54 protein-coding genes and 1 pseudogene (2 of these 55 running past the window's edge) are annotated in these 56,895 nt (G+C 72.3%); 31 read left to right on the plus strand and 24 right to left on the minus strand.

Features of this window, described 5'->3' with window-relative positions; translation table 11 throughout:
• The 4 genes from IH26_RS0109105 to IH26_RS0109115 all read right to left on the minus strand — a co-directional run.
• Window positions 1-217: the 5' portion of an acyl-CoA dehydrogenase family protein gene (locus IH26_RS0109105; protein WP_030435690.1), read on the minus strand. 917 nt of this gene lie to the left of the window's left edge; only the first 217 of its 1,134 coding nucleotides appear in the window; it begins with the start codon at window positions 215-217; its stop codon lies beyond the left edge, outside the window.
• Window positions 204-569, minus strand: coding sequence for a hypothetical protein (locus tag IH26_RS62040; RefSeq protein WP_051807815.1), 366 nt, complete (start codon window positions 567-569; stop codon window positions 204-206). Before IH26_RS62040 ends, IH26_RS0109105 begins: the two co-directional genes overlap by 14 nt.
• On the minus strand, window positions 488-1,738 hold the full coding sequence (locus IH26_RS53330; RefSeq protein ID WP_051807816.1) for an AMP-dependent synthetase/ligase: 1,251 nt from the start codon (window positions 1,736-1,738) through the stop codon (window positions 488-490). The genes IH26_RS62040 and IH26_RS53330 overlap by 82 nt, the downstream gene beginning before the upstream one ends.
• 71 nt (window positions 1,739-1,809) lie before the next feature.
• On the minus strand, window positions 1,810-4,503 hold the full coding sequence (locus IH26_RS0109115) for an ATP-binding protein (RefSeq protein ID WP_030435691.1): 2,694 nt from the start codon (window positions 4,501-4,503) through the stop codon (window positions 1,810-1,812).
• A gap of 78 nt (window positions 4,504-4,581) precedes the next feature.
• On the opposite strand from IH26_RS0109115, the gene IH26_RS0109120 reads away from it, so the two are divergent.
• Entirely contained in the window at window positions 4,582-5,808 is a 1,227-nt protein-coding gene (locus IH26_RS0109120) for a serine hydrolase domain-containing protein (RefSeq protein ID WP_030435692.1), read from the plus strand.
• Window positions 5,809-5,900: 92 nt separating this feature from the next.
• On the opposite strand, the gene IH26_RS0109125 is transcribed toward IH26_RS0109120, so the two are convergent.
• Window positions 5,901-7,490 carry a purple acid phosphatase family protein gene (locus tag IH26_RS0109125; protein WP_245665053.1) on the minus strand — a complete coding sequence of 530 codons (1,590 nt, stop codon included), beginning with the start codon at window positions 7,488-7,490 and terminating at the stop codon, window positions 5,901-5,903.
• 116 nt (window positions 7,491-7,606) lie between these two features.
• Between IH26_RS0109125 and IH26_RS0109130 the strand changes: the two genes are divergently transcribed.
• From IH26_RS0109130 to IH26_RS0109145, 4 genes are all read left to right on the plus strand, one after another.
• Window positions 7,607-8,551: a hypothetical protein gene (locus IH26_RS0109130; protein WP_030435694.1), complete on the plus strand. Its 945-nt coding sequence runs from the start codon at window positions 7,607-7,609 to the stop codon at window positions 8,549-8,551.
• A 9-nt stretch (window positions 8,552-8,560) separates the two neighbouring features.
• Window positions 8,561-11,404, plus strand: a complete 2,844-nt coding sequence (locus IH26_RS63855) for a fibronectin type III domain-containing protein (protein ID WP_051807818.1) — start codon at window positions 8,561-8,563, stop codon at window positions 11,402-11,404.
• Between the two features lie 301 nt (window positions 11,405-11,705).
• Window positions 11,706-12,338, plus strand: a complete 633-nt coding sequence (locus IH26_RS0109140) for a maleylpyruvate isomerase N-terminal domain-containing protein (protein WP_030435696.1) — start codon at window positions 11,706-11,708, stop codon at window positions 12,336-12,338.
• A gap of 48 nt (window positions 12,339-12,386) precedes the next feature.
• A complete protein-coding gene (locus IH26_RS0109145) occupies window positions 12,387-12,926 on the plus strand; it encodes a hypothetical protein (RefSeq protein WP_157437124.1) in 540 nt (179 codons plus the stop codon).
• On the opposite strand, the gene IH26_RS0109150 is transcribed toward IH26_RS0109145, so the two are convergent.
• The 3 genes from IH26_RS0109150 to IH26_RS0109160 are packed head-to-tail and all read right to left on the minus strand — an operon-like array spanning window position 12,919 to window position 15,193.
• Window positions 12,919-13,905 carry a malate dehydrogenase gene (locus IH26_RS0109150; RefSeq protein WP_030435698.1) on the minus strand — a complete coding sequence of 329 codons (987 nt, stop codon included), beginning with the start codon at window positions 13,903-13,905 and terminating at the stop codon, window positions 12,919-12,921. The genes IH26_RS0109145 and IH26_RS0109150 overlap by 8 nt on opposite strands.
• Window positions 13,906-13,939: 34 nt before the next feature.
• Window positions 13,940-14,347, minus strand: coding sequence for a nuclear transport factor 2 family protein (locus IH26_RS0109155; protein WP_030435699.1), 408 nt, complete (start codon window positions 14,345-14,347; stop codon window positions 13,940-13,942).
• 18 nt (window positions 14,348-14,365) lie between these two features.
• The gene (locus IH26_RS0109160) at window positions 14,366-15,193 is read right to left on the minus strand and encodes a Rossmann-fold NAD(P)-binding domain-containing protein (protein ID WP_030435700.1); all 828 of its coding nucleotides are present in this window, start codon (window positions 15,191-15,193) and stop codon (window positions 14,366-14,368) included.
• Between the two features lie 170 nt (window positions 15,194-15,363).
• Between IH26_RS0109160 and IH26_RS0109165 the strand changes: the two genes are divergently transcribed.
• The 4 genes from IH26_RS0109165 to IH26_RS0109180 all read left to right on the plus strand — a co-directional run bounded on the left by IH26_RS0109165 (window position 15,364) and on the right by IH26_RS0109180 (window position 17,951).
• Window positions 15,364-16,257, plus strand: coding sequence for a GNAT family N-acetyltransferase (locus tag IH26_RS0109165; protein WP_030435701.1), 894 nt, complete (start codon window positions 15,364-15,366; stop codon window positions 16,255-16,257).
• An 86-nt stretch (window positions 16,258-16,343) separates the two neighbouring features.
• The gene (locus tag IH26_RS55690; RefSeq protein WP_157437125.1) at window positions 16,344-16,823 is read left to right on the plus strand and encodes an RNA polymerase sigma factor; all 480 of its coding nucleotides are present in this window, start codon (window positions 16,344-16,346) and stop codon (window positions 16,821-16,823) included.
• The gene (locus tag IH26_RS0109175) at window positions 16,810-17,658 is read left to right on the plus strand and encodes a hypothetical protein (protein WP_030435703.1); all 849 of its coding nucleotides are present in this window, start codon (window positions 16,810-16,812) and stop codon (window positions 17,656-17,658) included. Before IH26_RS55690 ends, IH26_RS0109175 begins: the two co-directional genes overlap by 14 nt.
• Entirely contained in the window at window positions 17,655-17,951 is a 297-nt protein-coding gene (locus IH26_RS0109180) for a hypothetical protein (RefSeq protein ID WP_030435704.1), read from the plus strand. Before IH26_RS0109175 ends, IH26_RS0109180 begins: the two co-directional genes overlap by 4 nt.
• 122 nt (window positions 17,952-18,073) lie before the next feature.
• Here the strand turns inward: IH26_RS0109180 and glgX are convergent, their stop codons facing one another.
• The 3 genes from glgX to IH26_RS59640 all read right to left on the minus strand — a co-directional run bounded on the left by glgX (window position 18,074) and on the right by IH26_RS59640 (window position 21,189).
• The gene (gene glgX / locus IH26_RS0109185; protein ID WP_034214388.1) at window positions 18,074-20,182 is read right to left on the minus strand and encodes a glycogen debranching protein GlgX; all 2,109 of its coding nucleotides are present in this window, start codon (window positions 20,180-20,182) and stop codon (window positions 18,074-18,076) included.
• A 267-nt stretch (window positions 20,183-20,449) separates the two neighbouring features.
• Window positions 20,450-20,959: a hypothetical protein gene (locus IH26_RS0109190; protein WP_030435706.1), complete on the minus strand. Its 510-nt coding sequence runs from the start codon at window positions 20,957-20,959 to the stop codon at window positions 20,450-20,452.
• Window positions 20,960-21,033: 74 nt separating this feature from the next.
• Window positions 21,034-21,189 carry a phosphotransferase-like protein gene (locus tag IH26_RS59640; protein ID WP_157437126.1) on the minus strand — a complete coding sequence of 52 codons (156 nt, stop codon included), beginning with the start codon at window positions 21,187-21,189 and terminating at the stop codon, window positions 21,034-21,036.
• A gap of 258 nt (window positions 21,190-21,447) precedes the next feature.
• Between IH26_RS59640 and IH26_RS0109200 the strand changes: the two genes are divergently transcribed.
• The 4 genes from IH26_RS0109200 to IH26_RS0109215 all read left to right on the plus strand — a co-directional run bounded on the left by IH26_RS0109200 (window position 21,448) and on the right by IH26_RS0109215 (window position 24,800).
• Window positions 21,448-21,762, plus strand: a complete 315-nt coding sequence (locus IH26_RS0109200) for a hypothetical protein (RefSeq protein ID WP_157437127.1) — start codon at window positions 21,448-21,450, stop codon at window positions 21,760-21,762.
• Window positions 21,763-21,817: 55 nt separating this feature from the next.
• Entirely contained in the window at window positions 21,818-23,128 is a 1,311-nt protein-coding gene (locus IH26_RS0109205; protein ID WP_030435708.1) for a serine hydrolase domain-containing protein, read from the plus strand.
• A 180-nt stretch (window positions 23,129-23,308) separates the two neighbouring features.
• A complete protein-coding gene (locus IH26_RS55695) occupies window positions 23,309-24,130 on the plus strand; it encodes a CHAP domain-containing protein (protein WP_030435709.1) in 822 nt (273 codons plus the stop codon).
• A gap of 91 nt (window positions 24,131-24,221) precedes the next feature.
• A complete protein-coding gene (locus IH26_RS0109215; RefSeq protein ID WP_030435710.1) occupies window positions 24,222-24,800 on the plus strand; it encodes a dihydrofolate reductase family protein in 579 nt (192 codons plus the stop codon).
• Here IH26_RS0109215 and IH26_RS0109220 read toward each other — a convergent pair.
• Window positions 24,782-25,492 (minus strand): helix-turn-helix domain-containing protein, encoded by a 711-nt coding sequence (locus tag IH26_RS0109220; protein ID WP_030435711.1) that lies wholly within the window; start codon window positions 25,490-25,492, stop codon window positions 24,782-24,784. The two genes, IH26_RS0109215 and IH26_RS0109220, sit on opposite strands and share 19 nt — an antisense overlap.
• A gap of 272 nt (window positions 25,493-25,764) precedes the next feature.
• On the opposite strand from IH26_RS0109220, the gene IH26_RS0109225 reads away from it, so the two are divergent.
• From IH26_RS0109225 to IH26_RS57035, 6 genes are all read left to right on the plus strand, one after another.
• Window positions 25,765-26,712 (plus strand): L,D-transpeptidase, encoded by a 948-nt coding sequence (locus IH26_RS0109225; protein ID WP_084598750.1) that lies wholly within the window; start codon window positions 25,765-25,767, stop codon window positions 26,710-26,712.
• Window positions 26,696-27,400: a DUF6081 family protein gene (locus tag IH26_RS0109230; RefSeq protein ID WP_030435713.1), complete on the plus strand. Its 705-nt coding sequence runs from the start codon at window positions 26,696-26,698 to the stop codon at window positions 27,398-27,400. The genes IH26_RS0109225 and IH26_RS0109230 overlap by 17 nt, the downstream gene beginning before the upstream one ends.
• 111 nt (window positions 27,401-27,511) lie before the next feature.
• Window positions 27,512-28,699, plus strand: coding sequence for a sensor histidine kinase (locus tag IH26_RS0109235; protein WP_157437128.1), 1,188 nt, complete (start codon window positions 27,512-27,514; stop codon window positions 28,697-28,699).
• A 46-nt stretch (window positions 28,700-28,745) separates the two neighbouring features.
• The gene (locus tag IH26_RS0109240) at window positions 28,746-30,158 is read left to right on the plus strand and encodes an MFS transporter (RefSeq protein ID WP_030435715.1); all 1,413 of its coding nucleotides are present in this window, start codon (window positions 28,746-28,748) and stop codon (window positions 30,156-30,158) included.
• Window positions 30,155-31,237: an alpha/beta hydrolase gene (locus IH26_RS59645; RefSeq protein ID WP_169789737.1), complete on the plus strand. Its 1,083-nt coding sequence runs from the start codon at window positions 30,155-30,157 to the stop codon at window positions 31,235-31,237. The genes IH26_RS0109240 and IH26_RS59645 overlap by 4 nt, the downstream gene beginning before the upstream one ends.
• A complete protein-coding gene (locus IH26_RS57035) occupies window positions 31,221-31,673 on the plus strand; it encodes a P-loop nucleotide/nucleoside kinase family protein (RefSeq protein WP_030435764.1) in 453 nt (150 codons plus the stop codon). The genes IH26_RS59645 and IH26_RS57035 overlap by 17 nt, the downstream gene beginning before the upstream one ends.
• Before the next feature lie 147 nt (window positions 31,674-31,820).
• Here the strand turns inward: IH26_RS57035 and IH26_RS53340 are convergent.
• The 3 genes and pseudogenes from IH26_RS53340 to IH26_RS62745 form a co-directional block, all read right to left on the minus strand.
• A pseudogene (locus tag IH26_RS53340) lies at window positions 31,821-32,825 on the minus strand (S1 RNA-binding domain-containing protein); the annotation flags it as partial.
• A 194-nt stretch (window positions 32,826-33,019) separates the two neighbouring features.
• On the minus strand, window positions 33,020-33,625 hold the full coding sequence (locus IH26_RS0109260; RefSeq protein WP_030435717.1) for a TetR/AcrR family transcriptional regulator: 606 nt from the start codon (window positions 33,623-33,625) through the stop codon (window positions 33,020-33,022).
• A 253-nt stretch (window positions 33,626-33,878) separates the two neighbouring features.
• The gene (locus IH26_RS62745; protein WP_030435718.1) at window positions 33,879-34,205 is read right to left on the minus strand and encodes a mechanosensitive ion channel family protein; all 327 of its coding nucleotides are present in this window, start codon (window positions 34,203-34,205) and stop codon (window positions 33,879-33,881) included.
• Between the two features lie 172 nt (window positions 34,206-34,377).
• Here IH26_RS62745 and IH26_RS0109270 point away from each other — a divergent pair, with 172 nt between their 5' ends.
• Genes IH26_RS0109270 through IH26_RS62750 form a run of 4 tightly spaced genes read left to right on the plus strand, consistent with a single transcriptional unit; the run spans window position 34,378 to window position 36,736 of the window.
• Entirely contained in the window at window positions 34,378-34,872 is a 495-nt protein-coding gene (locus IH26_RS0109270) for a YlcI/YnfO family protein (RefSeq protein ID WP_030435719.1), read from the plus strand.
• A 41-nt stretch (window positions 34,873-34,913) separates the two neighbouring features.
• Window positions 34,914-35,705, plus strand: coding sequence for a DUF4097 family beta strand repeat-containing protein (locus IH26_RS0109275; protein WP_030435720.1), 792 nt, complete (start codon window positions 34,914-34,916; stop codon window positions 35,703-35,705).
• Between the two features lie 33 nt (window positions 35,706-35,738).
• A complete protein-coding gene (locus IH26_RS53350) occupies window positions 35,739-36,500 on the plus strand; it encodes an MMPL family transporter (RefSeq protein WP_051807825.1) in 762 nt (253 codons plus the stop codon).
• On the plus strand, window positions 36,461-36,736 hold the full coding sequence (locus IH26_RS62750) for an MMPL family transporter (RefSeq protein ID WP_051807827.1): 276 nt from the start codon (window positions 36,461-36,463) through the stop codon (window positions 36,734-36,736). Before IH26_RS53350 ends, IH26_RS62750 begins: the two co-directional genes overlap by 40 nt.
• Window positions 36,737-37,005: 269 nt before the next feature.
• Here IH26_RS62750 and IH26_RS0109285 read toward each other — a convergent pair whose 3' ends face one another.
• Complete coding sequence (locus tag IH26_RS0109285) at window positions 37,006-37,962, minus strand: FAD-dependent oxidoreductase (RefSeq protein WP_245665057.1); 957 nt, start codon at window positions 37,960-37,962, stop codon at window positions 37,006-37,008.
• Window positions 37,963-38,059: 97 nt separating this feature from the next.
• Here IH26_RS0109285 and IH26_RS62755 point away from each other — a divergent pair, with 97 nt between their 5' ends.
• On the plus strand, window positions 38,060-39,151 hold the full coding sequence (locus IH26_RS62755; protein ID WP_063763666.1) for a TetR family transcriptional regulator: 1,092 nt from the start codon (window positions 38,060-38,062) through the stop codon (window positions 39,149-39,151).
• A 23-nt stretch (window positions 39,152-39,174) separates the two neighbouring features.
• Here the strand turns inward: IH26_RS62755 and IH26_RS0109295 are convergent, their stop codons facing one another.
• Complete coding sequence (locus tag IH26_RS0109295) at window positions 39,175-41,631, minus strand: glucosidase family protein (RefSeq protein WP_051807829.1); 2,457 nt, start codon at window positions 41,629-41,631, stop codon at window positions 39,175-39,177.
• 88 nt (window positions 41,632-41,719) lie between these two features.
• Window positions 41,720-41,956, minus strand: coding sequence for a hypothetical protein (locus IH26_RS0109300; protein ID WP_030435724.1), 237 nt, complete (start codon window positions 41,954-41,956; stop codon window positions 41,720-41,722).
• A gap of 163 nt (window positions 41,957-42,119) precedes the next feature.
• Between IH26_RS0109300 and IH26_RS0109305 the strand changes: the two genes are divergently transcribed.
• The 3 genes from IH26_RS0109305 to IH26_RS0109315 all read left to right on the plus strand — a co-directional run bounded on the left by IH26_RS0109305 (window position 42,120) and on the right by IH26_RS0109315 (window position 44,251).
• Window positions 42,120-42,692: a histidine phosphatase family protein gene (locus IH26_RS0109305; RefSeq protein ID WP_030435725.1), complete on the plus strand. Its 573-nt coding sequence runs from the start codon at window positions 42,120-42,122 to the stop codon at window positions 42,690-42,692.
• A gap of 65 nt (window positions 42,693-42,757) precedes the next feature.
• Window positions 42,758-43,228: a hypothetical protein gene (locus tag IH26_RS0109310; RefSeq protein ID WP_030435726.1), complete on the plus strand. Its 471-nt coding sequence runs from the start codon at window positions 42,758-42,760 to the stop codon at window positions 43,226-43,228.
• Window positions 43,229-43,261: 33 nt separating this feature from the next.
• Window positions 43,262-44,251: an aldo/keto reductase gene (locus tag IH26_RS0109315; protein ID WP_030435727.1), complete on the plus strand. Its 990-nt coding sequence runs from the start codon at window positions 43,262-43,264 to the stop codon at window positions 44,249-44,251.
• Between the two features lie 7 nt (window positions 44,252-44,258).
• Here the strand turns inward: IH26_RS0109315 and IH26_RS0109320 are convergent, their stop codons facing one another.
• The 3 genes from IH26_RS0109320 to IH26_RS0109330 form a co-directional block, all read right to left on the minus strand.
• A complete protein-coding gene (locus IH26_RS0109320) occupies window positions 44,259-44,807 on the minus strand; it encodes a hypothetical protein (protein WP_030435728.1) in 549 nt (182 codons plus the stop codon).
• Between the two features lie 784 nt (window positions 44,808-45,591).
• Entirely contained in the window at window positions 45,592-47,499 is a 1,908-nt protein-coding gene (locus IH26_RS0109325) for a SpoIIE family protein phosphatase (protein WP_030435729.1), read from the minus strand.
• Between the two features lie 131 nt (window positions 47,500-47,630).
• Window positions 47,631-47,945, minus strand: a complete 315-nt coding sequence (locus IH26_RS0109330) for a type II toxin-antitoxin system PemK/MazF family toxin (RefSeq protein WP_030435730.1) — start codon at window positions 47,943-47,945, stop codon at window positions 47,631-47,633.
• A gap of 177 nt (window positions 47,946-48,122) precedes the next feature.
• Between IH26_RS0109330 and gndA the strand changes: the two genes are divergently transcribed.
• Entirely contained in the window at window positions 48,123-49,562 is a 1,440-nt protein-coding gene (gene gndA, locus IH26_RS0109335; RefSeq protein WP_030435731.1) for an NADP-dependent phosphogluconate dehydrogenase, read from the plus strand.
• Window positions 49,563-49,698: 136 nt separating this feature from the next.
• On the opposite strand, the gene IH26_RS0109340 is transcribed toward gndA, so the two are convergent.
• Together IH26_RS0109340 and pgm are read right to left on the minus strand one after the other, a co-directional pair.
• Entirely contained in the window at window positions 49,699-52,032 is a 2,334-nt protein-coding gene (locus IH26_RS0109340; protein ID WP_030435732.1) for a putative bifunctional diguanylate cyclase/phosphodiesterase, read from the minus strand.
• Between the two features lie 75 nt (window positions 52,033-52,107).
• Window positions 52,108-53,751, minus strand: a complete 1,644-nt coding sequence (gene pgm / locus IH26_RS0109345; protein WP_030435733.1) for a phosphoglucomutase (alpha-D-glucose-1,6-bisphosphate-dependent) — start codon at window positions 53,749-53,751, stop codon at window positions 52,108-52,110.
• A 139-nt stretch (window positions 53,752-53,890) separates the two neighbouring features.
• On the opposite strand from pgm, the gene IH26_RS0109350 reads away from it, so the two are divergent.
• The 3 genes from IH26_RS0109350 (at window position 53,891) to IH26_RS0109360 (ending at window position 56,809) form a co-directional block, all read left to right on the plus strand.
• Entirely contained in the window at window positions 53,891-55,525 is a 1,635-nt protein-coding gene (locus tag IH26_RS0109350; protein ID WP_030435734.1) for a copper resistance CopC/CopD family protein, read from the plus strand.
• Between the two features lie 73 nt (window positions 55,526-55,598).
• Window positions 55,599-55,940 carry an STAS domain-containing protein gene (locus IH26_RS0109355; protein ID WP_051807831.1) on the plus strand — a complete coding sequence of 114 codons (342 nt, stop codon included), beginning with the start codon at window positions 55,599-55,601 and terminating at the stop codon, window positions 55,938-55,940.
• A 68-nt stretch (window positions 55,941-56,008) separates the two neighbouring features.
• Complete coding sequence (locus IH26_RS0109360; RefSeq protein ID WP_030435736.1) at window positions 56,009-56,809, plus strand: YaaA family protein; 801 nt, start codon at window positions 56,009-56,011, stop codon at window positions 56,807-56,809.
• Here the strand turns inward: IH26_RS0109360 and IH26_RS0109365 are convergent.
• Window positions 56,804-56,895: the end of an FKBP-type peptidyl-prolyl cis-trans isomerase gene (locus IH26_RS0109365; protein WP_034214335.1), read on the minus strand. It continues 529 nt past the right edge of the window; the window shows 92 of its 621 coding nt (coding positions 530-621); the start codon falls outside the window, past its right edge — the gene reads right to left on this strand; it ends in the stop codon at window positions 56,804-56,806. The two genes, IH26_RS0109360 and IH26_RS0109365, sit on opposite strands and share 6 nt — an antisense overlap.

Genomic DNA, 56,895 nt, shown 5'->3' on the forward strand with positions numbered 1-56,895 from the left:
CGGTGATGCGCAGCGGGTCGTTGTCCGGCGCGCCGGCCGCCGCGAGCACCTCGTCGACGACCGGCTGCAGGGCACGGGGCAGGTCGAGCCCGCCCAGCCCGCGCGGATAGTGCACCCAGGCGAGGCCGGCGTCGAACCGGGCGCGCAGGAAGTCGGTCGCCGGGTCGTACGCCGACAGGAACTCGCGGGTCCGCGCGGCCAGCTCATCGGCTCGCATACAACTCCTCGATCACCGCTTCGTGATTCGCGTACGCAACAGCGCGTTTGATCTTGAGCGTGGGGGTCAGCTCGCCGGCCTCGAGGCTGAAGTCGCGGTCGAGCACGGCGAACCGTTTGATCCGGGCGGGCCGGGAGACCTGCTCGTTGGCCTCGTCGACGATCGACTGCACGAGCTCGCGCACCCGCGGGTGCCCGGCCAGCACGGCCAGGTCACCGGCCAGTCCTCGCTCCCGCGCCCAGGGCAGGATCTCGTCGGGGTCCAGCGTGATCAGCGCGACCGGGTAGGGGCGGCGGTCGCCCAGGAGCAGGGCCTGCGAGATCCAGCGGGACTGCCGCAGCCGGTTCTCCAAGCCGGCCGGGGCGATGTTCTTGCCGGACGAGGTGATGATGATGTCCTTCTTGCGGCCGGTGATCGTGACGAACCGTCCTCGTCGAGGGTGCCCAGGTCGCCGGTGTGCAGCCAGCCGTCCACCAGGACCTCGCGGGTGGCCGCCGGGTCCCGCCAGTAGCCGGCGAAGACGTGCGGCCCGGCCATCAGCACCTCGCCGTCCTCGGCGATCCGGACCGAACCGCCGGGCACGGCCACGCCGACGGTGCCCAGGCGGTGCCGTTGCGGGGTGCTGACCGTCCCGCAGCCGGTGCTCTCGGTCATCCCGAAGCCCTCCAGGACCGGCACCCCGGCGTCGCGGAAGAACTCCAGCACCTCGGGCGCGATCGGCGCCGCGCCGGAGAGCGCCATCCGGAGCCGGCCGCCCAGCACGGCCCGTACCGTCGCGGCGTCGGCCCGGCCGGCGAGCGTGGTGTGCAGCTTCTCGAAGATGCGCGGCACCGACGGGAGGAACGTCGGGCGCACCTCGGCCAGCTCGGGGACCACCTGGCTCAGGTCGCCGCCGAAGTAGGCGAGCGTCGCCCCGGCCGAGAGGCAGCCGAACTGGACCAGCTGGGCGAAGACGTGCGCGAGCGGGAGGAAGAGGTAGACCAGGCCCTGCGCGGTGAGGTACTCCAGCTCCTCGGTGAACCGGGACACGGCCAGCCAGTTGTCGTGCGTGAGCACGCAGCCCTTGGGCGGCCCGGTGGTGCCCGAGGTGTAGATGATCAGGCACGGGCCGGCCGGGTCGATCGCGGCCCGGCGGCGCGCGAGCTCCGCGTCGGCGTCAGCCGTCCCCATTGGTGGCAGGTCGGGCGGGTACAGGACCATCTTGGCGCCGGAGTTGCCGACGATCCACTCGCGCTCGGCGTCCGAGCTGGTCGGGTAGATCGGCACCACCACGCCGCCGGCCGCGATCACGCCCAGGGCCAGGCGGGTCCACTCCGGACAGGTCGGCCCGAGGATGCCGACCCGGTCGCCGGTCGCCAGGCCGGAGGCCACCAGCCCGCGCGCGATCGCCGTGACGTCCGCGGCGAGCTCGGCGAAGGACTGGTCGCGCCAGGAGCCGTCCTGGCGGTAGCGCAGGGCGGGGCGGTCACCGAACCGCCGGGCGGCGTCGAAGGGCAGGTCGGCGATCGTACGCGAGATCATGCGCGGGTCACCTCCACGCCCTGAGCCTCCGGCACGGGGGCCCGCCGCCGGCAGTGCGGGAACCACAACACCTAACGGTGTGACCGGGCGTCCATCTGGTCGAGCGCCCGCGCGAGCTCGAGCCGCGACGAGACGTGCAGCTTCGCGTAGATGCGGGACAGGTAGACCTCGATGCTGCGCGGGCTGTAGTGCAGCGCCCCGGCGATCTCCCGGTTCCGCATTCCCTGCTGGACGAGCCGGGCCACCCGCTCCTCGGACTCGGTCAGCAGGCCGGCCCCGCCCGCGCGGGCGCGCGGCACCTTCGCGCCGAGCTCGTGCAGCCGCCGGCCGGCCCGGCGGCGCAGGCCGTGCGCGCCCAGCCGGGCGAACAGCCGGTAGGCGTCGTCCAGGGCCGGCACCTCATCGTCCACCAGGTCGCCGAGCGCCAGCTGGGCCCGCGCCCGTTCGAAGGCCAGGCCGCCCGACTCGGCCTCGGCGACCGCCCGGCGCAGTTCCGGCGGGTCGCGGTGCACCAGGCCGAGGGTGCGGTGCAGCGTGGTCGCCGCCCAGGGGGTGGTCGGTGGCGTCGCGACCAGCTCCTTCACCAGCGCGTCGCGCTCGCCCGGGGGCGGGTCCAGTTCGAGAAGCCGGGACAAGAGCAGGCAGCCGTACGGGGCGCCGCCCGGCTGGTCCAGGGCGGCCCGCAGGGTGGCGGCCGCCGCGGGGTCGCCGGTCGCGGCCCGATAGCCGGCCAGCGCCCAGGCGTGCAGGTCGGCGAGGTTGGGCATCCGCGGCGGTACGAGCGCGGCGAGCCGGGCGGCGGCCGCGAACTCTCCGCGCCAGGTGCGCATCTCCAGCTCGACCGCGCCCAGGGCGGCGGCGAGCAGGGCCTGCCGGCGTACGGTCAGCTCCGCGGTCGTGGTCCGCAGGCCCGCCAGGGCCGTCTCCCACCGCCCGCCCAGCCAGTCCAGCACCACCCGGGTCAGCGCCAGCTCCCCGGTGAACCGGTGCGGGGAGTCGCCGGCCAGCTCCGTCGCCTCCCGCAGCCGGCCGCCGGCCCGGGTCACCAGGCCGGCGAGGGCCTCGGTGGACGCGCACACGGCCAGCGCCTGCAGCCGCAGCGGCAGCGAGTCGCCGCCCGCGCGCAGCGCCCGGTCGCCGAGCGCGACCGTGTCGGCGTGCCGGCCCAGCATCGAGGCGAGGATCGCCAGCTGCTCGCAGACCACCACCTCCTCGGCCGGCGACCCCGGCCGGCAGGCGGCGGCGCGCTCGCCCTGCCGGGCCGCCTCCTCGGGCCGGCCCGCGAAGGCGAGCATCACGGCGCGCTGCGCCTGCATCGCGGCCGGCGGCCGGCCCACCGCGATCTCCCCGTCCGCCACCTCGATCGCCTCGTCGATGCGGTCCAGCAGGTACAGGCTGGTGACGACCGTGGTGGCGGTCCGGTAGCGCTCCTCCCCCGCGGGCAGCAGCGTGAGCGCCTCCCGGCCGGGCTCAACGGCCGGCTCGGGGCGGCCGGCCCGGGCCAGCGCGCGACTGCGCAGGGCGAGCAACCCGGCCCGCTCGGGCGCGCCGGGGCCGAGCACGGCCAGGGCCCGCTCGCAGAAGCCGGCGGCGGCGTCCGGCGCGGTGCGCAGCGCGTGCCGGGCGGCCTCGGCGAGCACGGCCACCGCGGTCGCGTCGCCGTGCGTGGCCGAGGCGGCCAGGTGGCGGGCCAGGTCGAGCAGGTCGGTCGGCTCGCCGCGCTCGCGGGCCGCGAGCATCGGCCGGGCGGCCCGCGCGTGCAGCCGGCGGCGCTGGGCCGGGCCGATCTCCTCGTACAGCGCCTCGGCGACGATGCGGTGCGCGAACCGGTAGCGGCGCTGGCCGTCGCGCACCACGACGGCGGTCCGGACCAGCTCGTCGAAGGCGGCCGCGACGGTTGCCGCGGGCTCGCCGGCCACCTCGGCGACCAGGGCGAGGCGTTCGAGCTCGACGGCCTCGAGCACGGCGAGGGCCTGGGCGACCGGGCGGGCCGCCGGGGCCACCACCCGGCGGAGCACGGCGCCCGTGCCGGCGAGCCGGATCTCCCCACTCTCGTCGAGCGACCGGGCGATCTCGATGGCGAAGAACGGGTTGCCGCCGGCCCGGGCGTGGATCTGGCCGGACAAGCCCTCGTCGGGCGGCTCGCCGAGCACCGGCGCGATCACGCCGGCGATCTCGTCGCGGTCGAGCGGGCCCAGCGTGACCGTGACCAGCTCGCCGCGCTCGCCGAGGCGGGCCAGCAACTCCTCGGCGGCCGGGCAGGGCCGGGCGAGGTGACCGCGCGCGGCGGTGACCAGCGCGATCGGCGCCGCGGCCAGCCGGCGCAGCACCACGGTGAACAGGGCGAGGCTGTCGTCGTCGAGGTCGGGCAGGTCGTCGGCGAGCACGGCCGTCGGCCCGGCCGCCGACATCGCGGTGAGCAGCCGGGTGAGCGCCGCGCACGCTCGCGGGAAAGAAGCCTCGTCGGCCTCGAGGACGGCCAGCGCGTCCTGCCGGAGGCCCTCGGTGTAGGCGTTGTCCGGCGTCAGCCCGCGCACGGAGGCGGCCAGCACGCCGTACGGCACCCGGCGCTCGAGCCGGTCCCCGGCGACCGCCAGGACGCGCCACCCGCGCTCGCCCAGCCGGGCGGCCACCTCGGCGAGCAGGCGCGACTTGCCGATGCCGGCCGCACCGGAGACGGCGGCCACCACCAGCCCGGCGGTCGGCACCCGGGACACGGCGTCGAGCACCCCGGCCAGTTCGGCCTCGCGCCCGGCAAACGTCATGTCAGCCAAGTTACCTTCGCGTTATCCGTTGAGGATCCCGCACTATCCCCGGACCGCCCGCGGTGCTGCGATCGCACCATGGCGATCGAAGGCACCTGCGACACCCGGTTCGCTTCCGTACGGGAGCAGTTCGAGCGCAACTTCGCCGACCGTGGGGAGGTCGGGGCGTCGGTCTGCGTGACCGTCGGCGGCGAGACCGTCGTCGACCTGTGGGGCGGCACGGCCGACCCGGCCACCGGCCGCGCCTGGGACCGGCAGACCATCGGCAACGTCTGGTCGGCCACCAAGGGCGCCACCGCACTCTGCGCCCACGTGCTGGCCGCCCGCGGCCAGCTGGACGTGGACGCGCCGGTGACCGCGTACTGGCCGGAGTTCGGCAAGAACGGCAAGGACGGCGTGCTGGTCCGGCACCTGCTCAGCCACCAGGCGGGCGTGCCCGCGGTGCGCGAGCCGCTGCCGGCGGGCTGCTTCTACGACTGGTCGCTGATGGCCGACGCGCTCGCCGCCGAGCAGCCGTTCTGGCGCCCCGGCACCCGCACCGGCTACCACGCGCTGACCTTCGGCTTCCTGGTCGGCGAGCTGGTCCGGCGGATCAGCGGGCGGTCGCTCGGCCGGTTCTTCGCCGAGGAGGTCGCCGGGCCGCTCGGCCTGGAGTTCTGGATCGGCCTGCCCGAGGAGCACGAGCACCGGGTGGCGCCGACGATCCCGGCGCCGCCGCCGGGGCCCGGCGATCCGATGCCGAGCCTCTACGTCGCCGCGCTCAGCGACCCGGCCTCGGTGCAGGGATTGATGCTGGCCAACAGCGGCGGCTACATGCTGGTGCCCGGCGAGTCGGACAGCCGGGCCGCGCACGCCGCGGAGATGGGCGCGGTGGGTGGCATGACCCAGGCGCGCGGCCTGGCCGGGATGTACCGGCCGCTGGCGCTGGGTGGCGGGGTCGACGGCGTGACGCTGGTCGGCCCGGAGCAGCTGTACCGGATGACCGCCGTCGTCTCCGCCACCTCGGTGGACGCGGTGCTGCTGGTGCCGACCCGCTGGACGATGGGCTACGTGAAGGGCGTCGACAACAGCTATCTGCCGGCGGCCGACCGGGAGGGGGTCCTGATCCCGGAGGAGGCATTCGGACACCCGGGCATGGGCGGGAGTTTCGGCTTCGCCGACCCGCGGGCGGGCCTGTCGTTCGGGTACACGATGAACCGGCAGGGCACCGGGCTGGGCATCAACGAGCGCGGGCAGTCACTGGTCGACGCCGTTTACCGGTCGCTCGGCCACCACCGGGCCGGCGGGGTGTGGATCGCCCCCTGAAAACCTCGCGCGAGACGCGCGTCCACGGCCTTGGGCCGCGCGGACGTCGCGTTCGCGCATCGGGGCGGTCGCCGCTGCGGTTGGGGAAGCCGTCACGCGTACGGTCGCCAGGTCTTGTCGTCGAGCTTGTTCCGGGAGCCGCCGCCGGCTCGCCGGGCCAGCACGACGCGGTCGATCTCGGTGCCGGACTCGGTGAGCGCGCGCAGGGTCAGCGTGGTGGTGCGGCCCTCGCCGGCGGGGGCGGCGTCGACGGCGACGAAGGAGTAGCCGGTGTAGCGGACCCGGGACCAGGTGACCTTCTCTCGGACCTGGGCGCGGCCGTCGGCCCAGACGTAGGACTCGACCTCGTCGACGTCGTGCCGGTGGCGGGCGTAGGAGTCGGGGGCGTCGAAGCTGTACAGGCCGCGCCCGCCGCCGCCGGCCGTGACGTAGACGGTGCCGTCCCGCGCGGGGTAAGCGGTTTCCCCGATGGAGATCTTCTTGGGGACACCGCCGCGCAGGGCATCGGTGCGTTCGTAGACGTGGTTGTGGCCGTTGATGACCAGGTCGACCCGGTGCTTGTCGAACAGCGGGACCCAGCGGGCGCGCACCCCGCCGTCGGAGGCGTGCGCGGTGGTGGTCGAGTAGGCGCACTGGTGGAAGAAGACCACGATGAAGTCGACGTCGGGCTGCTCGCGCAGGGAGGCGAGCCGCCGGTCGAGCCACGCGGTCTGGGCGCCGCCGGTGTAGTCGCGGTTGCCGGCCAGTTCCAGGCAGACGTCGTTGGCGTCGAGGGCGACCACGCCGACGTTGCCGTAGACGAACGAGTAGACGCCGGCCGCCTTCCGCGGGCCGTCGTCCGGGAAGTCCCAGCGGGCGCGCTGGCCGCCGTAGCCGTCCGGCGAGTACAGCGCCTCCATGTCGTGGTTGCCCAGGCAGGCCATCCACGGCACGGTCGCGGCGACCGGCTCGTTCTGGGCGAGGAACTGGTCCCAGGTGAGCGGGTTGTAGAGGTCGCCGGGCAAGCCCTTTCCGCTGGAGTCGGCGTAGCAGAGGTCGCCGGCGTGCAGGTGGAAGGCGGGCCGCTGGGCGATCAGCATGCCGTCGTTGGCCAGGGCGTGCGAGCTGACGCCCTGGTCGCCGAACGCGGTGAAGGTGAACGGCTCGGCGACGGTGCGACGGCTGGGCGCGGTGGTGAAAGCGTCGACCCGGCCGAAGCCGGTCAGGTCGGTCGGGTCGTAGCCGGCGTGCCCGACCACGTAGTAGTACGTGGTGTCGGGCAGCAGGCCGGCGGCGGTGGCGTGCACGTAGTACTGGTCGGTCGCCGGAATGACGCCGGCCAGTTCGGTGTGCAGCGGGCGGATCTCGGCGTCGATCCGCGGGCCGAGCGTGTCCAGCGACGAGCCGATCCGCAGGAACGGGCGCCGCACCCGGTGCGGGACCTGCCAGCCGACGGTGACCGTGGTGCGCGGGTCGGCGCCCCAGGCGAGGTGCCGGCCGAACGGGACGACCATGCGGCCGGGCGGGATGTCGGGCTGCCGCCAGAACGCGGGAGCCGGGCCGCCGATCGCGATCAAGGCGGCGGCAGCGGCGGCGCCGGTTATCAGGGTGCGGCGGCTGACCAGCAGGGCGTGCTGTTCGGCGATGCTCAGCCGCGCGGCGAGTCGGTCCGGCAGGCCCATGCGGGGGATGTCGGTCGGCACGGGTTTGACCGTATCATCCCGTTTGCCCGGACTGTCCGTAGATTCCGCCCGAAACCGCTCCGGCGGCACCGATTCCGGCCGACAGTGGGGGTAACACCTGATCCCGGGAGTCGCGGATGTCGGACGGCGAGTTCCACGCCTTCGTCGGCCTGCTGGCCGCCGCCGGGCTGGTGCTGGCCGTCCTCGCCGTCGCCGGCTTCGACCAGCGGGCGGGTTCCCGGTTCACCGACGGGATGGTCGCGGCCGCCTACCTCGGCGGCGCGGCCTACCTGCAGGTCACCGGGCGGAGCCTGCCGATCTACTTCTTCGCGGCCGGGGCGCCGGTCCTGGTGCTGCTGCTGCTGCATCTGCTGCGGGAGCGGGCCCGGGCGAGACGCAAGCGGCTCGCCGCCGGCTTGACCAAGATGTACGCGAAACCGCCGGCCAACACGCCGTTGACGCCGTACCCGGCGCCCCCGCCGCCGCTCGACCCGGCGTCCCGGACGAAGGACAAGCCGCCGGAGCCGGTCGCGCCCCGCGCCTACCGGCCGATGCCGTCGGGGTTGCCGCCCCGGGGCGAGGCCGCGCCCCCACCGCCGGCCGGGCACGACACCACGCCCCCGCAGCCGGCCGGGCACGACATCGCGCCCCCGCGGCCGGCAGCGCACGCCGAGCCGGCCGGGCACGACACCGCGCCCCCGCCGCCGGCCGGGCACGACGCCACGCCCCCGCAGCCGGCCGGGCACGACATCGCGCCCCCGCGGCCGACAGCGCACGCCGAGCCGGCCGGGCACGACACCGCGCCCCCGCCGCCGGCCGGGCACGACGCCGCGCTCCCGCCGCAGCCGGCACACGCCGAGCGAGCCGGGCACGACACCGCGCCCCCGCGGCCGGCAGCGCACGCCGAGCCGGCCGGGCACGACACCGCGCCCCCGCCGCAGCCGGCACACGCCGAGCTGGCCGGGCACGACACCGCGGGCGTGGAGGAGACCAGCAGCCGACTGCGGCGGCCGGCGTACCTGGAGGCGCCGGACCCCCGGCGGAGCAGCGGACGACACCGGGCGGCCGGCTCCGACGACTAAGCTGCGCTCATGGGCATCGATGCGTTGCGGCGGGGAAAGCGCTTGCTTCTGGCCATCACGGTCGCGGTAGTCACACTGCCGGGCGCTCCCGCCCTGGCCGCCGCCGGGCCGCAGGGGCTGCGGGTGCCCCCGCTCGCGTACGACGACCACAGCGTCACCCTCGCCTGGCCGGCGCCGCCCGATGCGGCCGGCATCGTCGACTATCGCGTGTATCAGGACGGCGTCCCGGTCGGGACCGCCAACCAGGGCGCGGCCGGCGCGGCGCCGGACTCCATCCGGCGGTTCTACGCCGACCCGGGCAACGACCGGCAGGTGCGGATCGCGACGACCAGCTACACCGTGAAAGGGCTCACCCCGGGCACGAAATACCGATTCACGGTGCGAGCCGTGTACGCGGACGGCACGGAATCGCGGGCCGGGAACACGGTCGTGCAGTCGACGGCGGCGCCGCCGGCCGTGTACAACGTCGCCGACTACGGCGCGGTGGGCGACGGCACGACGCTCAACACAGCCGCCATCCAGCGGGCGATCGACGCCTGCCGGCGCGCGTGCAAGGTGCTCGTCCCGGCCGGCACCTTCAAGACCGGGGCGATCTGGCTGCACAGCGACATGACCCTCGAGGTGGCGAAGGGCGCCCGGCTGCTGGGCTCGGAGCGGGCCGCCGACTACCCGTGGCACTACCTGCTCTATCCGTACTCGACCGACGAGCGGTTCTACTCGCTGATCAACGCGCACACCTACGACTACGGGAGCATCCACGACCTCCGGATCGTCGGCGAGGGCACGATCGACGGCAACGGGTGGAAACAGACCGGCACCGACGGCGACGGGAACCCCGTCTACGCCAAGGGCAGCGAGTCGACCGTGCGGCAGACCGGCGTCCTGGCCGCCGACCAGGTGACCCGGGCGGCCGCGCTGGGCAGCCCGGCGCCCTACCCGACCCGATCGAATCTGATCACGCTGCGCGGGGCGCGCGACGTCTACCTCGGCGGGTTCACCGCGGAGAACCCGTCGAACCACACGATCTCGCTGATCCACGACCGGGACGTCACGGTCGACGACGTGAACATCCAGACGTACGACGCGAACAACGGCGACGGCGTCGAGTGGGTCGACAGCGACGGGCTGACCGTGATGAACACGGTCTTCAACACCGGCGACGACTGCATGAACTTCGCGGCCGGCCTGGGCGCGGCGGCCCCCGCCGACGGGCCGAGCCAGCACGCCTGGATCTTCGACAACTACTTCCGCCACGGGCACGGCGCGGTGGTGACGGGCAGCCACACCGGCGCGTGGATCCAGCACATCCTGGCCGAGAACAACGTCGTCGACGGCACCGACGTGGGCCTGCGGATGAAGACCGCACCGGCCAACGGCGGCGGCGTACGCGACGTGGTGTTCCGGGACACGGCGATCAGGGCGACCACCGCCGAGGCGTTCGTCTTCACTTCGGCGTACGGGGATCCGAACGCGGCGATCGTGGTCGAGCCGGCGCGGGTGCCGGCCCGGTTCGAGCACGTCCGCGTGGAGAACGTGACGGTGGACGGCACCGGCGGGCCCAGCATTCACGTGGTCGGCGTGGCCGGGGCGCCGCACCTGGACTTGACGTTCACCGGGGTGCGGTTCCTGCACGCGCAGCGAACGGCGCTCGCCTACCTGCGGGAAAGCGCTTTCCGCGACGTGTCGTTCGACAGCACCCCGAACCCGTGGGTGATCACGAACTCGACCGGGCTCTCGTTCACCGGGACGACCACGACCGACGCGGTGTCGACGGACGCCTCGGCCGGGCCGGTGTTCCCGCCCGGCGCCCGGCTCACCGCCGCCGCCCCCGCGTCCACCCCTGCCTCTGCCTCCGCCCCCGCGTCCGCCCCCGCGTCCGCCTCCGCCTCCGCCTCCGCCTCCGCCTCCGCCCCCGCGTCCGCCCCTGCTTCCGCCTCCGCCTCCGCCTCCGCCTCCGCCTCCGCCTCCGCCTCCGCCTCCGCCTCCGCCTCCGCCTCCGCCTCCGCCTCCGAGATGCTCAGCTGGCCCGCCGCGTACGACAACTCGGCGGTAAGCGCTTACCAAGTCCTCCGGGACGGTGTCGTGGTGGCGGTCGTCCCGGGGACGAGCTACGCCGCCGCCGGGCTTGTGCCGGCGCTGCGATACCGGTTCGCGGTGCGCGCGGTCGACGCGACCGGCAACGCCGGCCGGTCGCTGTCGGCTTCGGTGACGACGACCGGTGAGCAGGACAGGACCCCGCCGGTGACGTCCCCCTCCGTCGTAGCCGGCTCCCCCGGCTACACCTGGGCGCGGCTGACCTGGGCGGCGGCGACCGACAATTACGGCGTCGACCACTACGACATCGCCGCGAACGGACGGCGGATCGGGCGGTCCGGCGGGACCAGCTTCGTGGCGACCGGGCTGACGGCGGGCACCACGTACACGTTCACGGTCACCGCGGTCGACGCGAGCGGCAACGCCACGACCTACCCGGGAACGGCAACCGCAACCACGCTGCCGCCGTACGACACGGGCGCGCCGTTCTGGCCGACGCCGCACCCGCCGCTGGTCATCCGTCAGGTCGCGGGCACCTCGGTCACGGTGAGCTGGCCGGCCGCGCGCGACGACCGTAAGGTAACCGCTTACCGCGTGCTGGTCGACGGGCAACCGGTCGGGACGGGCGACTTCACGCCGATCTCCACGACCGCCACCACCTCCGAGACCGCCTACAAGATCACCGGGCTGGCGCCGGCCACCCGCTACCGGATCGCGGTCGAGGCCGGCGACGCGATGGGCCGGTGGACCGGCCCACACCCCACCGCCGTCGTGACCACCACAGCCGGTGCAGCGGCCCACACCCTGCCACAGTCCTGACCACCACAGCCGGTCGAGCGGCCCAAACCCCGCCACAGTCCTGACCACCACAGCCGGTCGAGCGGCCCAAACCCCGCCACAGTCCTGACCACCACAGCCGGTGCAGCGGCCCACACCCCGCCACAGTCCAGACCACCACAGCCGGTGAAGCCACCCGCACCCCACCGCCCGTCGTGACCACCACAGCCGGTGAAGCCCGCCCGCACCCGCCGCCGTCGTGACCACCACAGCCGGTGCAGCGGCCCGCGCCCGGCCGCCGACGTGACCACCGCGCGGCGGTAGTCCGTGGCAAGGTGGCGGGATGGACTACCGCCGTACGTACCGGTCGGCCGCCGTCGCCTACGCCGATCTCGTCAGCCGCCTGCCCGCCGACCGGTGGGACGCCCCCGCCGCCCTCGGCGACTGGACGCTGCGCGACCTGGTCGGCCACACCGCCGGCTCGGCCCTGCGCCAGGTCCCCGAGGTCCTCGGCACCCCGGCGTCCGAGGTGCTGGTCGCGACGGCCGAGGGCTATTTCGCGTACGGCCGGGGCGTGCCCGACCATGTCCTGGCGGCCGCGGCCGCCGCCTCCACCGACGACGCCCGCGCCACCGGTGTGTCCCTGGGCGACGACCCGGCGGCGGTGATCGGTGAGCTGGCCGGGCGGGCGACCCACGCCCTGGCGGAGGCCGGCGACGACGACATCGTGGCCACGCCGGTCGGCGGCATGCGCGTCCGCGACTGGCTGCCGACCCGCACCTTCGAGCTGGTCGTGCACGGGCTGGACGCGGCGGCCGCCGGCGGCGTACCGCATGGTCTGGCCCTGGAAGCCGTCGCCGAGGCGACCACCCTGGCCACCCGCCTGGCGCTCGCCCTCGGCGAGGGCGACGCGCTGCTGCGGACGCTGACCGGCCGGGGCGAGCTGCCGCCGAAGTTCACCGTGCTGACCACCTGAGCGGCCGGCGGGGCACACGAAGATCGGCGACTGGGGCATGCTGGTGCCGTGAATCCCGCAGAGTCCCTCGATGTGCTCCGGCTGTCCTGGCAGCCGGAGGCCGCCGACTACATCGAAGCGTTCAAGGCCCGCAACAAGCGACGCCGGGTGAACTGGTTCGTCGGCTTGCTGTCCGCGATCGGCTTCGCCTTCGCGGTGCTGGCGATCGTCGCCCGGCAGCCCGGACCGGCGGTGATCGGCGTGCTGGCGGGGGTGCTGTTCCCGCTCGCCGTGCCGTTCGTGGTCAAGTCCAGCACGAACGCGCTGTGGCGCCGCAACCCGGCCCTCCAGCAGCCGGTCCAGATGGTCGTCGACGCCCGCGGGGCCGGCGGCGACGCGCCCGTGATCATGATGAACCCGGGCGCGATGCACGTCATGACCGGCAGCGTCCAGCACCAGTGGGCCGAGATCGGCCCGGTGCTGGAGACCGGGCGGGTGTTCGTCGTCCAGCTCGCCGGGCAGCGGAACAAGGTGTTCTTCCTGCTGGCCAAGCGAGGCCTGACCGGCCCGGCCCAGGAGGAGAGCCTGCGCCGCCTGCTGCTCAGATGAGCCCCAGGCGGCGGACGGCGTCGCGCTCCTCGGCCAGCTCGGCCACCGAGACGTCGATGCGGGCGCGGGAGAACTCGCTCACCTCGAGCCCCTGGACGATCGTGAAACGGCCATCGGTCGCGGTGACCGGGAACGAGGAGATCAATCCTTCCGGTACGCCGTAGGACCCGTCCGAGACGACCGCGGCCGAGGTCCAGTCGCCGGCCCGGGTGCCGTTCGTCCAGTCGTACACGTGGTCGATCGCGGCCGAGGCGGCCGAGGCCGCGGACGACGCGCCCCGGACCTCGATGATCTCGGCGCCGCGCTTGGCCACCCGCGGGATGAACTCGCCGGCCAGCCACTCCTGCTCGACCAGGTCGGCGACGGGGCGGCCGCCGGCCCGGGCGTGCGACACGTCCGGGTACTGGGTGGCCGAGTGGTTGCCCCAGATGGTGATCCGGTCGAGCTCGGACACCGGCACGCCGAGCTTGCCGGACAGCTGCGCGAGGGCCCGGTTGTGGTCGAGCCGGGTCATCGCGGTGAACCGGTCGGCCGGGACGTCCGGCGCGTGCGAGCGGGCGATCAGGGCGTTGGTGTTGGCCGGGTTGCCGACCACGAGCACCCGCACGTCGGCGGCGGCGCCGGCGTTGATGGCCTCGCCCTGCGGTTTGAAGATGCCGCCGTTCGCCTCGAGCAGGTCGCCGCGCTCCATGCCCTTCGTGCGGGGCCGGGCGCCGACGAGGAGCGCGACGTTCACCCCGTCGAAGGCCGGCTTGGCGTGGTCGACGACGTCGACCCCGGCGAGCAGCGGGAAAGCGCCGTCCTCCAGCTCGAGGGCGGTGCCTTCGGCGGCGCGTACGGCGGCCGGGATCTCCAGGAGCCGCAGCCGCACCGGCCGGTCGGCCCCGAGGAGCTGCCCGGACGCGATCCGGAACAGCAGGGCATACCCGATCTGCCCCGCCGCCCCGGTAACGGTCACGGTCGCCGGTGCGTTCGTCATGCGTACTCCCTGAGGTTTGTGGGTCTGATCGACCCTATCCCCGCCCGCCGCCGCCCGGATCCGGCTCCGAGAAGTAGTCGCGGAGCGTGGCGATCTGCCCGTCGCGGAGGCGGAAGATCTGCACGAGCGACATGGTCGTCCTGTCCTGGAAGGCGACGTCGATCTCGGCGATGAAGACGTCCGGATCGGCGGTGTCGTGCAGTACGTAGCCGGTCCGTTCCGGGTCCATGGCGCCCAGGTCGGTCAGCGTCCGGTGGTACGCTCTGGTCCCGGCCCGGATCGCCGCCCGGCCCACCAGGTGGTGGAGTGGATGGTCGGCGGGCACGAGCGGCGCGTCATACACGCCGTCCTCGGTGAACAGGGCGGCGATCGCCTCCGGGTTCCGGGTGATCGCGCCGGCGTAGACGTACCGCTCGAAGATTTCCTTGTGTGTCAGGGCCACTCTCCAACCTAGCGCGGCCTACGGGTTCCAGATGCCGGTCGCGGCGGCGGTGCGGACGAAGTCGCGGAAGTCGCGGAAGTCGCGGGCCTCGTGGCCGGTCACCCGCTTCACGTCGTCGGTGGGGTGGGCGTTGCGGCCGTCGAGGATTCGCTCGAACAGGGCGGCCAGTTCGGCGGCCTCGCCGGGCGGCACGCCCTCGGCGGTCATCCGGGCCGCGCATTCCTCGGTGGTGACCCGTGCGAAGCGGACCGGGCGGCCGGACGCCGCCGCGATCAGGTCGGCCGCCTCCGTGAACGTGACCGGGCGCGGGCCGGTCAGCTCGTACGTCCGGCCGCGGTGGCCGTCCGCGGTCAGCGCCGCGACGACCACGTCGGCCACGTCCGCCAGGTCGACGAACGGCTCCGGCGCGTCGGTCGGCAGCGGGATCACCCCGGCGAGCACCGGCGGGAGCAGGAAGTGCTCGGTGAAGTCCTGCGCGAACCAGGTCGAGCGGACGACCGTCCACTCCAGACCGGACTCGCGCACGCCGCGCTCGCTGCGTTCGGCCTCCTCCTCGCCGCGGCCGGACAACAGCACCAGGCGGCGCACGCCGGCGTCCCCGGCGAGCCGCGCGAACGCCGCGATCGATTCCGCGGCGCCGGGGAACGCCACGTCGGGATAGTAGGTGACGTACGCGGCGGTGACGCCTTGCAGCAGCGGCGTCCAGGTCGCCGGGTCGGCGTTCCGGTCGAAGGCCGGCCGGGAACCCACGCGGCCGCGCAGGCCCCGGGCGCCGAGACGGTCGACGACCCGGCGGCCGGTCTTGCCGGTGCCGCCGATCACCAGGTAGGTCGAGTCATCAGTCATGTGCCCATTACCGCCGAGGCCGGCGGGGCGCGACCATGGCCGAGCGACGCAGGCACATACGCGATCGTCCAACCCGCGCGGGCCGGGGTACGGTGAGCCGGTACCGCACGGGAGCGGGTCGTCCATCGGTATGCGCTTTCCCCGGCGCGCTCCTCGTGGAAGGTCCGCTCATGCTGATCCGTCCGTTCGTGCGCGGTGACCGCGAACAGGTCACCAGTCTGGTCAACGCCCACATCGCCGCCGTGGTGCCCGGGGTGTCGGTGTCCGTGCAGGCCCTGCTCAGCCAGCTGGAGCGGGAGCCGGGCGAGTACATCGTGGACCGGTGGGTCCGCGAGCGGGTCACGCTGGTCGCCGAGCAGCGCGGGCGGGTGGTGGCCGCCGCCCATCTGCTGCGCTACGGCGACGGCGCGGACACCGGCGAGCACTACCGGGACGCCGGCGAGATCCGGTGGCTGGTCTGCTGGCCGGACGCGCCCTGTTGGCCGGACGCGTCGGCGGGCGGGGAAGCGCTTGCCGTGGCCTGTCACGCCCAGTTCCAGCGGTGGGGCGTCGGCCGCCGGCTCGCGGACGGGGCGCTGCCGGCGCCGGGCGTGTACGGGGTGCCGGAGCAGTGGCCGCACATCCGGGCGTTGTACGAGCGGATCGGCTTCCGGCACGACGGCCCCACCGAGGTGGTCCACCTGGCCCGGGTCGAGGCGCTGGCCCGGCCGGAGGCGCCGCTGACCGCCCGCCGCACGGTCGGCATCAACGGCACCCGGCTCACCGCCGTGCTGGACGGCCGGGACGTCGGCTACATCGAGGTGGACACGAACCTCGACGGCGGGCCGCGGGTCTCCCGCACCGGGACGTGGGCGGATGTCGGGAATCTGTGGGTGGAGCCGGAGCACCGCCGGCGCGGTTTCGGCCGCTGGCTGGTCGGCGCGGCGGCGGACTGGCTGGAGCTGGGCGGCACGACCCGGCTGCTGGACTACTCGGACACGACGGAGGAGAGCTATGCGGCCTTCCTCGCCGCGGTGGGTTTCATCGTGCTCACCCGGACCGCCCGGGGCTTCAAAATTTCCTGACCGATCCCTGTGACACTCCGGGCCGACAGCTCGTCTCTCTTGCATGACAATCGCCACCACGCTGCCGGCACATCGGGGAGCCGTCCTTGGCCAGCACCATGACCGAGCTCTTCCGGGCGTACTGGCGCACGATCGTGGGATACCTGGCCCGCCGCACCGGAGACCCCGTGCTGGCCGAGGAACTGGCCCAGGAGACCTTCGCCCGGGCCACCGCGGCGTTCCTCGGCTGGCGGGGCGGCTCGCCGGCCGCCTGGCTGCTGGCGATCGCCCGCAACGTGCTGATCGACCACCAGCGCAGGGGCCGGCGGCTCGTTCCGATCGACCATGCCGAACTGCTGCCGGCCTCGGCGCACGGACACGACGAGGTGGAGATGCGGGACCTGTTGTCCCGGCTGCCGGACGCCGGCCGGCGCCTGCTGGAGCTGGTCTACCTCGACGGTTTCAGCCAGGCCGAGGTCGCCGCGATGACCGGTCGCAACCCGGCGGCCGTACGCACGGCGGTCTGGCGGGCCCGCGATGCGCTGCGGGCCCTGCTCACCGAGGCGGACGCCGATGACCGAGCCTGACCTCCCCGAGTTCACGCTGCCCGAACTGCCCGAGGTCGACGACGCGGCGATCCGCCGGGCGGTGCGCCGGGGTGTCCTGCGCGCCGGCCTCAGCGCCGCCGCCTGGCTGCTGCTCGCCGTGGTCCTCGCAGTGGTCGCCACCGGCACGGTGACCGCGCTGAGCACCCGGCGGTTCGCCGAGGTCGTCTACGACGGCGCGGTCGCCGCCCACCCCGAGTACGAGGTCAGCGGCATGAGCTGCGGCGGCGGCCTGACCTCCGGCACCGTACGGCTCGACCTGCGCGCCCGCGGCGACATCGGCGGCTCCCCGCAAACCACCGGCCAGATCCGCCGCTCCTTCCTCGGCGACGTCGAGGTCGACCTGGGCGACAGCGCCGGCACGCCGGTCGGGCGGGCGCTGACCCGCGGAATCCCCGCCAAGGCCGCCACCCGGGCCCTGCTCGCCAAGGTGCCGGACGTGGTCGCCGCGTCGGCCGTCGTCCACTTCACGACGCCGCAGACCGCGGCCGCGGTCATCGACCGGTACGGCCAGGACGCGATCCTGTTCACCCCGCCCCCGGGATCGGATGCCCTGGTCGGCTGGCCCGACGCCGGCGACCTGGCACGGTTCACCCGGTGGGCCGGCGACCTGCGCTCCGGCGACGACGAACTGCTGGCCACGATCGGCCTGCCGCCCGCGGCGACGCTGCGCGACGTGGCCCGCGACCCGCGCATCGCGGCCGTGATCGTCGACCGGGCCACCCCCGCCCAGCTGCGCACCATCCTCGACGACCCGTTGGTGAGCGGCGTGACCCTCGCCGACCTCAACTTCGACCCCACCGCCCTGCCCCAGTGACCCGCCGAAAGGACCCGACCACCATGCCGAGCCGCCCCTCCACCGCGCCGATCGCCCTGCTGCTCACCGCCGGCATCGTTCTGCTGGCCCTCACCGCGGTGATCCCCACCACCACGGAGTCGGTCGTCTACCCCGACTCGGTCACGGCGGGGCAAGCGGTTACCTCGCACACGGTCAGCTCGACCGACCCGACGGCCCTGACCATCGCGATCGTCCTGCTGGTGCTCGCGGTGACGTCCTTCACCGGAGCCGGCCTGCTGTGGCGCCGCCGCCGCGCCGCCGGCCGGCGGTAAGGGTTTCCCCACGCACGCAGAATGAAGGGTCAGGGGCAGCGTCAGCTGGGCCCCTGGCCCGCCCTCGGCGTGAGCGACGGTCTGCACCACCCACCCAGGCACGACATGAATTTGATCTTGCTCTAGTACCGGCATCTCAGGACTTCGAGTGTGTGCCCGGGCACTTCCACCTGGCCGCCGGCACGGGCTGTGCGGCGGCGCGTCGCCAGCAGCGGATCGGCGGTGTTGACGACGACCTCCCAGGTGCGGCCGAAGTCGCGCGGCGGCAGCGTGAACGGGACCGGCTCGCCGAGCGGGTTGAACAGCAGCAGGAACGAGTCGTCGGTGATCTCCTCGCCGAGGGCGTCGCGTTCGGGGAGGCCGTGCCCGTTCAGGAAGACCGTCATGGTCATGCCGCTCTGCGCGTTCCAGTCGTCGGCGGTCATCGGCTCGCCGTCGCGGCGCAGCCAGGCGATGTCCGGCACCTTGGTGTCGCCGACGACGTCGCCGGTGAAGAAGCGGCGCCGACGGAAGATCGGGTGCTCGGCCCTTAAACGCGTCAATCGACGGACAAATCCAGTCAAAACATCTTGATTTCGGGCTTCCTCCCAATCGACCCAACTGAGCGAATTGTCCTGGCAGTAGACGTTGTTGTTGCCGCCCTGCGTGCGGCCGAGCTCGTCGCCGTGGGCGATCATCGGAACGCCCTGGGAGAGGAGCAGCGTCGCCAGGAAGTTGCGTTTCTGCCGTTCGCGCAGCGCCACGATGGCCGGGTCCTCGGTCGGGCCCTCGACGCCGCAGTTCCAGGAGCGGTTGTAGCTTTCGCCGTCGTGGTTCTGCTCGCCGTTGGCCTCGTTGTGCTTCTCGTTGTACGAGACCAGGTCCTCGAGCGTGAACCCGTCGTGCGCGGTGACGAAGTTGATCGACGCGGCCGGGCGGCGGCCGTCGTGCTCGTAGAGGTCGGAGCTGCCGGTGAAGCGGGACGCGAACTCGCCGAGGCTGGCCGGCTCGCCGCGCCAGAAGTCGCGCACCGAGTCCCGGTACTTGCCGTTCCACTCGGTCCACAGCGGCGGGAAACCGCCTACCTGGTAGCCGCCGTCGCCGACGTCCCACGGCTCGGCGATCAGCTTCACCTGCGACACCACCGGGTCCTGGTTGACCAGGTCGAAGAACGCGGCCAGCCGGTCCACCTCGTGGAACTCGCGGGCCAGGGCCGCCGCCAGGTCGAAGCGGAACCCGTCCACGTGCATCTCGGTCACCCAGTACCGCAGCGAGTCCATGATCAGCCGCAGCGACTCGTGGTGCCGCACGTTCAGGCTGTTCCCGGTGCCGGTGGTGTCGTAGTAGTACTGCTTGTCCGCATCCACCAGGCGGTAGTACGCCGGGTTGTCGATGCCGCGGAACGACAGCGTCGGCCCGAGGTGGTTGCCCTCGGCCGTGTGGTTGTAGACGACGTCCAGGATGACCTCGATGCCGGCCTGGTGCAGGGCCTTCACCATGGTCTTGAACTCCTGCACCTGCCCGCCGCGCCCGCCGAACGAGGCATAGTCGTTGTGCGGGGCGAAGAAACCGATCGTGTTGTAGCCCCAGTAGTTGGTCAGCCCCCGGTCGAGCAGCACCGAGTCGTGCACGAACTGGTGCACCGGCATCAGCTCGACCGCGGTGATCCCCAGCGACTGGAAGTGCTTGATCATCGTCGGGTGGGCGAGGCCGGAGTACGTGCCGCGGACGTCCTCGGGGATCCCCGGGTGCCGCATGGTGATGCCCTTGACGTGCGTCTCGTAGATGACCGTCTGCCACATCGGGATCCGCAGCGGCCGGTCGTTCGCCCAGTCGAAGAAAGGGTTCACCACAACGGATTTCTGCGCGAACGGCCCCGAATCGCCGTCGTTGCGCGACAGCGGGTCGCCGAACCGGTAGGCGAACAGCGCCTCGCTCCACTCGTTGCGGCCGTCGATCGCTTTCGCGTACGGGTCGAGCAGCAGTTTCGAAGGATTGCAGCGCAACCCGTTGTGCGGGTCGTAGGGCCCGTGCACCCGGTAGCCGTAGCGTTGGCCGGGCACGATCCGCGGCAGGTAGCCGTGCCAGACGAGCGCCTCCCGCTCGGGCAGGTCGACCCGCGTCTCCGTGCCGTCGTCGTCGAACAGGCACAGCTCGACCCGCTCCGCGACCTCGGAGAAGACCGCGAAGTTGGTGCCGCCGCCGTCGTACGCCGCCCCGAGCGGATATGGATTCCCCGGCCAGACCGTGATTCCCATGGTCCCGAGCCTACCTACCGATCGTCAGCGAGCCGAAGATCGGCGAACGGGGCGGTGCCGTACCTCTCCGGTCCGAAGGTCAACTTCACGAAAATCAAATTCCGGTCGTGCCTGGTTGCATGGTGCAGACCGCCGCTCATTGGTGGAACGCTTGGTGCTCCCTGGAGGGCGGCCTCGCTCAGGCTCCCGACGCCGTACGGCAACTCATGGCAGACCTGCACGAACCGGTCGCGGAGATCACCAAGCAGCCCGTCGTTTCGATCAGTAGAGGCTTGGCAGGATGGCATTGACCGCGGCGTTGAAACGGCCGAGCAATGGCTCGATGTGCCGGCTGGCCTCCTTGGCGGATTCGAGGTCCTTGGCCCAAACCGATTTCCCGGCGACCGTCCTCAGCTCGTCCGCCAACGAACGCATCTTCTCGTCGAAAACGCGAGCTCGCGAGGACTCGAGGCGCAGAAGCGCCGTGGACCAGCCGGTGGCCGTCGGCGTCTCCCACTGACGGGCGTGCCATTCTCCGGTTTCACGAAACTCGTCCAGGAGGCGATCGAGTTCCGCGTACGCCGCGCCGATCAGGTCCGTAGCCGCGGATTGCAGAGCCAAGACGCTCTCGCGTTGGAACGCGTCGCGCATAGCCTTGCGCTCACGCTGGTGCTGCTGTTCGCGCACAGTGCTCTCGCGTTGATTGACAAGTCTTTCCCGATAGATCGTGAGGATCGAGGTCGTGAGCGAACCAAGGAGGACCCCCGCGAATCCGAAGATCGCTGCAATCATTCCGCTCTCCTCGCTGGAACGCAATCCTGGCGGACGCCCGGCCTCGTTACTCGCCGAGTGTGTAACACATCCGGTCAAACCGAATGTGTGGCGAGGGCGCGATCCGCACCGTCCGTCGCGCAATGCACGCCGACCAGGAACACGTCCAAATCTGCCAGCAGCACAGCCAAATCGGCACGCCAGCTGGGAAACTCGATGACGTGCTCGACGATCAGGTAGGTTCCACGCATCCAGAATGGCCCCTCGATCGCTACGCGGCGTCACACCAATGCTTTGCCGCTGGGTAGGGAGCGCGCCATGACAATGCGTCCGGCTGCTGGGGCGTGCATAGCGGCGTAGGCGCTCAGCGAAACCCGTGGCTTGCCTCAGCTGCGGATGTCTCAATAGGACGAGACACGTACGGGGTGGAGGCTCGATGGCTGGTGTTGGCACGTACGACGCGCCGTCATCGCCGTCATGGCGCACACCGAATGCCGGACTACCCAACCGTGCTGCACGAGGTCGCCCCCGCTCTGCGCCCCGGCGGCGTGTTCGTTCATATCGGCGTGCACCCGTGCTTTTGCGGAGGTTTCGCCGACCGGGCCGACGCCGACGCGGTTGTCATCCGGCCCGGCTATCTCGACAGCCGGTGGACGACGGCATCCTGGACCGATCAGGGCATCCGCGACAAGGTAGGCGCCATGCATTGGCCCTTGCCCGAGCTCCTGCACGCGTTCCTCCCGGCGGGACTGTTGTTCGAGCAGTTCATCGAGGGCGGGGCACCCACGCCGACCGTGCTCGCCGCACGCACGCGAAAACCTTGATCGCGACGCGCTCGTGGAGGCGCTCGACCTAGCCATCGAGCATTAGCCTGGCGCGGTGCGGTGGAATCTGGGCGAACTCCTCGCGAAGCATGATGTACCGGGCGCGCAGGTCGCCGTGCTCGCCGGCGGAGAGATCTGGGACGAGGCCGCGGGCGTGCTGAGCCTGCGCACCCGGGTCGAGACCACGACCGACTCGGCGTTCAAGATCGGATCGATCACCAAGATCTGGACGGCCACGCTGATCCAGCAACTGGTCGACGACGATCTGCTCGATCTCGACCGTCCCGTTCGCGACTATCTGCCCGGCTTCCGGCTGAGCGACCCGGCCGCCACCGAGTCCCTGACCGCCCGCCACCTGCTCACCCACACCGGCGGCATCGACGGTAACCACTTCATCGACACCGGCCGCAACGACGACGCCATCGAGAAGTTCGTCGCCGCCCTCGCCGAGGCTGACCACCTGCTGCCGCCCGGCACCCTCTTCTCGTACTCCAACAGTGGGTACGTGGTGCTCGGCAGGCTGGTCGAGGTGTTGCGCGACAAGCCCTTCCATGACGTGCTCCGTGAACGACTCGTCACGCCCCTGAACCTGCACACCGCCGCGACCGACCCCTACGAGGCGATCCTGAATCGCGCCGCGGTCGGCCACATCCAGACCGGACGAACGGTCGTCCCGACGAAGCAGTGGGCGGTTTCCTACTATTCAGCGCCCAGCGGCTCGCATCTCGCGGTCAGCGCACGCGATCTGTTGGAGTTCGTCCGCCTGCACCTCACCGATCGTCCGCTGGCGGCCCTGCGCGAACCGCAAAGGGAATCCGTGCCGGACTTCGGTGGCGGCGTCGTCGGCTGGGGGCTTGGCTGGATGCTCTACCAGGACGGCGTCGTCGGCCACACCGGTGTCTCCAAGGGCCAGAAGGCATTCCTCCGCGTCGCTCCATCGGCGGAAGTCGCGGTGGCCGTGCTGACCAACAGCACGGGCGGCGAACCACTGGCCTACGAGATATTCGGCGCGGTGCTACGAGACCTCGCGGGTGTCGAAACAGCGCCGCTACCCGTGCCTCCCCGGAAACGAACCCGCATTGATGCGAGCCGTATGTGCGGCACGTACCGCTCCACCCTGTACGACATCACGCTCACCACCGAACACGACCGCGCGTTTCTCACCTACCACCCACGCAACGAACTCGCCGAGTCCTTCCTCGGCGGCCCCGAAAGCCGCGTCGAGGTCCTCCGCCTCAACGACAGCTCGATCATCACCGCCGAAGCGAAGCCCAACGGCTACCAGGTCCTGTCCCTGGTCGGCTCCGACGGACACGGACGCGCCCGCTTCCTGCACGACGGCGCCGCCGCATATCGCATCGACTGATAGTCAAACGCGGGTGCCGAGACTCGGCGACATCTAGCGGCCGAAGTCACGGGCAAGCCGATCCGAGTTCGCCGCAACCGGCTAGCTCCTGGTGAGCACCGGGGCGTGCTCTCGGGCGCGCCGAACCTGAGTGGGCCAGCACGGATCGACCTGATCCGGCCTACGACAGGAGAACGCCGCATGACGAACTCGCAGACCGGCATCGTGACCCCGCGCACCACCCGCCGTCGTCAGCTGACCCGGGTGCTCACCGTCGGAGCCCTGGCCGCCGCTGCAGCCGTCAGCATGGCCGTCCCCGCCCAGGCCGCCACGGTCACCGGCTACCACGTCGCCGGGATCGGCAGCGCCGGCGCCCCCGTGGTCGGCGACCCGCGGGCCACCACCGCCACGCCGATCACCCGGCTCGCCCAGGGCACCGCGCTGACCATCGACTGCGGCGTCCGGGCCCGGGGCGTGCACCGCGACACCGTGTGGCACCACATCACGTCGCCGGTCAGCGGCTACGTGTCGGACTACTACACCGACACCCCCGGCTTCAGCCAGTTCCTCCGCGGCGAGGCGACCTGCACCGGCAGCAGCACGCCGGCCACGCCGGCCGCCCCGCCCGCGCCCGTGCCGCCGGCCACCGGCACGCCGGTCGCCACCCGCGGCGCGACCACCGACTACAACGAGGGCTACGCCGGCTCCTGCGTCTTCTACGTGATGGACCGGTTCCACCAGATGACCGGTGTCTACCCGAAGGCGTTCGGCGACGCCCGCTACCTGGCCTCCGGCGCGGCCGCCAGCGGCTGGACGGTCAGCGACCGGCCCAGGGTCAACAGCATCGCCATCTTCCAGCCCGGCCAGAACGGCGCCGGCGGCCCGACCGGCCACGCCGCCTGGGTCGAGCAGGTCAGCGGCGGCCAGATCTACATCGCCGAGATGAACGCCCCGAAGCCGTACGTCGTCACCCACCGCTGGCTGACGCCGGTCGCGGGCGTGCGGTTCATCTACGTCCCCTGATCGCGCGACTGTCGTTTCCGTCCAAGACGGCCGGCGCCACCCCGATCTAGCGTGGTGCCGGCAGATCGCCCGAGGACGAGGGGACGGCACCGTGCGAAAGTTGGTCTACACCGGATTCATGTCGCTCGACGGCGTGGTGGACTCGCCCGGCGGCGGTCCCGGGGAGGAGCACCGCAGCGGCGGGTGGGTGTTCAAGGACCTCGAGTTCGTCCCGGAGGCCTGGACGCTGAAGGGCGAGGAGCTCGCCTACACGACGGCGCTCATGTTCGGCCGCCGCAGCTACGAGGCGTTCGCGCCCGTCTGGCCCGGCTCGGCGGACCACGCCGACTACAAGGAACTGCCCAAGTACGTGGTGTCGGCCACGCTGCCCGACGACGCCCTCGTCGACGGGTGGGGGCCGCTGACGATCCTGCGCTCGACCGCCGACGTCGCCGCGCTCAGGGAGGGCGAGGGCGGTGCGATCCTCATCCACGGGAGCGCGGAACTGGCCCGGCGGCTGTCCGACGCCGGCCTGATCGACCAGTACAACCTGCTCGTCTTCCCGGTGCTGCTCGGCGCCGGGAACAGCCTGTTCGGCCGGGCCGACCGGGACAAGCACATGCTGACGCTGCGGGAGTCGGAGAGCTACTCGAACGGGATCCTGAAGCTGGTCTACGACGTCCGGCGCTGATCGAGGTCGAGGCCGATCGCACCGCCGGCGCCCTCGCGGAGCTGCCCGGCGGTGCGTCCGACGTACGAGCGCAGCGCCCGGGCCAGGTGCGGCTCGTCGAAGTAGTCGAGCTTGGCGACGACATCCGCGGCCGTGTCGCCGGCGGCCAGCAGTTGCGCCGCCGTGCGGGCGCGCTCGATCTGCCGGACGGCGCCCCGGGTCAGCCCGGTCGCGGCCCGGAACCGGCGTTCGACCGTACGCCCCGAGACCGCCGGCCGATCACCCCGCAGCACCTCGGCGAGGAGCGGGTCACGGACCACACTCCCGGCCCGGACGAGCCGGTCGACCAGCGCCTCGGCGTCGTCCGGCCCGGGTGTCTCCCACCGCGTGCCGTCCAGCCGGAACGTCCGGCGCGTGGTGTCGGGCAGCTCGATGCCGCCGTCGACCAGCGCCGGCGTGGGCACCTGCCGCAGCGAGGTGCCCACCGCGAAGTCGATGCCGGTGAACGTCGCGCCCTCCGGCACGGGCGCCGGGCGGGTCCGGGTCTCCGGGCCGGTGATGCTCGCGTACGCCCGGCCGGCTTGTTCCCAGAAAACGAGGCCCCAGCGCGCCCCGGCGACGGACGCCATCGTGGTGACCTGCTCGCTCGTGCACGTCCAGACGGCGTCGACCCATGGCGAGTCCGACCCGCGCGTCCTGAACCGCAGTTCCACCGGCGAAGGATACGACAGCCGTTCGTGATTGAATGGGCGCAGCATCGCGTGCCGGTGGCGGGCAGCGCCAGGCATGGAGGTGTGGAACCGAAGGGACGCCCTTCGTGGCTTCTCCCGACCGCGACCGCGCAGTCCTGGCGCCTGCGGCTCTCCGGCGACGGCGCCCGGGCCGCCCGTCTCGACACTCCGGCGCCCGGCGACGAAACCGGGACCCCAGCGCCTGAGGAGAACCTGACTGGCAGGTTGACGGCCGACGTAGCATCGTCGCTGTCATGAGAATCTCTCGTTGGTGGCGAGTGGCGGCGCTCGGCATGGCTCTGGCCCTGCCGGCGGCCTGCAGTAGCGGCAGCAACGCGGACAAAGCGGGCGGTTCCTGGCATTCCGCCCAGCCCTCCGCGGAGCCCACCACCAGTCCCTCGGAGGAGACCTCGGCGCCGACCGGGAAGCCCGTGCACGTCCGGTTGTTCCAGGGCGACGGCTCGACCTGGGGCGTCGGCATGCCGATCATCGCGTACCTGTCCGCGAAGATCACCGACGCACAGGAGTTCGCCGCCGGGACGACCGTCACGGTCGACGGCCAGCCGGCCCAGGGCGCCTGGTATTTCGAGCGGTCCGCGATCTACAAGGGCTATCCGCTCGAGGCGCACTACCGCACCGAGAAGTACTGGCCGGCGCACGCGAAGATCCACATGGACCTCGCGGTGAAGGACAAGCCGGCCGGCACCGGCATGTACTTCGACAACAGCCTGACCCTCGACATGAGCACCGGCGCCGCCAACATCAGCCGGATCGACGGCAAGGCCGAGCGCATGGTCGTCACCTCCGACGGCAAGCAGGTCTTCTCGTTCCCGGTCTCGCTGGGCAAGGCGAGCACCCCGACCTTCGGCGGCACCAAGATCGTGATGGAGAAGGCCAAGGTGCAGCGCATGGTCGGGCCCGGCTACGACGAGAAGGTGCCCTGGTCGGTCCGGGTCACCAACTCCGGCGAGTTCGTCCACTCGGCGGCGTGGAACGGCGGCAACATCGGCCAGCGCAGCACCTCGCACGGCTGCACCAACCTGAACGTGTCCGACGCCCAGAAGTTCTTCGGCTTCGCCCAGGTCGGCGACGTGACCGTCTACACGCATACCGGCGGGCCGACGATGCCGAGCTGGGACGGCTACGGCGACTGGAATCTCTCCTGGAGCACCTGGCAGGCCGGCGGTGCCGTCCACGCCTGACCTGCCGATCGAGACGTACGACGAGTTCGAGGGCCCCGAACTCGACGGCACGCGGTGGCACGACGCGCTTCCCCCGGATCCGCACGCGCGGGTCGTCGTCGGGGGCGGCGAGGCGCGGATCACCATCCCGGCCTTCTCGCTCGCCGACGACCGGCTTCAAGCGGCCGACAGCGTCAAGTTCCTGGCCCTCTCCACCCGCGACTTCGAACTGCCCGCCACCTTCGCCGCCGACCTCGCGATCGAGAACGCCGGCGGCGACCCGGGCGACTACCGTACGGCGATCGCCTGCCTGCAGGTCGCCGACCTCGCGGACACCCACCGGGTCTTCTCGGTCTGCGGCACCTCGACCCGGGTCCTGGCCATGCACGAGCACCTGGCCCCGGACGCCACCGGCGAGGCCTTCATCCACGTGGCCGAGTCGCCGTACCAGGACTTCGGCGACGACTTCACCCGGTTCCGGGCCTGCGAGGTGACCCTCGACCCGGCCACCCACCTGGTGACCTGGCGCGTCGACGGGCGCACGATCTACCACGCCTACGAGCCGCACCTGCCGGAACGGGCCCGGATCGGGCTCGGCATCTTCACCATGCTGCCGATCCGGGACGGGCACAGCCGGTCGCTGCGCGGGCAGGGCATGACCGCCCGCTACCGGCGGCCACGCGCGCTCGGGGTGCCGAACCTCCATTGATGGTCAAGAATAGAGATCGGTGCCTGCCCGGCCGGGCGGCGCGCTACTAGAGTCGACCTGGCGACGGTGCTGGGGCACGGGCCGCCGCTTCGGACGAGGCAGGTGGTGGCCATGAGTTCTGAAGTGGACGGCAGGATCGCCCGGCGCTGGTCGGCCGCGCTCGGCTCGCTGCGACGCCGGTTCGGGGGTACGGAGCAGGCCAGGGCGGCGGAGGCCGGGCCGGAACCGGCCATGTGGACGACCGTCGTCGCCACCTCGGCCAAGCGCTCGCTCGGCCTCGTCGACCGGCTGATCCACCGGATCGACAAACTGGAATTCGGCGAGGCGGACCCGGCGCGCCTCGCCGAACTGTTCGAGCTGGACCATCTGATCACCCAGATCCGGCACCACGAGCGCAGCCTGCTGGTGCTCGCCGACGCCGACGCGGCCGCGGTGCGCCGCAGCGCGGAGAGCCTCACCGACGTGCTGCGGGCCGCCCAGTCGGAGATCGAGCAGTACACCCGGGTCGACGTCGTGGTGACCGACCTCGAGCTGAGCGTGGCCGCGGCGGCCGCCAACGACCTCGTACACCTGATCGCGGAATTGCTCGACAACGCCACCAAGCACTCCACGCCGGACACCACGGTCATGATCGAGGCGCATCGCGCGGAGGCCGGCGTCGTGATCGGCATCACCGACCGCGGGCCCGGCATCCCCGTGGCGGAACTGGGCCGGCTGAACGACCGTCTCGGCCGGGAGGAGGGCGACGTCGGCGGCATGCTCGGGATGGCCGTGGTCGCCCGCCTGGCCGCCCGGCACGGCGTCACGGTGCAGCTGCGCCGCACCGAGGACGGCACCGATGCCCAGGTCACCCTCCCGGCCGCGCTGATCGTCACGGCCGAGGACGCGCCCGAGCCGATCCCGGCCACGCTCCCGCATCGTCCGGTCCGCGAGCCCGGCGCGCCGCTGGCCGACCGGGTGCGCTCGGCGGTCGGCCCGCGGGCCGAGGAGTCCGGCGGCGACTTCCGCCTGCGGGAGGGTGCGGCCGAGATCGTCGTGCGGGTGAAGGACAACCCGCCGATGGTCGACGTGCTCTCCCCGATCCGCACCGAGGTCGACGCCAGCGAGCGGCTCTACGCGCAGCTGTCCGAGCTGACCGCCGGCATGCCGATCGGCCGCCTCTACTGGGCGGACAACACGGTCTGGTGCTCGGTCCCGGTCTTCGGCCACGATTTCCAGCCGTCCCACGTCAAGCTGGCCGTGCAGGTGATGACCGGGCTCGCGAAGGAGCTCGGCGAGAAGAATGCCTGGCCCGTGTGACCTGGGTTGCTGCATCATGCACTTTTGCGCGGGGTAGAACTGAGGCGTGCCGCGTCGCTATCTGATCCTCGCCATCTGCTGCATGAGCCTGTTCATCGTGGGCCTGGACGTCACGATCGTGAACATCGCGCTGCCCTCGCTGCGGTCCGACCTGCACGCCTCGGTGGCCGGCCTGCAGTGGGTGATCGACGCGTACACGCTGGTCCTGGCCGGCCTGCTGGTGCTCGCCGGCTCGACCGCCGACCGGATCGGCCGGCGGCGGATCTTCCAGACCGGGCTGGCGCTGTTCACCGCCGGGTCGCTGCTGTGCAGCGTGGCGCCGGGGCTGGGCTGGCTGATCGCGTTCCGGGCGATGCAGGCGGTCGGCGGCTCGATGCTCAACCCGGTGGCCATGTCGATCATCACGAACGTGTTCACCGAGCCCCGGGAGCGGGCCCGGGCGATCGGCGTGTGGGGTGCGGTGGTCGGCTTCAGCCTGGCGCTGGGGCCGGTGGTGGGCGGCGCGTTGGTCGACTCGCTCGGCTGGCGGTCGATCTTCTGGGTGAACGTGCCGGTCGGGATAGCGGCATTCCTGCTGGCCGCCCGCTTCGTCCCCGAGTCCCGGGCGCCGCACCCGCGGCGGATCGACCCGGTCGGGCAGGTGCTCGTGTTCCTGGTGCTGGCCGGGGTCACCTACGGGATCATCGAAGGGCCGGTGGCGGGCTGGTCCTCGTACCCCATCTGGGGTTGTTTCTTCGTCGGCGCCCTCGCCCTGGGCGCCCTCCTCATTTACGAACCGCGGCAGCGCGAGCCGCTGATCGAGTTGCGGTTCTTCCGCAGCGTGCCGTTCAGCGGCGCCACTTTGATCGCGGTGTCGGCGTTCGCGTCGCTGGCCGGCTTCCTGTTCCTCAATTCGATCTATCTGCAGGACGTACGCGGGCTGTCTCCCCTGCACGCGGGACTGTGGACGCTGCCGATGGCGGCGATGACGGTGATCTTCTCGCCGCTCTCCGGCCGGCTGGTCGGCTCGCGCGGCGCCCGGCTGCCGCTGGTGCTGGCCGGGGCCGGGCTCGTGGCCAGCATGCTGCCGCTCGCCCGGCTCACCGCGGACACGCCGTTCTGGCTGCTCAGCGTCTGTTACGTGCTGTTCGGGTTCGGCTTCGCGATGGTCAACTCGCCGATCACCAACACCGCGGTCTCCGGCATGCCGCGCGAGCAGGCGGGCGTGGCGGCGGCGATCGCGTCGACCAGCCGGCAGGTCGGCGGCGCGCTCGGCGTGGCGGTACTGGGCGCGGTGGTCTCCTCGGCGACCGGCGGCGACTTCGCGGCCCGCAGCCACGCCGGCTGGTGGATCATCGCGGCGCTGGGCGCGGTGGTGCTGACGTTGGGCCTGGTCACGACCGGGCGATGGGCCCGCGCGACCACCGAACGGGTGGCGCCGCGACCCGCGCCGCCGATGACGGCAAAATTAGCTCCGTGAAACTCAAGCGAGTCGTGGCGGTCGCGGGTTCCGTCGTGGTTCTTCTCCTTGGTGCGTACGCCGGGTTCCTCGGCCACCGATCGCGGCACCCGGTGTCGCTCGCGCCGACGGGCCCGTACCCGGTGGGCCGCGGCGAGCAGGAGATCGCCGACCGCTCCCGGACCGACGAGCTCGCGCCGCTGGGCGGCAACCCGCGGGTGCTGTCGGTCTGGCTGTGGTATCCGGCGGCGGCCACCGGGCAGCCGGCCGAGTACGCGCCCGGCGCCTGGCGGGGCCTGCGCAAGTTCGGGTGGGGGCAGACCTCGTTCGACCGGGTGCGCACCGGCACGTACGAGAACGTGGCCTTTGCCTCCGGGGTTTTTCCGCTGGTGGTGCTGATGCCCGGGCTGGGTTTCTCGGCGCCGCAGTATCAGGCGATCGCGGCGGGGATGGCCAGCCGCGGTTACATCGTCGCCGGGGTGACGCCGACCTACAGCGCCAACCTGTCGGTGATCGGCGGCCACGCGGTGAAGGCATCGGCGGCGGGTGATCCGTCCGATCTGGCCGGTCCGCGCGGCGACGGGCTGGCGGCGGTGTGGGCGGGCGACGCGCGGTTCGCGGCCCGCCAGGTCGGGGTGCTGCTCGGGGCGCACGTCGACCGGCGGAAGGTGGCGTACGTCGGGCACTCGTTCGGCGGGGCGGCGGCGCTCGAGGCCTGCCGGGTGGATCCGGCCTGCACCGGGGCGGTGGATCTGGACGGGACGCCGTACGGGGCGGTGGTCACCGAGGGACTCCGGAAGCCGCTGCTGATGCTGAGCTCGGGCTCGGGCGGGGCGGATCGCGACCCGTCGACCCGCGCCGTGCTGGCCGCGAGCGGGTCGGCGGCCTGGTCGTACACGATCGACGGGGCCCGGCACTTCGACTTCACCGACTACGCGGCCTACTGGCTGGCGGCGCCGGTGCGCGCGATCCTGCCGCTCGGAAACTCGCGGACGCTCGCCATCACCGGGTCCTACCTGGCAGCCTTCCTGGCGGCCGGGGCGGCCTTCTACGCGCCGGCGGCCGCCGGGGTCCGGGCCACCTATGTTGATCATCGTTAGCGGAGCGCCCGGGACAGGCAAGACCACCCTCGCGCACCTCCTGGGCCGCCGCATCGGCTGCCCGGTGATCAGCCGCGACGAGATCCGGGAGGGCTTGGTGCACGCCGGCACGCCCGACGACCGTTTTGCCCTGACATATCGGCTTTTTATTGATGTGGTCACGACTTTTGCTGACGCGGGGGTCACGTCAATCGCCGAGGCCGCTTTTCAGGACCACAACTGGCGACCGCTGCTCGACCTCGGCCCCACCCGGATCCTCCGCTGCGTGAGCGCGTCGCAGCGGGTGGTACCCCGGGCCGCCCACCCCGGCCGGCCGGTGAGCATCGACGACTGGGTACCGATCGACTCCCCCGCCCCCACCCTGATCGTCAACACGACCGACGGCTACTCCCCCGGCCTCGACGAGATAGTCACCTTCGCCGCTACAGGTGCTTGATGAAGCTGGGCTCTCGTCCGGCGGACGGGTCGCAGTCGCAGCTCCACAGAGGAATCTTGTCAGTCGCCCGCCCCGCGCGGGCCGGTCACTCCCGGTCCCAGGCGGCGCTGCCGATCGGCGGCGGAACGTCGGTGGGGACCGGCAGGCTCACTGACCGGCGGCGCGGCTGGCCAGCACCTGCCGCCCGTGTGCCTCCCAGCGGTCGTGGGCCTGCGCGTACTCCCGCTCCCACGTCTCCCGCTGCGCCTCGAAGCCCTCCAGCCACTCCCCCGTCTCCGGGTCGAAGCCCTCGGGGTAGATGTAGTTGCCGTCTGCGTCGTAGGCGGCGCTCATCCCGTACAGCGTGGGGTCGAAGTGCTCCTCGCCCTCGACGAAGATCTCGTTGGCCTGTTTGAGGGACAGCGAGATGCGCCGGCGCTCGAGGTCGATGTCGGTGAGCTTGGCGAGGACCTCGTCGCCGACCCCGACGATCTGCTCGGGCCGCTCGACGTGGCCCTCGGCCAGCTCGCTGATGTGCACCAGGCCCTCGATGCCGTCGTCGACCCGGACGAACGCGCCGAACGGCACCAGCTTGGTCACCACGCCGGGGACGATCTGGTTGATCACGTGGGTGCGGGCGAAATGCCGCCAGGGGTCCTCCTGGGTCGCCTTGAGCGACAGCGAGACCCGTTTCTTGGCGACGTCGACGTCGAGCACCTCGACCTCGACCTCCTGCCCGACCTGCACCACGTCGGACGGGTGGTCGATGTGCCGCCAGGACAGCTCGGAGACGTGCACCAGGCCGTCCACCCCGCCGAGGTCGACGAACGCGCCGAAGTTGACCACGCTGGAGATGACGCCCTTGCGCACCTGGCCCTTCTGCAGCCGGGAGAGCAGGTCGCCGCGGATCGCCGTGCGGTTCTGCTCGAGGTACGCCCGGCGGGACAGCACCACGTTGTTGCGGTTCTTGTCCAGCTCGATGATCTTCGCCTCGAGCTCGCGGCCCACATACGGCGCGAGGTCGCGGACCCGGCGCATCTCGACCAGCGAGGCGGGCAGGAAGCCGCGCACGCCGATGTCGAGGATCAGGCCGCCCTTGACGACCTCGGTGACCGGGCCCTTGACGAACCCGTCCTCCTGCTTGATCGCCTCGATCCGCTGCCACGCCTCTTCGCGCAGAACCTGAGCGGGATCGGGCTCGGGCGCGGGGTCAGGCCCGGAAACGGCCTCGGCCTCGGGCACGACCTCGACCGGCTCCGCGACGGCAGCGGGAACCGGATCAGGCGGTGCGGGAACAACGGTGGGCTCAGAGGAGGGGACAGCGGCTTCGGGCGAGCTCATCGACATTCCACCTTATTCTGCGAACATCAGAGCTTACCAATCAGCGGGCCCGCCTCGGAAGAAGTTGAAACCGGGCGGAAAACGCCGTCCAGGGCCAGATCGATCGAACGACCCGCCAGGGCGACCGCTTCGTCCGGGTCTGCGGTGCTCTCCACGACCCCCTCGACCATGCCGAACAGCAACATGAGATCACCCGGCACCAGGTCGGTCCGCACCCAGCCAGCCTCCTGCGCGCGGCGCAGCGGCTCGGCCAGCACCGCGGTCACCCGGCGCTGGAAGCGCAGCCGGGTCGCCGCGTCGAGCCGCCGGGTCAGCTGGACCAGCGGCCGCATGGTCACCTGCACGCGCAGAATCGCCTGCAGCGCGAAGCCGAAGGTGGCCGGCTGCCCGCGCCCGGCCGCCACGCACCGCTCGAGCCCCTCGATCAGGTATCCGATCACCGCCGACGCGAGCGCCGCCCGGTCCGGGAAGTGCCGGTAGAGCGTGGCCTGCCCGATCCCGGCCCGCCGGGCGATCTCCGGCATCCCCACCACCGGCCGCGGGCTGCACATCACCTCGCACGCGGCCTGCAGAATCGCCGTCCGATTGCGCTGCGCGTCCCGGCGGCGGGCCGGCTGAGCACCGTAGAGCACCGCGGCCTCCTCGGGAGTGACCTACATTACTGGCCAGTAACGATAATGTCATGAAGTTCAACATCTCGGAACCAGTTCGAGACGTACGGATCACGGGCACCCCAACCGCAGCAGCGCCCACCGACACTGCCTTCCGCCCGCAGACCGCTCACCCCCACCGGCCCGGCCGCACCACCCCGGCCACCGCCAGGTCCCCAGCGGCGCCACGCGTCATCGCAAGTGACGTCCGTACCGATCCGGGATCCGCCGGCCGCTACGGCGTGCCCGCTCCCGGGTGCTTGTGAGTGCCTTCCGCGGCCGCCTCGGCGGCGGCCAGGACCACGGCCGTCGAGGCCCCGTCGTCCTGGTCGCCGGGATCGCCCGCGGCGTCCCCCGGCGCGGCCTCCGAGCCGGGCGGGGCCGGGCCGACCGCCGAGGCGAGCAGCGACGAGTTCGGGATGTTCAGCGGGCCCGCATCGGTGTCCAGCACCGTGTAGAGCAGCCCGGCCGAGACGATGACGCCCACGTGCGGCCCGTTGAGCGCGCCGGACATCACCCGGATCCGCTGGCCCGGCACGTACGGCCGGGCGAAGAGCAGCACCAGCCCGGGGCGTCACGCTCGACCGGGACGCCCGGCCGGCACCGGGGACGACGTCATCACCACCCTGGACGACCTTCTCCCCATCGTCGAGCGGGGCTGATGACGCCAGCCTGACACGCCGGCTGAGCCAGAATGGCTTGTCTCGGCGCCATGGCGGTGCCATAGTGATGCCATGGAGCTGACCCCGTACGTGAACAACCTCGGCCGCGAGTTCGCCACCCTGGCCGAGGCCGGCGGCCCCGAGACGCGTGCGCTGGTCGAGCGCCTGACCGGCTCGCTGGAGTCGGCGATCCGGATGACGCTGCTGGACGCGCTCTCGGCGGCGGCCGACGAGATCACGCAGGATCTGGCGCCCGGCTCGGTCGAGGTGCGGCTGCGCGGGCGGGATCCGGGCTTCGTGGTCAGCCAGCCGGCCACCGAAGCACCCCCGGCCGCGCCGGAGAGCGAGCTGCAATTCGCCGAGGACGGGCCGGCGGCGCGGATCAACGTACGCCTGCCGGAGCATTTGAAAGCCGCCATCGAGGACGCCGCGGCCAAGGAGGGCCGGTCGGTCAACGCCTGGCTGGTCCGGGCGGCCGCCGCCGCACTGCACCGGCCCGCCGCGAGCCTCGAACCGCCCGGCGGCGGCAGGCGAACCCGGCAGGCATTCACCGGCTGGGTCCGCTGACCAGCGAAAACGACTCGCAGACCGAATACGAGGGGACCACCATGCCCACTTTCGACACCCCGGAACCGATCACCGTCACGCTCGAGATCGGCGTCGCCGACCTGCGGATCATCGCGAGCGAGCGCACCGACACCGTCGTCGAGGTGCGGCCCAGCGACGACAGCGACGAGTCCGATGTGCAGGCCGCCCAGCAGGTGCGGGTCGACCTGGCGCACGGCGAGCTGCGGATCACCGGGCCGCGGCGAACCTTCGACTTCTCCCGCAAGACCCGCTCGACCGACGTGACGATCGAACTGCCGGCCGGCTCCCCGGTCAGCGCCGACCTCGCGGCCGGCGACCTCCGGGCGACCGGCCGGCTCGGACGGTCCCACCTGCGCACCGGAGCCGGGCACATCGCCGCCGACGAGATCGACGGCGACGCCGACGTGCACACCGGCACCGGCCGGGTCGAGCTGGGCGAGGTCGCCGGCGGCGTCGCGGTCAGGAACTCCAACGGCGCCACCACCGTCGGGTCGGCCGGCGGCGACGTGCGGATCCGCAACGCCAACGGCGACATCACCGTCGGGCGGGCCGGCGCCGGGGTGGACGCGAAGACGTCCAATGGAACCATCCGGATCGGCGAGGTGGTCCGCGGCTCGGTCGCGCTCGTCACCCCGTCCGGCGATCTGGACGTGGGCATCGCCGAGGGCACCGCCGCCTGGCTGGAGGTGAAGACCGGCTTCGGACACGTACGCAATATGCTCGAGAACGCCGCCGGGCCCGAGGAGGCCGCCGCCACCGTGGAGGTCCGCGCCCGCACGTCCTACGGCGACATCACGATCCATCGGTCCTGAACGAATCGAGAACGAAGCTACGGGCCGATCCTGGTGATCAGCGTGGTCCTGCAGGTCTCCTCGAACCTGATCGCCACCGCCGGCCAGGCCTTCGGCTTCCACGTCGACCAGAGCCTGCGGACCGTGCTGCTGATCGTGCTCTACGGCATCGGCACCGACTACATCCTGTACCTGCTCTTCCGCTACCGGGAACGCCTGCGGTCCGGGGCCGACAAGAAAACCGCGATGGTGTACGCCGTGGCCCGGGTGGGCGAGGTCATCACCTCGGCCGCGGCCGCCGTCATCGTCGCCTTCCTGGTCCTGCTGCTGGCCAGCTTCGGCGGGTTCGGCTCGCTCGGCCCGGCCCTCGCGATCGCCGTCTTCGTCATGCTGGTCACCGGCCCGACCCTGATCCCGGCCCTGGTCAGCCTGATCGGCCCGGCCACCTTCTGGCCCTCCAAGGCGTGGCGGAACGAGTCGACGGGCACCCGCTTCGCCCGGATCGGCGTCGCGCTCGGCCGGCGGCCCGGGATCGCGGCGGCCGCCTCCGGCCTCGTCCTGGTCGCGCTGGCCGGCGGCGTGCTGATGTTCAAGGCCGACGACGACTTCGCGGCCGGTTTCCCGAGCACCACCGAGTCGGCGAAGGCCGCCGCCGACCTGGAGCGCGGCTTCCCGCAGGGGGCGGTCGACCCGACCGAGGCGTACCTGACCACCACCGGCGACGGCGCGAGGAAGCCCGGGTCGGGAACGAGCCCCGGCCCGCGGCGGCCCTCGCCGTGCAGCACGCCGGCCCGTCGGTGGCCGCGGCCGGCCTGATCCTGGCCGGGACGTTCGCGGTGCTGGCCCTGGCGCCGGTGAGTTTCCTGCGCCAGATCGGCTTCTCGGTGGCGACCGGCATTCTCCCCGCCGCCTTCGTGATGTCGATGTTCCTGGTCCCGTCCCGGACCGCCCTGATCGGCCACGCGGCCTGGTGGCCCGGCCACGGCGACGTCGACAAGCACCGCGCCGACCCGGCCCCTGCCTCGCCGCCGGTCCCGGTCGAGTCCACCTGACCACGCTTTCGCGGGCCCTTTGCTCTGCGCACCTTCGCGCACCCAAATCGAGCAACCGTTCGCTTTCGATGCGCATAGGTACGCAAAGCAAAGGGCCCGCGAAGTGCTCACCTGCCCAGCGGTTCGCTCCTCGAGCCCGCCGGACCGGCGACGCGGCGCCACGGCGGACCGACCGGCCACGCTGTGGTTCGACCGTCGAGGACGCGCGCCCGCGTGGAAGCCGCGGCGTACGAGCTCGGCATGCGTGAGACCGACCACTGGATTGCGCTTCAGCCGTTTCCCGACGGCTGACGGGTGTGCGGGAGAGCGCGGGTGCCGGGCGAGGTCCGTCCGGTGCCGTTGAGGAGCTCGGCAAGGTCGTGCGGCGCGCCGGCGCCGAAGATGAGTTCGACGGTGTCCCGCGCGGCGATGGCTTCGGCCTCGCCGCGCCGGAACATCACCTCCTCGTACGTCGTGCAGGCGGTCTCCGGATCGTCGGGGTGCGCGGCGATCGCCTGACCGAGTTCGGCTCCGTCGAGCATCGCGAGGTTCGCGCCCTCGCCGCCGGGAACGGTCACGTGCGCCGCGTCGCCGAGAAGCGTGACGCCGGGCGTCCGGTCCCACCGATGGCGGTCCGGGAGCCGGTGGATGGCGCGCAGTATCGGCCGGGTCTCACCGTCGGTGATCAAGGAGATCAAGGCGGGCGCCCAGCCCTCGAACTCGGCGGCGATCCGCTGCCTCGCCGCGCCGGCGTCGGCGAAGTCGATCGCGGTGAACCATTCGACCGGCCGGTTGAGGATGACGTACGTGTGGATGACGTCGCCCGCTTCCCGGTGGGCGAGGAACCCCTGGCCGGGGACGAGGGCGTACATGGCGCCGTTCCCGACCGCCTCGGCCGCCTCGGGGTGGCGTTCGTCGACGTCGTGCAGGTACGTGTCGATGTAGCTCACACCCGCGTACGCCGGCTTCCGGTCCGACAGCAGCGGCCGGACCTTGGACCAGGTTCCGTCGGCGCCCACGAGGAGGCCGGAGACGGCGGTCGAGCCGTCGGCGAACGTGAGTTCGTGACGTCCGTCGCCGAGAGGGGTGGCCTCGAGGAGCTTCCTGCCCCACCGCACGGTCCCGGCCGGCAGCGAATCCAGCAGGATGCGCCGGATGTCGCCGCGAAGCGCCTCCGGGCGTGCCAGGGAGCCGTCGTCGGCCAGCTCGGCGAGCACCGCACCGTGCCGGTCGAGGACCCGCTGCACGCCGCCGCCCCGGGTTTCCTCCCGATCACATGATTGGACCGGCGGTCCACTCGACCCCCTATTGGACCAGCGGTCCAACTCTGTCAAGATGACGTGCATGACCCCTGCGAAGCGGCGCAGCCCCCGGCGCAGCGATGCGCTCTCCCGGACGCGCATCGTCGAGGCGGCCATTCAGATCCTCGACAGCGCGGGCGAGAGCGGTCTCACCGTCCGTGCGGTGACCGCCCACCTGGCCACGGGTCGCGGCGCGATCTACCACCACGTCGCGAACAAGGACGAACTTCTTGCCGCGGCCGCGGACGGCGTCATCGGTCAGGTGATCGCGGCGGTGGCCGGCGACGAGGATCCCAGGCGGGCGATCCGCGCCCTGGCGCTGGGCATCTTCGAGGCGATCGACGCGCACCCGTGGGTGGGCGCACAACTCGCCCGCGAGCCGCTGCAACCGGCCGTCCTCCAGATCTGGACGAGCATCGGATTGCGGCTGCACGACCTCGGTGTTGCCGGAACCGACTTGCCGGACGCCGGATCAGCGCTGGTCAACTACATCCTCGGCGCGGCCGCCCAGCACGCCGCGGGCGCCCGCCGTGCCCCGGACGACGCGGCTCGCCGGGACTACCTCGAACGCCTTGCCGCCGAATGGGCGCGGCTCGACGCCCATCCCCTCGTGCGGGAGTCGGCGTCGCTGCTGCGCGAGCATGACGACCGTGAACAGTTCCTGGCAGGAGTGGAGATCTACCTCGCCGGTGTTGCCGCCCGGCCGCTCGCCGGCGACCGGGCGAGCCGGCGCGGACGCCTGCATCATCTGGAACTGTGGATGGACGACGCCACCTCCGACCAGGGGCCGTGGCCCTGGCTGCTGCGGCGGCTCGGTTACACCGTCGACAGCATCTGGGAGACCGGCCGCAGCTGGGTCAACGGCGACGCGTACATCGTGCTCGAATCGGGCGAAGCGCATGTCCGGGGCCGCCACGACCGGCTGCGCAGCGGCCTGAACCACGTCGCCCTGTGGGGTGGCCGCCGCGACGAGCTGGACGCGCTGGTCACCGACGCCGCTCAGCAGGGCTGGACCCTGATGTTCGCCGACCGGCACCCGCACGCCGGTGGACCGGCGACCTACGCCGCGTACCTCGAAGACGCCTCCGGTTTCGAGGTGGAGATCGTCGCGCAGGACGAGAATCCCGCAACCTGACGGCGAACCGCGCGGAGACCGGCTCAGCGCAGGCTCACCGCCAGCGTGTGGTGGCCGCCGGGGCCGGCCGCGACCAGCACTTCGGCGCCGCGGGTGGTGGTGACCAGCCGGAACTTCGCCGGGCGGCCGTCCAACCGTACGACCGCAATGGTCTTGTCGGCCGGAACCACCGCGCCCAGCGTGAGTTGCGCCCGGACCGCGGCGTCGACGGCGACCGTCAGCGTGCCGGCGGCGCCGGTCGCCCGGACGTCGACGTGACCAGAACCGACGGCGATGTCCGAACCGGCGATACGGGTCTGGCCCGGCGGAAGCTGCGGGACGATGGAGAGCGCGCCGCGGCCCAGGTCCGGGTCCACGCCGAGCTGCTGGTGGACGACCGGCCAGAGGACGCCGTACGTGCCCCAGGTCTGCAGCACGCTCGACCGGCTCAGGAAGTCCTTGCCCATGTTGGTGCCGAAGTCGGGCGACGGCAGGATCTCCGGCATCGCGCCCGGCATCTCCCACACCGACGGGTCGAGCTGGCTGCGGGCGTTGGCGGCGGTGTACCGCGCCTGCTCGGTGAGCCGGCCGAACTTGCCCTCGGCGGTGGCCATCACAGCGTTGCCGAGCGAGAAGATGTCGCGTTCGGACGGCGCGCCGGACACGACGCTGTCGCAGCCGGGCGTGCCGGTGTGGAAGAAGCCGAAGTCGCCGGTGAAGCAGTCGCGTTCCCGCTGGGCGAGCGCAGTCCGGGCGTGCCCGGTGTCGGCGACCGACGCGCCGCCGGGCAGTTCCGCCTCCATCGGGACGGCGCCGATCCAGTACCGCTGGAACAGTTTCGCGTTGCCCGGGTCCTGCAGGGAGTCCGCGTACGAGTTCGCGTCCCCGCCGTACCACCAAGCGGTTTCGAATTTCCGTTCCCGGGCGGCCGCCTGGGAGGTCGCCCACGCGGCGGTGGCCCGGTCGCCCTTGCTCGCGGCCATCTGGGCCAGGTCGAGCAGGCCGCGGATGGTGTAGACGGCCACGTCGAGCTTCTCCTGGCCCATGCCCGCGCGCTCGACGTTGCCGCTGCCCTCGGGCCAGCCGTCGCCGTCGGCGTCCAGCGCGACCGCGTATTTCATGGCGCGCACCGAGAAGTCGTACATCTCGTCGCGGAACCGGTTGTCGCCGGTCCAGCGCCAGATCAGCGCGACCGTGCTCGGGAACTTCACGGTCTCGTCGGTGTTGCCCGGGTCGGTGTTCGTGCCGAAGTAGACCTGGCCGTCCGGGGTGACCTCGTGCACCACCTTGCCGGACCGGTCGTTGATCACGTCGCTGATCGCCCGCAGCGTCCGCAGGTGGTTCTCGATCGCCCGGAACTGCCCGGCGGCGACCGCGGCGAAGGCCGAGTACTCGCCGTCGGTCGCGAAGATCCAGGGGTAGTCGGGCCAGCCCGCGCCCAGCCAGTCCGCCTCGGCGAGAGTGCCCTTGACCGGCGGCGACGCGGTGCCCTGGTTACTGGCGAACAGGCGCAGGTCCCTGGACTGCTGGACCGAGTCGGCCAGGTTCTGCTTGGACCAGTCGACGCTCTGCTGCAGCAGCCGGTCGCCGGGCAGGTCGACCCGGGTGTGCGCGGCCACGGCCTGCCGCGCCGCCGACTTGGCGGACAACGCCCGCTGCGGGTCCTTCAATGCTTTGGACAATTCCGTACGGGCGGAAGCCAGCCCTTGATCGGAACCGGCGACCGCGAACCACACGGTCTGGCCGCCCCGGACGTCGTAGGTGAGCTGCCCGCCGGTGCCCTTGCCGTAGGGCCCGTCGTCGCAGACCGCCGGGGTCGGGTCGCCGCAGACCACGTCGCCCTGCGGCCCGCGCATGGCCGGGCCGAGCGCGTGCCCCGACGGGGTCAGCCCGCTGCCCACCAGCGCCGCCCAGTCGTGCCCGCCCTGATCGCGGCTGATCTGGTCCCGGAAGACCAGGTTGCGGCCGTCGAAGGAGCCGGTGTCGGGCTGGTTGGCGGTCGCCTGGCTCGGCGTCGTGAAGCCCCACGGGTACGCCGACAGCAGCTCGGAGTGCGCGTCCACGGTCAGCCGGACGGTACCCGCGCCCGCCGGGAACCGCAGGCCGACCAGCGCCGCGCGGGTACCGTCCGGCACGACATCGGTCCGCTCGACCTCCAGCCCGCCCGGCCCGGCCAGCGTCATGGTCGTGTAGCCGGGATGCGCGGTGAACCGGCTCGCCGTCAGCCAGGTGCCGTCGGCGGCGAACCAGAGGCCGTCCAGCAGCTTGATCGGCTGCGACCAGAACCCGCCCATCTCCCCGCGAATGTGCCAGCCGGTGGCCGGGTACGTCCCGTCCTCGGCACCCACCTCGTACGCCCGGTCACCGGTGACGACGAAGCGGCGGTTGCCGAGTTGGGAAGTCTCGGAGAGCGCACCGCCGGACGCGGCGGCACCCGCCGGGGCAACACCACCCAGGGCGATCGCCGTGCCCAGGACCGCTGCTGTCGCGAGACGCTTCATGGCCGACTCCAGAATTGATCACCATTGATCTATCTGGTTCCACCCTGCCACCCCCGGCGTGAGCCGCAACCGGAGGAGGCCGTCACGATCAGGGCGGGTCGTCCGCGCCTACCTCGTGCAGCGTGCCGTCGTCACCCATGCGGTACCTGCGCGGTGGCGCCATGCGGCTCATCACCGCGCGCATGTGTGCCTCACGAGCCTCCTGCTCGCGCCCGGTCGGATCGGCGACGCGGAAGCCGTACAGGCCGACCGACTCGGTGTCGACGTCGTCCGGCCGGGGCCGGCCCTCGATGATGCGGCCGGGCTGGAGGTGGTCATGCCGCAACCGGCCTCTCGGGCGCCCCCGTCGTCCGGCGCCCATGTCCGGGCCGCGTTCCACGCCGCTGTCGTCCAACGGGACGTCACCGCCTGGACAGCCAGCACCGCCGGTCGTGCGTTGATCGTCTAGCGTGGGCCCTCGCCGATTCGAGACCCGGGGGACGACGCCGATGGGCCGCACGCAGCTGTACCTGGTTCGCCATGGCGAGCAGGATCCGGCCTCCGATCACGCCGCGGACGGCGGCCTGTCGCAGCTCGGCAGCGAGCAGGCTGATCGGCTGGGCCGGCGGCTGCGCAGGGTGCCGTTCACGGCCATCCACCACAGCCCGCTGGCCCGCGCCGCCCAGACCGCCGACATCGTCGCTCGCCATCTCCCGCAGGTGCCGAAACACGCGTGTGACTACATGACCGACCGTACGCCCGTGCCCTCCGACGGGCAGCGCAGCCGCTACCCGGACCGGTGGCACACCTTCCTCGACGGCGTGCCCGACCACGAACGCGACGAGGACGCCATCGCCCTGCGGGCCGCCGTCGACCACTTCGGCGTCATCGGCGACAGCGACCGGTACGAGCTGATGATCACCCACAACTTCGTCATCGGCTGGTTCGTCCGCCACGTGCTCGACGCGCCGGTCTGGCGCTGGATCGGGCTCAACCAGAACAACTGCGCGATCACCATCGTGCAGTGGGAGACCGGTCGGCCCGCCACCCTGGTCAGCTTCAACGACACCGGCCACCGGTAACCGACATCCGCTCCTCGCGGCCGAATGAGAATGCGCTCGTAGGAAACCACCGGGATGATGTCGACGTGAATCTGGACGAGTCGCAGGCCATGGCGGGCCTGGAGACCGCGCTCAACGAGGCCGAGGTGCTCGGCTTACGCGCCGCGCCGTCGGACCTGGCCGGCGAGCTGCTGCTGCACGTGTGCGCCCAGCCCGAGGACGGGAGCCCGGATCCCGACCCGCGCCGGATCCTCCGCCTGCTGAACGCGACTCGCCTGCGGGTGCTGCTCAGGGAGGAGCGACCGGACGGCTACGGACCCGCGATTCCCCTCAATCGAAGTGACTCGGGCCGATGGCGCACCCGAGCCCGTCGAGCAGTTCATCGCCGAGGCCCGGCGGTGGTGGGATGTCCTGTACGGCCGCAACGGCCAATCGCAGCGGCCGCAGCAGCGACCGGCGAACGCGCCATCGTGGCGCACACCGGCACCGCACCTGCCGATGACGATGGCCGCCGATTGACCGACGTCGATCAGCCCGGCGGCGGGCGGTCGGCTTGACCTGGTGTGCGCTCCAGGTGCGATGGTGTCGGGATGACGGAGCTGAAGCGACGCCTCGGACGGTCGGAGCTGTGGGTCAGCGCCCTCGGGCTGGGCTGCTGGCCGATCGGCGGGGCGGTCCTCCGCGACGGCCGGCCACGGGGGTACACCGGTACGGACGACGCGGAGTCCCTGCGCGCGATCGCGGCCGCCGTCGACCTGGGCGTCACGTTGTTCGACACCGCGGACGCCTACGGCGCGGGGCACAGCGAGCGCCTGCTGGGGCGAACGCTCGCCGGGCATCCCGAGGTCGTGGTGGCGACGAAGTTCGGCAACACGATCGACGAGGAGACCCGGCAGCTGACCGGGGTGGACACGTCCCGGGCGTACGTCCGCCGGGCCGTGCACGACTCGCTGCGCCGGCTGAAGCGCGACCGGATCGACGTCTACCAGCTGCACACCCCCGACGCGGTCGGCGATGGGGCGGCGGAGCTGGTCACGACGCTGGAGGAGCTCGTGACCGACGGGCTGATCGCCTGGTACGGGGTGAGCGCCACCGCCCCGGGACAGGTCGAGGCCCTGGCGGGACCGCACCTCGCGGTGGCGCAGGTGGAGATGAACGTCCTCGACGGCCCCCCGGCGAACGCCGAGGCCGCCGAGAAGCTCGACCTCGGCGTGCTGTGCCGCTCGCCGCTCGCGATGGGTGTCCTGGGCGGCCGGCACGACGCGACCACCCGGCTCCCCGCCGACGACGTACGCGCCCAGCAGCTGGAGTGGCTGCGGTGGTTCGACCGGGGCACGCCCACCGCGGAGGTCCTCCGCCGGCTGGACGCGATCCGGGACATCCTCACCGCGAACGGCCGCAGCCTCGCCCAGGGCGCCCTGGCCTGGATCTGGGCGGACTCCCCCAGGGCGGTCCCGCTCCCCGGCTTCCGAACGGTCGCGCAGGTGCAGGACACCGCAGCGGCGATGCGGCACGGCCCGTTGACCCCGGCGGAGCACGCCGAGGTGGAGCGCCTGCTCGGGCGGCCGGCGCGGCGCTGAGCGGCAATCACCTGCCCGACCGGGCGGCGGTGCCGCGCACCGGGTCTCCGGACTGAACCGCTTGAATCCGGACCGGATCGCGGCCAGATGAGCGCGCGTGCCACCAAGCCAGAAGTTGGCCAATGCCACCGGTTGGGACCGGCCGGCGACAGCGCCAACCCTGCACATGACCGCGCCGGCCGATCCGCTCGACACCGCCAGGAAAGATGTCGTCAGCCAGCCCCGGAGGCGAGCCTCGACCGTGGTCCGGCGCCGGCGTGCTGGGCTCATGGCGAGGCTGCATCTTCGGCGGCGAATCCGCGCTGGAGCTCATCATCACGGCCTGCCGCGGCGACGCCGCCACGCTGAACCGATACCCGGTGGCGTCGCTGTCCCAGGTGACCGGCCGGCGGCGGTACGCCCCGGCGACCAGGGAGTACGCCGCAGCCGGAAGCGCCAGGCTCGCCGCCGTCAGCAGAACCCAGACCGCGAATCCGGCAACGTCCGGCTCGATTCGCCACGTGCGAGGCTGCAGCCACAACGTCACGCTCAGCGACAACGCGAAAGACAGAACCACGAACGGTAGCGCGAGCAGGGCGCGGACGCGTGATGACAGCGCCGGATCGTACGGCGAGGAAGATCAACCGGACGGGGAAACGGCCATCCGATGTCACCGGCCCGATCGGCTCCGCAACCGGACCCGGCCGACCGAGGCGCTGGTCAGGGGCCGCGACTACCGTCGCGGATCATGCAGTCAAGGTCGCGAACCCGGCATGCCATCTTTTGTGCGGCGCTGCTCGTCGCGATTGGTCTTGCGGCCGCGTGCGGCCGGAACGTGCCCGGCAGCGATCGCGCGCAGCACATCCGCGGCTCGTCGCCGTCCGCGTCCGTATCCGCATCCCAGGACGATGCCGGCCGACCGGCAAGAATCGCCATCAATCACAATGACTTCGAGGCCAAGTATGTGGGGCACACAGTTCCCGGTCCTGGCCGGGCTCCAGGGCTTGGCGCGGTATGTCGATCACGGTGCCGCCGTCCTGCCGGAGGACGTACACCTCCCGGTACTCATCGACCGCCACCACGGCCGGCCAGCGCCAGGCGCGGCTGGATCCGCCGCCGGCAACCCGGATCCCGCTATCGGTGATCAACCAACGGCGCAGGACCGGCGAACGGTCGGGATGGCCCCGCCGTGCCTGCCGCCATGCATGTTCGGACAGCCAGGTCATGGCCAGGAGACCCAGAGCGACCCCGGCGACCAGAGGCAACGGCGGTACGGGCCGATCGCCGGGGGCGCCTGCTCGGTCGAGATCACTTGTCGCTCCACGAATTCCTCGCCTGGTGGACAGCTCGGACGAGAACGCTCAGAACAGGGGCCGCAAGTGGTGCCGCAGGTCCCGGGTCTCGCCGCTGACCGGGCGCGCCGCCAGGATGCACGTGTCGTCGTCCGGGTTGGCCTGGCGCAGCCGGGCGAGGATCTGCGCCAGCGGCTGCTGCGGGCAAGCCCGGACCGATTCGTCGACCGTACGCATCGCCTGGGCCAGCCCGTCGTCGAGGCCGCGCCGGCGGTGCTCGACCAGGCCGTCGGTGTAGAGCAGCAGCACGTCGCCGATCCGGAACGGCAGCCGGGCGGTCGGGTAGACGGCCTCGTCCACCACGCCGAGCATCGGGCCGGGTGGCCGGTCGAGCGGCGCGGTGCGGCCGGCGCGGCAGAGCAGCGGCGGCGGGTGGCCGGCCTGCGCCCAGACGATCTCCTGGCGGTTCGGGTCGAACCGGGCGACGACCGCGGTGGCGGACAGCTCCGGGGTCTCCCGTTCCAGCTCGCAGGTGAGCCGGTTGAGGTGTCCGAGCAGGATGCCGGGGTCGCCGGTGGTGACCGCCAGGGCGCGCAGCGCGTGCCGCAGCTGGGCCATCGTGGTCGCGGCGGGGGTGCCGTGGCCGGCCACGTCGCCGATCGCGAGCAGCACCGAGCCGTCGCGCAGCCGGGTGGCCTGGTACCAGTCGCCGCCGACCAGGCCCTCGGTGCCGGCCGGCAGGTAGCGGACGGCGACCTTGAGGCCGGGGAACTCGATCGGGCCGTCCGGCAGCGGCAGGATGATCCGCTGCAGCCGGCCGGCCAGTTCGTGCTCGTCGGCGAGCCGGCGCTCCACCTCGGCCAGCCGGCGGGCGTCGTTCTCCCGCTCGGTGACGTCCTGCACGATGCCGTAGATGCGCAGCGGCCGGCCGGTGGTGTCGCGGACCGCGTCGGCGACCGTGCGCAGGTGCTTGACCCGGCCGCCGACCCGCACCCGGGTGGTGACGTCGACCTGGGTGGCCCGCTCGAACGCCTCGAGCGCGGCCCGGATCAGCGGCGCGTCCTCGGGCACGGCGAGCGCGTCCGACTCGGCGCGGCTGAGCGGGCCGAGCCGCGGGTCGCGCTCGTAGATCCGGTACAGGTGCTCGGACCAGTAGATCTCGCCGCTGACCAGGTCCCACTCGCCCCAGCCGAGGTTGCCGAGCCGCTCGGTGCCGGCCACCCGTTCGCTGTCCCGCCCGGCCTCGTCGTGCCGGGTCCAGTTCAGCAGAAGACCATGACCAAGACGATGCGCCCGTACGGTGTAGACCGCCTCCCCGTACCGGAACGGGCCGAGCGCGGCCGGGCACCCGCTGTCCAGCACGTCCTGGTAGACGTCCCACCGGCCGCTGTCCGGCGCGCACGGGAACTGCGTGCTGACCCGTTTGCCGATCAGCTGGACGCCGCGCAGGCCGTCGGGAGTGGACGCCTCGGGCGTGGCGGCCGCCCAGACCAGGTCGAGGATGCGCCCGGTGCCGTCCCGCTCGGCGGAGAGATAGCCGCACATCCCGGGTGTGACGTCGAGCACTCTCTGCACCATCGCGAGCCACGGCTCGAACCGCCGGGCTCCGCTGCCACCGGGGCCTGGTCCTACGGACGGCGCGGAGAACCCGTGCCCCTGCGGGTCCGGCTCGGCCAGGATCGGCCCGCCGGCCGCCGTCGCGGTGAGGGCCGCGGTCACCAACGGTGGCACCGACCGGTCGGCCACCGCGTCCGAGACATCGAGCAGCCGGATCACCCCGTGCGCCACCTCGAGGGGGTCGCGCCGCTGGTCGGCGGACATCCGCAGCAGGTGGCGGTGCGCCTCGGCGACCCGGCAGCGGGCCCGCCCGGCGAGCAGCCCGACCGCTCGCTCCACGATGGCGCGTTCCGACTCGGACACTGTGGGTGACGCGGCGAGGCGGAGGCTGCTGACCGCTTGCGCGTACGCCCGAGCCACCGCGCCCTCCTCGAAAAGCCGAATCGATACGGTCTCTTTCGTACGGCAGTCGGCGCATGAACGTCATCGGCCGTTCATCCGGGACGGACCCGACCAGCGGCCGGGGTGTGCTCAGACCACCCGAAGGATGCTCACATCTCGAACAGGGAACGCATCGCCTCGGTCAGGCGGACCATGCTGGCGCCGGTGACCATGCCGATCCGCTCGGCGCCGATCGAGGCCGGCAGGCGGCGCATCCGGTTCACCACGACCACGCCGGTGATCGGGTCCTGCTCGGTGAGGGCGACCGCGTACGGTGGCAGCTCGGTCGCTCCCCGCTGCCGGACGATCGGCGCGCAGAAGGGCGCCGCGTTCTTCCGGTCGTTGTAGCTGTCGCCGGAGAGCACGAGCACCCGGTAGCGAAGATCCGTACGGTTGCCGATGGTCCAGATCTCGCCGCGCCTCATGTCAGCGCGTCCCGCTCGGCATGCCGCAGAGCCTACCGCCGGGCGGATCTTACGCGCCGCGCAGGTCGCGGCGCGTCCTTTCCAGCTCTTCGGGACGACAATGATCGAACCAAGATCCTGGCAATCCCGTAGGTAAGAATGAGGGCGTTGCTCAGCAGCTAGGGAAGGACGTCAATCATGTCGGAGAAGGCACAGATCGGGGTCACCGGTCTGGCGGTGATGGGGCGCAACCTGGCGCGCAACTTCGCCCGGCACGGCCACACCGTGGCCTTGCACAACCGCTCGTACGGCCGCACCAAGGAGCTGGTCGAGCAGTTCGGGCACGAGGGGAAGTTCATCCCGTCGGAGTCCGCCGAGGATTTCGTCGCCAGCCTGGAGCGCCCCCGCCGGGTTGTGATCATGGTGAAGGCCGGTGGGCCGACCGACGCGGTGATCGACGAGTTCGCGCCGCTGCTCGAGCCCGGTGACATGCTGATCGACGCCGGCAACGCCCACTACCTGGACACCCGGCGCCGCGAGGCCGCGCTGAAGGAGATCGGCATCCACTTCGTGGGCGCGGGCGTCTCCGGCGGCGAGGAGGGCGCGCTGCACGGCCCGAGCATCATGCCGGGCGGGCCGAAGGAGTCGTACGTCGCGCTGGGCCCGCTGCTCGAGGACATCGCCGCGAAGGTGGACGGCGAGCCGTGCTGCGTGCACGTCGGCCCGGACGGTGCCGGTCACTTCGTGAAGATGGTGCACAACGGCATCGAGTACGCGGACATGCAGCTCATCGCCGAGGCGTACGACCTGCTCCGCCAGGTCGGCGGGCACTCGCCGGCGGAGATCGCGGAGATCTTCAAGGGCTGGAACGAGGGCCGGCTCGGCTCGTACCTGATCGAGATCACCGCCGAGGTGCTCAAGCAGGTCGACGCCGCGACCGGCCAGCCGTTCGTGGACATCGTGCTGGACCAGGCCGAGCAGAAGGGCACCGGCCGGTGGACCGTGCAGGCGGCGCTGGATCTGGGCGTGCCGGTCAGCGGCATCGCCGAGTCGGTCTTCGCCCGGGCGCTCTCCGGCGGGGCCGAGACGCGCCAGGCGGCGGCCGAGGCGGGCCTGCCCGGTCCGAGCGCCGCGGCCGCCGCGCACGCCGGTGACCTGCGGGCCGACGTCGAGCAGGCGCTGTTCGCCTCCAAGATCGTCGCGTACGCGCAGGGCTTCCAGCAGATCCAGGCGGCCAGCAAGGAGTACGACTGGGAGATCGACCCGGGCGCGATGGCCAAGATCTGGCGGGCCGGCTGCATCATCCGGGCGAAATTCCTGGACTTCATCAAGCAGGCGTACGACAAGCAGCCCGAGCTGGCCACGCTCCTGGTCGACGACTACTTCCTCGATGCGGTCAGCGGCGCGCAGGACGCGTGGCGGCGGGTCGTCGCCACCGCGGCCGCCCAGGGCATCCCGGCGCCGGGCTTCGCCTCCGCGCTCGCCTACTACGACGGCCTGCGGGCCAAGCGCCTGCCGGCCGCCCTGATCCAGGGCCAGCGCGACTTCTTCGGCGCCCACACGTACCACCGCATCGACAAGCCCGGCTCGTTCCACACCCTCTGGGCCACCGACGACCGCAACGAGGTCGACGCCTAGCAAGGGCCGACAACGTACCCCGTCGTTACTGCGAGCACGGTATCGCGGGACCGCCGCAAGCGCCCCGCTGATGAGGAGGCAGTCGATTTTCCGTCGCCGCGGGGTGTGCGGCGCCGGAAAGTCGGCTGACTCCTCATCAGCCTCGGAGGGGCGCTTGCCCGCGGAGCGAAGCGGAGCCAGCGAACTCAGCCATGAGCTTGCCGGCCTCGTCGGCGGGCAGCGGCTTCGCCATGTAGAAGCCCTGACCCAGCCGGTAGCCCATCTCGCGCAGCCGGTCGAGCTGGGCCTCGCTCTCGATCCCCTCGGCCACGGCGGAGAGCTGCAAGTACTCGGCGAGCTGGCCAACGGCCGCGGCGACGGCCAGGCGGCCGCGGTCGTCGCCGTCGGCGATGCCGTCGACGAACGACTTGTCCAGTTTCAGGACGTCGACCGGGAACGCGCGCAGCAGCGACAGCGACGACTGGCCGGTGCCGAAGTCGTCCAGCGCCAGGCGTACGCCCATCTCGTGCAGCGCGTTCAGCGTCTCGCGGACCTGCCGCCCGTCGGCCACCGACGACTCGGTGATCTCGACGATGAGGTTCTGCGGCAGCAGCCCGGTCTCGCTGAGCACCGCCGCGACCTCGTCGACGAAGCCCGGCTCGCGCAGCTGGCGGACCGCCACGTTCACGTTGATCGCCTTGATCGCGCCGTCGCCGTGCTCGGCGCGCCAGCGGGCCAGCTGCTCGCAGGCCTCGCGCAGCACCCATGAGCCGAGCGGCACGATCAGCCCGGACCGCTCGGCGACCGGGATGAAGTCGCCGGGCGGGACGAACCCGCGGACCGGATGATTCCAGCGGACGAGGGCCTCGGCGCCGTGCAGCCGGCCGGTGACGATGTCGAAGACCGGTTGGTACAGCAGGTACAGCTCGTTCCGGATGATCGCGTTGTGCAGTTCGCTGCCGAGCCGGGCGTGGTTGACCACGTCCTGGCGCATCCGGGGCTCGAAGCGCACCCAGGCCGCCTTGCCGCCGGCCTTCGCCTCGTACATGGCGATGTCGGCGTTGCGCAGCACCTCGTCGGCGCTGTCGCCCTGCCCGGCGATGGCCACGCCGACGCTGGCGTGCGCGAGCAGCGGGTGCTCGCCGACCCGGAACGGCTCGGCGAGGGACTGCAGGGTCCGCGCGGCGGCGTCCTCGGCGGTCTCGATGTCGTCGGCGTCGAGCAGCACGGCGAACTCGTCGCCGCCGAGCCGGGCCGGCAGATCGTGGACCGCGCTGTTCTGCCGCAGCCGCTGGGCGACCTGGTAGAGCAGCTGGTCGCCCAGCGCCGGGCCCATCGAGTCGTTGATCATCTTGAAGTCGTCGATGTCGATCAGCAGTACGGTGGCCGGCCGGTGCGCGATGAGGCGCTCGGCCAGCGCGGTCCCGAACCGGGTGCGGTTGGCCAGCCCGGTCAGCGGGTCGGTCATCGCGAGCCGCTCGAGCTCGCCCTGCTGGGTGCGGATGTCCCGGACCAGGCGCTTGTTCTCGCGCAGCCCGAGCAGCTGGCGGGCCACCACGCAGACCACGATCAGCACGGCGCCGATGATGACGGCGCGCTCGCGGCCGCTCATCTGCCGGGCCGAGACCACGATGACCAGCCCCGCCGTCGCGGTGACGGCGAGCAGCGGGAGCATGTCCCACGTCGAGCGGCGGTGCTTGAGGGGGGCGGGCGCGGCCGCGAGCGGGCGGCCCAGGACGATCCGCTGCCGGTACGCGGCAGCGCAGAACGCGACGCTCACCAGCGGGAGGCTGAGCGAGCTCATCGCCAGGCGCGGGCCGGGCGCGGCGGTCAGCAGCATGACGGCCGTGACGACCGCGGTGATCGGGGCGACCGTGAGCAGGCGCAGGGCCAGCGAGTCGACCGGGCCGCCGGGCGCGCCGGCCGCCTTCCCGATGACCACCAGGGAGATCAGCCCGGCCACGCCGACCACGCCGGCCGCGATCCGGGTGGTGTGGTCGGTGGCGGGCGGCGCGAAGCTGAGCACCACGTACCAGAAGACCAGGGTGCCGGCGACGGCGACCGTGGCGCTGTCCAGCAGGATGCGCGCCCAGCCGAGCAGGGTCTTCTCGCCCAGCGGCAGGCGGGCCAGCGCGGCCATGCCCCAGAAGATGCCCAGGACGTCGGCCGCGGCGGGCAGCACCGAGATGCCGGTGTCGTTGTTCGCCAGCGCGACCGAGGAGCAGCCGGCCAGCACCAGGACGATCGAGGCGTGCGACAGCTGCCGCCAGAACGAGCGGACCGGCCGGGCCACCACGACCTTCGAGCCGATCCGCTGGCAGGCCCGGGCGGCCGCCGCCATGGCGACCGGCGCGCCCACGTAGCACACCACCAGGGGGCCGCCGCCGCGCACGAAAAGCCAGAACGTCACGGCCACCACCACGGCGACCGCGACCAGCAATGGCCCGACGCCCCCGAAGCGGGGCCGAGCGGGCACAACGCGTTCCGGCATGCGCTCCCCTGGGCTCCCGAGTAGGTCTGTCGTTGCGGCATACCTGTCGGCCGGGAGCCCGGGGAACTGAGAAGATCAGCCCTTCAGCGCGGCGGAGACCACCGCCCGGGCCTCCTCCTGGATGCGGGCGAGCGCGTCGGTTCCGTGGAACGACTCCGCGTAGATCTTGTAGACGTCCTCGGTGCCGGACGGGCGGGCGGCGAACCAGCCGGAGGCGGTGGCCACCTTGAGGCCGCCGATCGCGGCGCCGTTGCCGGGCGCGGTGGTGAGCACCGCGGTGATCGGCTCGCCGTCCAGCTCCTTCGCGCTGACCTGGGCCGGCGACAGCGCGGCGAGCACCGCCTTCTCCTCGCGGGTGGCGGGGGCGTCGATCCGGGCGTACGCGGGCTCGCCGAACTTGCCGGTCAGGTCGCGGTAGTGCTCGCTCGGCGTCCGCCCGGTCACCGCGATGATCTCGGAGGCCAGCAGGTCGAGGATGATGCCGTCCTTGTCGGTGCTCCAGGCCGAGCCGTCCCGGCGCAGGAACGAGCCGCCCGCGCTCTCCTCACCGCCGAAACCGATCTCACCGGACAGCAGGCCGGACACGAACCACTTGAACCCCACCGGCACCTCGTCCAGCCGCCGGCCCAGTTCCTCGGCGACCCGGTCGATCATCGAGGAGGACACCAGGGTCTTGCCGATCGCGGCGCCGGACGGCCAGTCGCCGCGCTGCCGGAACAGGTAGGAGATGGCCACGGCCAGGTAGTGGTTCGGGTTCATCAGGCCGGCGTCCGGCGTGACGATGCCGTGCCGGTCGGCGTCCGCGTCGTTGCCGGTGGCGACCTGGAACCGGTCCTTCTGGTGGATCAAGGACGCCATCGCGTACGGCGAGGAGCAGTCCATCCGGATCTTGCCGTCCCAGTCCAGGGTCATGAAGCCGAACGCGGGGTCGACCCGCGGGTTGACCACGGTCAGGTCCAGCCCGTACCGCTCGCCGATCGCGCCCCAGTAGGCGACGCTCGCCCCACCCAGCGGGTCCGCGCCGATCCGTACCCCCGCGTTCTTGATCGCCTCCAGATCGATGACCGAAGGCAGATCATTGACGTACGTGTCGAGGAAGTCGAAGCCGCGGACCTGCTCGGACCGCCGGGCCCGGGCGGCCGGGACCCGGCGCACCTCCTTGAGGCCGGCCGCGATCAGCGCGTTCGCCCGGTCCTGGATCCACTTGGTGGCGTCGGTGTCGGCCGGGCCGCCGTTGGGCGGGTTGTACTTGAAACCGCCGTCGTCGGGCGGATTGTGCGAGGGCGTCACGACCACGCCGTCGGCCAGCCCGCTGGTCCGCCCCCGGTTGTAGGCGAGGATCGCCCGGGAGACCGAGGGGGTGGGGGTGTAGCCGTCCCGGCTGTCGATCAGGGTGAGCACGTCGTTGGCGGCGAACACCTCGAGCGCGGTGACCATCGCGGGCTCGCTCAGCGCGTGCGTGTCCCGGCCGAGGTAGAGCGGCCCGTCGGTGCCCTGGGCCCGCCGGTACTCGACGATCGCCTGGCTGGTCGCGGCGATGTGGTCCTCGTTGAAGGCGGACCGCAGCGACGACCCGCGGTGGCCGGAGGTGCCGAAGGCGACCCGCTCGCCGATCACGGACGGGTCCGGGTGCTCGGTGTAGTACCGCGAGACCACCCTCGGCACGTCGATGAGGTCGCGGGGCTCGGCGGGCGTCCCGGCGCGGGGATCAACGGACATGGGGGCCTCCTCGGGAAGCAGCTGACCTGCCTGGCAGCCTATCGATACCCGGCGCCGGGGACATCCCGGGCGGTAAGCGGCTGTCCAGGTGTTGAACCTTTCCGTTCCCTTATCCGAACTACGAGATGTGACCAGGGGCGTGCGCGTACTTCTTGTGCTGTTTGTCGCGTTCGGCGCGCTGTTGACCCCCGCCGGTCCGGCCAGCGCCCACGCCGCGCTGGTCGGTGCCACGCCCGAGCCCGGCAGCATCATCGGCAGCTCGCCGACCGAGATCGTGGTGACCTTCAGCGAGCCGGTCACCCCGGTCGCCGGGCGCGTGCAGGTGCTCGACCCGGCCGGCAAGCGGATCTCCGGCACCCCGGCCGTCTCCGGCGCCACGCTGCGCATCCCGGTCCGGCGCGCCGGCCAGCCGCTCGGCACCTACCTGGTCAGCTACCGGGTGATCTCGGCCGACACCCACCCCGTCGGCGGCGCCATCACGTTCTCGGTCGGCGCGCCCTCGGCCGCCCCGGCCGCCACCGACGTCAAGACCCACCGTTCGGTCGCGGTCGCGACGCCGGTCACGCACTTCCTGTCGTACGCCGGGCTGGTCCTCGCCGTCGGCCCGGCCCTGTTCCTCGCCGTACTGTGGCCCCGCCGCCGCGCCCGAGGCGGTGCCGTGCGGGTCGCGTACACGGGAATGGGTTTGATCTTCGTCTCGACGCTGGCCGCGCTGTGGGCGCAGGCGCCGGCGAGCAGCGGCTCGGCCCTGTGGGACGTCTCCGGGACCGAGCTGGGCCAGGTGCTGGCCAGCCCCTACGGCCTCACCATGAGCGCCCGCCTCGCCCTGCTCGCGATCCTCGCCGCCCTGCTGCCGCCGGTGCTGCGCGGCGGATACTCGAAGGTCCGCGGGCTGACCGTGCTCGGCGTGGCCCTGGCCGGGCTGGTGACCTGGCCGCTGACCGGCCACGCGGCCGCCTCGCCGCTCTCCCCCGCGATCGTCGCCTCGGACGTGGTGCACATCGCGGCGATGTCGGTCTGGCTCGGCGGCCTGCTCACGCTCAGCGTCTTCCTGCTGCGCAAGACCGACCCGCGGGTGCTCGGCGTGCTGCTGCCGGTCTGGTCACGCTGGGCCGCCCTCGCCGTGGTGTGGCTGGTGGCCGGCGGGGTGGTGCAGGCGGTCGTGCAGGTGGGCTCGGTGCCGGCGCTGTGGCGCACCCACTACGGGCAGCTGCTGCTCGCCAAGGTCGCCGTGCTGGCGGTCACGCTGAGTGCGGCCTTCTTCGCCCGCCGACTGGTCAACCGGCGACCCTTCGCCGGCGCGGGCCGGCTGCGGCGTACGGTCGGCATCGAGGTCCTGGCGACCACCGTGATCCTCGGCCTGAGCGCGGTGCTGGTGCAGGTCAACCCCGGCCGCAGCGCCTCGGTCGACCAGGGCGCGGTCCGCGACGACGGGTTCTCCCAGACGCTGACCTGCCCGCTCTACACCCTGCAGTTCAACATTTATCCCGCGAAACTGGGCGACAACAACACGATCCACGCGTTCGTCTACACCCCCGCGGGCGCGCCCCTGCCGGCCGACCAGTGGACCGTGACCTCCCGGCTGCTCGGCCGCGACCTCGAGCCGGTCAGCCAGCCGCTGCTCCCGCTCCAGCCCCGGCACCACGCGGCCGGCGCGATCGCGTTCCCCTATCCCGGCAACTACGAGGTCAGCTTCACGATCCGCATCGGCGAACTGGACGAGGCCACCGTCAGGACCACGATCGCGATCGGGGCGGACACCACGTCGAGGTGACTTCCGGTCACCTTCTGGGCAGAGAGAAGGGCCAGCGGCCCACCCAGCCCCGCCCGCATCGGAGGTACCAGCCGTGCACGTCTCCGTGGTCGGCAGCCCCGACGCCGCCGTCGTCGTCACCGTCCGGGGCAATCTGGACATCGACAGCGCCTCGGTCCTGACCACCACCCTCGACCAGGTCCTGGACGTCCCGTCGCCACGGGTGGTGGTCGACCTCTCCGAGGTCGAATTCTGCGACTCGACCGGCTTGTCGGCCTTCATCCTGGGCCACAACCGCGCGCTCGCCGGCGGCGGCTGGCTACGGCTGGCCGGCCCCAACCGCTTCCTGGGCGAACTACTGACCACGGCCGGCCTGACCACCCGCCTCGGCGTGTACCCAACGGTCGCCGAGGCCCTGGCGGCGACCCCCAGCTGAGCGGAGCACCAACTCTCCAAGGTCGCCCCAGCGCCCCCACGGTCTCAACCCACGTCTACTCTCGCGACGTGCTCATCCTGCTCCCACCCTCCGAGGGCAAAACCCCCGCCCCCGCTGGCCCTCCGCTCGACCACGCGACCCTCTGGCTACCGAAACTAGCCCCGTCCAGGAAGCGGATCGCCACCAAGCTGGCCGCCTTGAGCAAGCGCACAAGCCCCCGCGCCATCCAGGAAACCCTGCGAATCCTCGGCCTGACCGACGGCCAGCGCGACGAACTGGCCCGCAACGCCGCCCTCCACGACGCCCCCACCGCCCCCGCCACCGACATCTACACCGGCGTCCTCTACGAGGCCCTCGACGCAAATTCGCTGAAAACCGACTCCCGCGCCTGGCTGGACCGAACCGCGGTCGTCTTCTCCGGCCTGTGGGGCGTGGTCCGCCCAACCGACCGCATCCCCGCGTACCGCTGCTCGGTCGGCACAACCCTGCCGCCACCGATCGGCGGCCTGACCGCGTACTGGAAAAGGGTCTTGAAACCGCACCTGGACCCGGCGGCCGCCGACACCCCGGTGCTCGATCTCCGCTCGGGCGCCTACGCGGCGATGTGGGCGCCCCCACCGGCAACCTCGGCAACCCTGCGCGTGCTGCACGAGCGGATGATCGACGGCATCGCCAAACGCTCGGTGGTGAGCCACTTCAACAAGGCGACCAAGGGCCGGATGCTCCGCGCCCTGGCCGAGGCGACGGCCACACCCACCTCGATCGACGAGGTGATCACCGCCCTGCGCGACCTCAAATACCAGATCGAGGAGCAGCCGGGCGGGGCCGGCCAGCCCCGCCACCTGGATGTGATCGTCCCCGAGCTATGAGGCGCCCAGGATGTCCACGACGAAGCGCAGATCACCCTGCTGTTCGCCGTAGGCGAGCGCGGCCGGAACGTCGATCTGCAGGCGGC

Source organism: Actinoplanes subtropicus (genome assembly GCF_000721705.1).
Classification (GTDB): domain Bacteria; phylum Actinomycetota; class Actinomycetes; order Mycobacteriales; family Micromonosporaceae; genus Actinoplanes; species Actinoplanes subtropicus.

What these genes read in the sequence shown, in the direction of transcription:
- IH26_RS53330 (WP_051807816.1), bottom strand. Translation starts at nt 1,738, where the DNA reads ATGATCTCGCGTACGATCGCCGACCTGCCCTTCGACGCCGCCCGGCGG.
- IH26_RS0109115 (WP_030435691.1), bottom strand. Translation starts at nt 4,503, where the DNA reads ATGACGTTTGCCGGGCGCGAGGCCGAACTGGCCGGGGTGCTCGACGCC.
- IH26_RS0109120 (WP_030435692.1), top strand. Translation starts at nt 4,582, where the DNA reads ATGGCGATCGAAGGCACCTGCGACACCCGGTTCGCTTCCGTACGGGAG.
- IH26_RS0109130 (WP_030435694.1), top strand. Translation starts at nt 7,607, where the DNA reads ATGTCGGACGGCGAGTTCCACGCCTTCGTCGGCCTGCTGGCCGCCGCC.
- IH26_RS63855 (WP_051807818.1), top strand. Translation starts at nt 8,561, where the DNA reads ATGGGCATCGATGCGTTGCGGCGGGGAAAGCGCTTGCTTCTGGCCATC.
- IH26_RS0109140 (WP_030435696.1), top strand. Translation starts at nt 11,706, where the DNA reads ATGGACTACCGCCGTACGTACCGGTCGGCCGCCGTCGCCTACGCCGAT.
- IH26_RS0109150 (WP_030435698.1), bottom strand. Translation starts at nt 13,905, where the DNA reads ATGACGAACGCACCGGCGACCGTGACCGTTACCGGGGCGGCGGGGCAG.
- IH26_RS0109160 (WP_030435700.1), bottom strand. Translation starts at nt 15,193, where the DNA reads ATGACTGATGACTCGACCTACCTGGTGATCGGCGGCACCGGCAAGACC.
- IH26_RS0109165 (WP_030435701.1), top strand. Translation starts at nt 15,364, where the DNA reads ATGCTGATCCGTCCGTTCGTGCGCGGTGACCGCGAACAGGTCACCAGT.
- IH26_RS0109175 (WP_030435703.1), top strand. Translation starts at nt 16,810, where the DNA reads ATGACCGAGCCTGACCTCCCCGAGTTCACGCTGCCCGAACTGCCCGAG.
- IH26_RS0109190 (WP_030435706.1), bottom strand. Translation starts at nt 20,959, where the DNA reads ATGATTGCAGCGATCTTCGGATTCGCGGGGGTCCTCCTTGGTTCGCTC.
- IH26_RS59640 (WP_157437126.1), bottom strand. Translation starts at nt 21,189, where the DNA reads ATGCGTGGAACCTACCTGATCGTCGAGCACGTCATCGAGTTTCCCAGC.
- IH26_RS55695 (WP_030435709.1), top strand. Translation starts at nt 23,309, where the DNA reads ATGACGAACTCGCAGACCGGCATCGTGACCCCGCGCACCACCCGCCGT.
- IH26_RS0109225 (WP_084598750.1), top strand. Translation starts at nt 25,765, where the DNA reads ATGAGAATCTCTCGTTGGTGGCGAGTGGCGGCGCTCGGCATGGCTCTG.
- IH26_RS0109235 (WP_157437128.1), top strand. Translation starts at nt 27,512, where the DNA reads ATGAGTTCTGAAGTGGACGGCAGGATCGCCCGGCGCTGGTCGGCCGCG.
- IH26_RS57035 (WP_030435764.1), top strand. Translation starts at nt 31,221, where the DNA reads ATGTTGATCATCGTTAGCGGAGCGCCCGGGACAGGCAAGACCACCCTC.
- IH26_RS0109270 (WP_030435719.1), top strand. Translation starts at nt 34,378, where the DNA reads ATGGAGCTGACCCCGTACGTGAACAACCTCGGCCGCGAGTTCGCCACC.
- IH26_RS0109275 (WP_030435720.1), top strand. Translation starts at nt 34,914, where the DNA reads ATGCCCACTTTCGACACCCCGGAACCGATCACCGTCACGCTCGAGATC.
- IH26_RS62755 (WP_063763666.1), top strand. Translation starts at nt 38,060, where the DNA reads ATGACCCCTGCGAAGCGGCGCAGCCCCCGGCGCAGCGATGCGCTCTCC.
- IH26_RS0109295 (WP_051807829.1), bottom strand. Translation starts at nt 41,631, where the DNA reads ATGAAGCGTCTCGCGACAGCAGCGGTCCTGGGCACGGCGATCGCCCTG.
- IH26_RS0109305 (WP_030435725.1), top strand. Translation starts at nt 42,120, where the DNA reads ATGGGCCGCACGCAGCTGTACCTGGTTCGCCATGGCGAGCAGGATCCG.
- IH26_RS0109315 (WP_030435727.1), top strand. Translation starts at nt 43,262, where the DNA reads ATGACGGAGCTGAAGCGACGCCTCGGACGGTCGGAGCTGTGGGTCAGC.
- IH26_RS0109330 (WP_030435730.1), bottom strand. Translation starts at nt 47,945, where the DNA reads ATGAGGCGCGGCGAGATCTGGACCATCGGCAACCGTACGGATCTTCGC.
- gndA (WP_030435731.1), top strand. Translation starts at nt 48,123, where the DNA reads ATGTCGGAGAAGGCACAGATCGGGGTCACCGGTCTGGCGGTGATGGGG.
- IH26_RS0109340 (WP_030435732.1), bottom strand. Translation starts at nt 52,032, where the DNA reads ATGCCGGAACGCGTTGTGCCCGCTCGGCCCCGCTTCGGGGGCGTCGGG.
- pgm (WP_030435733.1), bottom strand. Translation starts at nt 53,751, where the DNA reads ATGTCCGTTGATCCCCGCGCCGGGACGCCCGCCGAGCCCCGCGACCTC.